This is a genomic window from Ruegeria sp. ANG-S4 (genome assembly GCF_000814005.1).
Taxonomy (GTDB): Bacteria; Pseudomonadota; Alphaproteobacteria; order Rhodobacterales; family Rhodobacteraceae; genus Ruegeria.
The window spans coordinates 743,507-801,177 of record NZ_JWLK01000005.1; the positions used below are offsets into that span (position 1 = coordinate 743,507).

Below are 57,671 nucleotides of genomic sequence, written 5' to 3' on the forward strand. Positions count from 1 at the left end.
CATTGCAGATGAGGCGGGAATGGACGCCGCGGTGGTTTTGAAGCTTTTGAAATCAGATGCCGACCGCGCGGACATCAGCAATCGGGACAGCCACTCTCGTCAAATGGGTGTCAATTCGGTGCCGACCTTCATCGTGGCAAATCAACACGCGGTGCCCGGTGCGCAACCCCCTGAATTATGGGCAAAAGTGATCGGTGAAATCATGTCTCAGATTGAGGCTTCACCTGCAGAATAGCACATAGGTCTGTGCATTTTCCCACCTAGCTCCAACCTCTGCGCCGTGTTAGCGCAGATGGGAAGGAGTGTCTGATGACCAACCGCATGTCCAAAGGCGAATTCATTGCCCTGATTGCGATGATGTTCGCCACTATCGCCTTTTCAATTGATGCCATGCTGCCGGCCTTGCCCGAGATCGGCGCGCAGCTCAGCCCCGATGATACGAACAAGGCGCAATTGATCCTGACATCCTTCGTATTGGGCATGGGGATCGGGACGTTTTTTACCGGACCCATTTCGGATGCAGTCGGACGCAAGCCCGTAATTTACGGTGGCGCTGCGCTTTATATTCTGGCGTCGGCGATTGCCTGGGCCAGTTCATCGCTTGAACTTGTTCTGGCGGCGCGTATCCTGCAAGGTCTCGGCGCCGCGGGCCCGCGCGTGGTGGCGATGGCGATCATTCGCGACCTATATGCCGGTCGTGAAATGGCGCGCATCATTTCGATTGCCATGATGATCTTTACGCTGGTTCCGGCGATTGCACCGATGATGGGTGCAGGGGTGATCGCACTTGTGGGCTGGCGTGGTATCTTTGTTTGCTTCATCCTGTTCGCGATCATTATCCTGATCTGGATGACACTGCGCCTGCCAGAGTCGCTGGCCCCCGAAAACCGCCGCCCCTTTCGCCTGCCCCTTATGGTTGCCGCCGTGCAGGAAATGCTTGCCCATCCCACCGTGCGCCTGTCCATAATGGTGCAGACCCTGTGCATGGGCTTGCTGTTCACCATGCTGACGATGGTGCAACCGGTTTATGACGTCGTCCACGATCGTGCCGAAAGTTTTCCGTTCTGGTTCGGCTTTGTTGCGCTTGTTTCGGGTTCGGCCAGCCTTTTGAATGCAGCTGTTGTCGTGCGCGTTGGCATGCGCCGGATCGTGACCTGGGCCTTGGGCAGTCAGATAGTGATCACCTCGGTCGTCATATTGCTGAGCCTGGCCAACCTGTCAGCCGATGCATCTTTTGCGTTGTTCGTTTTCTGGCAAACCACAGTGTTCTTCATGGCCGGCGTGACAATGGGCAATCTCAACGCCATCGCAATGGAACCGATGGGTCATATCGCCGGTATGGCAGCTTCCGTAATTGGCTCCATCGCGACCGTTTTGGCGGCTGCCATCGCTGCGCCTGTCGGCCTGCTGTTTGATGGTTCAATAACGCCACTGACGATTGGCGTTCTCACCATGAGCGCGCTTGGCTTCGGCTTGATGCTTCATATGGGCCGGGTTGAAAACAGACTGCCTGCCTGATCTGTGCACGGACACTGAAACGCGTTATCTTGCCCGTGAATTCAGGGGGAAGCAGCATGAGCTATGACTATGATCTGGGAAGCTATTCCTGCCGGGTCACGACGTCTTCGACCGCCGCGCAGACTTGGTTCGATCGGGGTCTGATCTGGACTTACGGATACAATCATGACGAGGCCGTGGAATGCTTCCGCCGGGCTGCCGAACATGACCCGGATTGCGCAATGGCCCATTGGGGCATCGCTTATGCTGCCGGTCCGAACTATAACCTGCCGTGGGAGTTGCGGGATGACCGAGGTCGGGCTGATGCCTTGGGCGTGGCGTATGACGCGATGCAATCAGCCCTATCGCTGACAGATCGATGCACCGCCGTTGAAAAGGCTTTGATCCACGCCCTGCCCGCCCGCTATCCGCAGCGCCAGGCCCGTGGGGATATGCATCAGTGGGATTACGCCTTTGCCGACGCCATGCGCACCGCTTTTGCGGGGCAACCCAATGACCTTGATCTGCGCACGATCTACGTTGAGGCGCTGCTGAATCTAACCCCATGGCAAATGTGGGATCTGAAATCCGGCGAACCTGCTGAAGGTGCGGCGACGCTAGAAGCGCAAAAGGCTTTGGAAGGTGCGTTTGCCAGTGATCCCGCCGCCATGTCCCATCCCGGTCTTCTGCATCTCTATGTGCATTTGATGGAAATGTCGCCGACGCCGGAAAAGGCCCTGCAAGCCGGCGACGTCCTGCGAACGCTTGTACCTGATGCCGGTCATCTGGTGCATATGCCGACCCATATCGACGTTCAGTGCGGGCATTACCACAATGTTGTCCATTGGAACGAAAAAGCATCTCAGGCGGACCTGAAATACTTTGAACTCGAAGGGGCGTTCAACATTTATACCGGCTATCGGCAACACAATTACCATTTCGCCATATATGGCGCGATGTTTCTGGGTCAGATCGAACCGGCGCTGCGCGCAAATCAGGGGATTTGGGACACAACGCCCGAAGATATGCTGCGCATCCAAAGCCCACCGATGGCTGACTACTTTGAAAGCTATATGTCGATGGGCCCGCACATCCTGATCCGGTTTGGCCGGTGGGAAGACGCCAAGGCGCTGGACGTGCCCGACGACCCCGACCTATACCGCACGCTCACAGCGACCACGCATTACGCCCGCGCCATCGCCCATGCCGCAACGGGTCAGGTGCCCGAGGCCGAAGCAGAGGAACAGCTGTTCCTGAGCGCCAAGGCCTGCGTTCCCGAGGAACGCCGCCTGCACAATAACCGCGTCGTCGACCTGCTTGAAATTGCGACGGAAATGCTGCGCGGCGAGATTGAATACCGCAAAGGGAACTTTGAACTGGCGTTTGGCCATTTGCGCCGGGCGGTCCTGTTGGATGACACGCTGCCATACGACGAACCCTGGGGGTGGATGCAACCGACACGCCACGCATTGGGGGCGTTGTTGTTCGAGCAAGGTCATGTGGCTGAAGCCGAAGACGTGTATCGCGAGGATCTGGGGCTGGGCGGAACGCTCGGCCGCGCATCAATTCATCCGGACAATGTCTGGAGCCTGAAAGGGCTGCACGATTGCCTTAAGTCTCGCGGGGAAACCATTGAAATCAAACAAATCAAGCAACGCCTGGATCTTGCGTTGGCACGGGCGGATCGCGCGGTGGCCGCTTCGTGTTTCTGCGCCCAAGCCGCAATGAAGGCTGCAGAATGAATCGATACCTGCGATTTGCCCTCGTTTTGTTGTGTGGCCCCGCGTTGGCAGACCGCCAATCCTTTCCCCCAGCCGACCAAGCCGAACGCGATCCATCATTGGCGGCTTTTCGAGACGATCTTTTGGCCAAGGTGCAGGCCCGGGACCTTGATGCCGTTATTGCCGCGGCCTGTTCCGACATTGATCTCAGTGAAAACAGCGCTGGCGGACCAGAGGCGTTTCGGGCGCTTTTGACAACTGGCGTAGAAACTCAAAACGAAGTCCCGTCAGACGCGTCCGAAACGGAACCCAACGCGCTTTGGGACGCCCTTGCGGACACACTGACTCAGCCCGGGTATTTCGACGAACAAGGCGAATTCTGGATGCCGCATCAGTGGCAGATCACTCTGCCAGCCGACCTGAACCCCAAATTTGCGTTTTTCGTAACCGGCGAAAACGTCTCACTGCGTCAGGCTGGGGCTCAATCTTCGCCCGTTGTCGGATTAATAAGCCACGAGGTTGTGCTTGTCCCAAGCTTCCAACCCACCTTGGATTACCAAAGCGTATTTCTGACCGATGGCACGCCCGGCCATATGCACAAAGACTACCTTTGGCCGATGAACGGTTATCGCGCTGCTTTCGTCAAATCAGATACTGGCGACTGGCAGCTTTGCAGTTTTGTCACCGGGGACTAGGACTTTGCCTTCTTCTTTTCACCGACGACTTTCTCGGCCAGATCGCGGGCAATAGCAAAGGCGCCTTTGATCTTGTCGGCGTCCTTTTTCCAATCGCGGCGCACGACGATCTTGTTGTCTTTGACTTTGGCCAGACCACGCTGGTTCTGAATGAATTCGACAAGCCCTTGGGGTGAGGCGAATTTGTCGTTGTGGAACTGGATTGTCGCGCCTTTTGGCCCGCCGTCCAGTTTCGCAATCCCTGCCCGTTTGCACATGGCTTTGATGCGCACGACCAACATAAGGGTATTCACCTCTTTCGGCAGCGTCCCGAACCGGTCGATCAGTTCGGCGGCAAAACCTTCCAGTTCGACCTTCGTCGAAAGTGACGAAAGACGACGATAAAGGCCCAGACGAACATCCAGATCGGGCACATAATCCTCGGGGATCAGAACCGGAACGCCAAGATTGATCTGTGGGGCCCATTGATCGTCAGCGTCGGACAACCCTTCCATCTCACCCGCTTTGATCTTGGCGATCGCCTCTTCCAGCATCGATTGGTAGAGTTCGTAGCCCACATCCCGCATCTGGCCGGATTGTTCTTCGCCCAACAGGTTGCCCGCGCCGCGAATATCAAGGTCTTGCGAAGCCAAGGTGAACCCCGCCCCCAACGTGTCCAACGACCCCAGAACGCGCAGACGTTTTTCGGCAGTTGCAGTCAGTTTCTGTCGCGGCTTCGTGGTCAGATAGGCATAAGCCCGGGTCTTTGAGCGCCCCACTCGCCCTCGGATCTGATAGAGCTGCGCAAGACCGAACATATCCGCTCGATGAACGACCATCGTGTTGGCGGTCGGAATATCCAAACCGCTTTCCACAATAGTGGTCGCCAAAAGCACATCAAACTTTCCGTCATAAAACGCGTTCATCCGATCGTCGAGTTCACCCGCCGCCATTTGCCCATGCGCCACGACGTAGGTGATTTCCGGCAGTTGCTCTTTCAGAAACTCTTCAATCTCCGGCAAGTCCGAGATACGCGGGACGACATAGAAACTCTGCCCTCCGCGATAGTGCTCGCGCAGCAACGCTTCTCGGATCGTAACCGCGTCGAACTCGCTAACATAGGTCCGGATGGCCAGACGGTCGATGGGCGGCGTTCCGATGATGGACAGATCGCGAACCCCGGTCAGCGACAATTGCAATGTGCGCGGGATCGGGGTTGCGGTAAGGGTCAGGACATGAACATCAGAGCGGAGTTGTTTGAGCCGCTCTTTGTGACCGACGCCAAAATGCTGTTCTTCGTCTATGATCAGCAGACCCAGGTTCTGGAACCGAATTCCCTTGGCCAGCAACGCGTGCGTTCCGATCACAATATCGACCGTACCACGTGCAAGCCTCTCTCGGGTTTGCTGTGCATCTTTCGCGGAGACGAAACGCGATAGCTGCCGCACTTCCAGAGGGAATCCGCGAAATCGTTCCTTGAAGCTTGCCGCATGCTGCCGCGCCAACAAGGTCGTCGGGGCAACAACAGCAACCTGAACACCGGACATCGCAGCGACAAAGGCGGCACGCATGGCGACCTCGGTTTTACCAAAGCCCACATCGCCGCAGATCAGACGATCCATCGGCGCACCGGAATGCATGTCCTCCATCACTTCCGAGATCGCACGCAACTGGTCATCCGTCTCTTGATAGGGAAAACGGGCGCTGAATTCTTCCCACGCATGCGGGGGCGGATCCATGATCGGCGCTTTGCGCAATGCACGCTCAGCAGCGATACGGATCAGCTTGTCCGCCATCTCGCGAATGCGTTCTTTCAGCTTCGCCTTCTTGGCCTGCCATGCACCACCGCCCAATCGGTCAAGCAGCCCTTCGTCATGCCCGTATTTCGACAGCAATTCGATATTCTCGACCGGTAGGTAAAGTTTTGATCGCTCGGCATATTCCAACAACAGGCATTCATGGGCTGCACCGGCTGCGGTCACAACCTCCATCCCTTTGTAACGGCCGATGCCATGGTCCACATGAACCACGAGGTCGCCGGGACTAAGCGATTGGGTTTCCGTCAGAAAGTTCTCAGCTTTGCGGCGTTTTTTGGGCTGGCGGATAAGGCGATCCCCTAAAACATCCTGCTCGGATATCACCGTCAGATCCGGCGCTTCAAAGCCATGTTCCAGGGCCCAGACCGCCAGATGCAATCCGCGCTTGCCAACACGGGTGCCGTCCTTGACCGGAATAGCCTCGGCCAGTCCCTCATCTTCGATCAAACCCATCAGACGTTCACGCGCGCCTTCGGAGTAGGACGCAATCAGCACGGGCCCCTTGGCCAACTTATCGGTAATATGGCTTGCCAGAGCCCCAAACAGACTGATGCTTTCCTGCTGACGTTCGGGCGCGAAGTTCCGCCCGATCCGCCCGCCTGCGTCTATCACACCAGGGCCGCTGGCTTGTGGCAAAGGGCTGAATTGCAAAACGCGACAATCCGCAACCGCCGCTTCCCACGCGGCATCGTCCAGGTAGAGCAATCCCGGCGGCGTGGGTTTGTACACCGTGTCCATCCGAGAGCGGTTCTCCAACGCCAATCGACGCGTTTCGTACTGATCTGCAATGCTGTCCCAGCGCGCGAGGCGAGCGGGTGTCACCTGATCGTCCAGCGAAACGGTCGCCCCGGGCAGATAGTCGAACAAGGTTTCCAGTTTGTCGTGAAAGAAGGGCAGCCAATGTTCCATGCCCTGTTGTTTGCGACCCGCGCTGACAGCTTCGTACAATGGGTCATCGGTGCCCGCTGCACCGAATTCAATACGGTAGTTCTGGCGGAATCGCGTGATCGCGGCATCGTCCAGAATGACCTCGGAAACCGGAGCCAGTTCCACCACGTCCAACTTTTCGGTTGTGCGTTGCGATACCGGGTCAAACCTGCGGGCGCCATCCAGAACGTCGCCGAACAGATCCAGCCGGACCGGTCCCGCGTCACCCGGGGGAAAGATGTCGATGATCCCGCCACGGATTGCGTAATCGCCTGGCTCCATCACCGTTGGGCTTTGAGTAAACCCCATGCGCAAAAGAAAATTCCGTAGCGCCGTTTCGTCAACACGGTGGTTCACGCGCGCAGTAAAAGCGGCTTCGCGCAGGACATCGCGGGCCGGAACCCTTTGTGTGGCGGCGTTTAATGTGGTCAGAAGCACAAATTTGGCTGGCATTTGGTGCACCAATGCCGCCAGAGTTGCGACGCGGGCCGCTGAAATATCCGCATTCGGAGAGACGCGGTCATAGGGAAGGCAATCCCAACCGGGAAACACGAAAACTGGCATGTCCGGCGCAAAAAAGGCCAACGCCGCCCGCATCGCCTCCATCCGTTTGTCATCACGTGCGATGTGACAAACGCGGCCGGACTTTGCGACCTCATTCAGAACCAGTTGCGCGTCAAACCCCTCGGGTGCGCCGCCGACCGTCACGTGGTTCGGAGCCTTCATCGCTGTGCCTTTCCGATTTTACCAGCCTAAAACGCCGATGGAAAAGTTCTGATACATGCCCCAAAGCGAGGTGACCACAATAGAAATCATTCCAATGATCTGGGTGTAGATGCGGCAGCGCGTCAGCGACTTTGAAACCGCCTCGAGCGTCACCTCAATACGCTGCAATTTCTTGGCCACGCCAATGTTGATTGCCGTGACGAAACACAATGGGAAAAGCAGCAAAAAGACCGCCTGCGCGAACTCGAGCCCATAATAAAAACCCAGCGTTGCCAAGCCCGTAAAGAAAAAACAGGCCAGCGCGAGAATGACGATTCCCGAAACATCCAAGACATAAAGCAGGCGATTGGAATTGATGCGGACCAGGTCCAGCAAGTCGCGTTCATTCTGGCCACCCACCCTGCGGGCCCGCACCACAAGATCGTATGGCACCCCCAAAACCCAATGGCTGACCGAAGACCACAAAACGGCGAGCGCGATCCAAAACCACAGATTCGAAAAGCTGCGCATGTCAATGAGTTCGAAGATCGAAGAGTATATGTCCAAGCGCCAGCCCTTTATTCACCGCCATCAGGGGGGTTCGTCGTGCCGACGCATTCATTGCTACCCTTGAGACTGCATCGAATTCATGCCACCCAATGCGCAAATGTTCAAGGAGAGCGCGCCATGAAACCGACCATTGCCCCCTACCCCCTTACCCGGTTCCGCCGGGCGCGTCAGTCTCCGGCAATCCGTGGGTTGGTGCGCGAGAATAATTTGACCGTCGATGACCTTATTTGGCCTGTTTTTGTGCGAGACGGAGAAGGTATTGAAGAGCCGGTGCCCTCAATGCCCGGGGTCGTACGACGATCCGTTGATCTGATCGAGAAAGCTGCAATTGAAGCGCAGGCTTTGGGCATACCGGCAATATGCATTTTTCCATACACCGACCCTTCTCTGAAAACCGAAGACTGCGCCGAGGCCTGGAACCCTGACAATTTGTCGAATCGTGCCATCCGCGCGATCAAAAACGCAGCCCCTGATATTGCCGTCATGACGGATGTTGCACTGGATCCCTACAACATAAATGGTCACGATGGGTATGTGGTTGATGGTCAGATCGTGAACGACCAGACGGTCGAAGCACTTGTGAAAATGACGCTCGCGCAAGCCGACGCCGGCGCCGATATCATCGGCCCTTCGGACATGATGGATGGCCGGGTCGGCGAAATGCGCAAAGCCCTTGAGGGTGCCGGGCACCAGAACGTCATGATCCTCAGCTATGCCGCAAAATACGCCAGCGCATTTTACGGCCCCTTCCGTGATGCGGTCGGCGCGTCAGGCGCACTGACCGGAGACAAGAAAACCTACCAGATGGACCCGGCGAATTCAGACGAGGCACTGCGGCTTATCGAAAGGGACCTGACCGAAGGGGCCGACATGGTCATGATCAAGCCCGGCATGCCGTATCTGGATATATGTCGTCGGGTCAAAGACACGTTCGGTGCGCCGACCTATGCTTACCAGGTGTCAGGCGAATACGCGATGATCCAGGCGGCGGCGAACAATGGCTGGATTGACGGAGAAAAAGTCATGCTTGAAAGCCTTATGGCCTTCAAACGTGCCGGATGCGATGGTGTCCTGACCTATTTCGCCCCCCGGGTCGCACAGCTTTTGCAAGGTTAGAGAACTGGCATCCCGCAAATTTTCGCCGATCATTGCCGTACCGGACGCAGCTTTCCCGTGACATGCGGACGCATTCGGCGTATTCTTGCACACAAGATCGGGAATACCCGGCATATCAGGCAGTTATACAGAGAAAAAACATGAGCAGTTCCAATTCTCCCCGACTGAATCGTCGTGGCTTTGCGCTTGGCATGGCCGGTCTGACATTTACGGCCGCGTGCGGTAACGGGGTCGGCAATTCAAACGCCGCCACCATAGATGCCCGCGTCGACGCAACACTGAACGAGATGTACGCTAAATACCCCAATACGGTCGAAATCTCCAACAAGGCGAACGGTATGCTTGTCATGCCACTGATCACCGACGCCGGATTTATTTTCGGCGGCGCCTACGGTCAGGGTGCGCTGCGCGTACAAGGCGCGACCGTCGACTACTATTCAGCGATTTCCGGCAGTGCCGGCTTGCAGATCGGTGCCCAGCAATACGCGCATGTGCTGTTCTTCATGACCGAGGACGCGTTGAACGATTTCCGCCGCTCCAGCGGTTGGACGGCCGGCGCTGACATCGGCTATGTCGTCGACGCCACAGGCGAGTCGATTTCGACCGATACGACACAGTTGCGCAAACCCGTTCTGGCAGCCGTATTCGGACAAGCGGGTCTGAAATTCGGCGCGACCGTCGAAGGCACAAAGTACACACGGATTATTCCGTAAACCCAGATACCACTCCCCCCACTTCTGGACCCCGCCCATGATTGTGGCGGGGTTCTTTTGTTGTAATCGGGCTGAGTTTGGAACGACTATGATCTTTCAGTCCCGGCAGGCTTACTTTAGTCTTCTTACCAACTGATAATCGCAGGAAATGTGGGGCAGGAATGGGTCTGGTTTTTCGCTGGCTGATACGAATTGCGACAGGGCTTGTCCTGTTGACGCTTGCGGCTATTGGGCTTGTTTATTTCCTGGCCAGCCAATCCTTGCCAGATTATGACCAAACCGTCGAAGTCCGGGGAATAACCGCCCCGGTCGAAATCGTCCGCGATACAACAAATATCCCACATGTATTGGCGCAGAATGATCCGGACGTGTTCTTTGGTCTGGGCTATGCTCATGCTCAGGACCGGCTGTGGCAGATGACCGTGTTGCGGCGCACGGTTCAGGGGCGATTGTCCGAGGTGTTCGGACAGCGCACGGTGCCCGTCGACAAACTGCTGCGACGCCTTGACCTGTATGGTCTTGCCCACCAATCCGTTGATGTGCAGGACGAATACACCAAGGCCGCGTTGCGTGCTTATGCAGCCGGAGTAAATGCCCGTCTTGACGAGATTAACGAGATGGCGCTGGGCCGCGGTGCGCCCGAGATGTTTCTGTTCAACGCGCCTGTTTCTCCGTGGCAGCCCGGAGACAGTCTGGCGGTCATCAAGCTGATGAGCTTGCAATTGTCCGGGCATCTGAAGGACGAGGTTCTGCGCGCACGCACGTCGCTGATGCTGGACGACCCGTCCCGCCTGTCAGACATCCTTCCTGATGTGCCCGGGCCCGGGATTGCAGCGCTGCCTGAATACGCAAGCCTGTTTCCTGACGTGCCCCGCTTTGCACAAGGTACACCGATGCCAGACACGCCGCTTTCACCATTTCCTGAACGCGGGTTGGCGGGGGCATCAAACGCTTGGTCTGCTGCCCGGTCGCGATCCGCGAGTGGCGGTACTTTGCTCGCCAATGATCCCCATCTGGGATTCACCGCTCCGGGCATCTGGTATCTGGCACGGTTGGAACTGGCCAAGGGCGGCGTTATCGGCGCAACCATCCCCGGTGTTCCGGCCATCATGACCGGTCGCAGCGACAGGTTGGGATGGGGTCTGACCTCATCTTATCTGGATGACCAGGACGTCCATATAGAGAAACTGAACCCCGACAACCCCGAAGAATATCTGACGCCCGATGGATACCAGCCGTTTCGCGCGCGGCCTTCGATAATCGAGATCAAGGACGCTGCCCCGATCACCCTGAAACTGTTGTGGACAGAAAACGGGCCGGTGTTGCCGGGCACGCATTACGATCTTGAGACGATTACCCCTCCGGGGCATGTCGCCTCGCTTTCGTGGACTGCGCTCAGCCCCCGCGATACCTCGATGACGGCCTCGATGGCGTTGATGCAGGCCGACACGGTGCGTGAGGCGATCACAATCGCCGAAGATTTCATCGCGCCATCGCAAAACCTGTCTTTGGTGGACGAAAAAACGATCGGAATGAAACTGATCGGCGCGATGCCAAGCCGAGACCTGAACAATCAAAGCCGGGGACGCATCCCGACACCGGGCTGGTTGCCCCAAAACAGATGGCAGGGTCGCCTGCCCTATGCGGACAATCCGGAGTTTGTGGCGCCTATTGGCGGAGTGCTGGGAAACACCAACAACAAGATCATCGATCGTCCCTTTCCCTTGCATGTGTCCTACGAATGGGGAGACACCCAGCGCGTGCATCGCTGGGAACGCCTGATGCAATCCCGCGAGGTACACACTCGCGACAGCTTTATCGAAGCCCAGTTGGACACGGTCAGCTTCACTGCGCGTTCGCTTTTGCCTTTGGTCGGTGCAGACTTGTGGTTCACTGGGGAATCCGCACCGGAAGGCACTCCAGAGCGGCAAAGACAGATCGCACTGGACCTGTTGGCCAACTGGAACGGTGAGATGAACGAGCATCTGCCGGAACCTCTGATCTATGCAGCATGGCTGCGTGCGTTGCAGATCCGGCTGATTTCGGACGAACTCGGGCCGCTGGCCAGCGAATATAAACATGTGGAACCGCTGTTTATCGAACGGGTCTACCGCGACATCGACGGCGCATCGGTTTGGTGCAATGTCCGCCAAAGCGCACCGGTCGAGACCTGCACGGACATGGCGCGACTTGCATTGGACGATGCCATAGTCTGGATCTCGGAACGCTATGGCAGCGCGTTGGAGTCGCTGCGGTGGGGCGACGCGCATCAGGCGACGCATGATCATCCGGTTCTGGGTAACGTGCCAGTGCTGCGGTATTTCGTGAACATTCGGCAATCCACCAGCGGCGGCGACAACACTCTGTTGCGCGGGCGCACCTCTGGCGAAGGCCCCGATCCTTTTCAGAACGTCCATGGCGCGGGCTATCGCGGTGTCTACGATTTTGCCGACCCCGACAGTTCGGTGTTTATCACGGCGACCGGGCAATCCGGCCATTTTCTGTCACGCTATTACGATGATCAGGCCCAGCTGTGGCGGCGTGGAGAGTATATTCCAATGTCGTTGGATATTGGCCTCGCACGCGCAGCAGCCGTCGGCGTGACGAACCTGATACCACGTTGACGGGATCGGCAAGTCCCCGCCCCTTTTCCCGCGCGACATGGACGAGACCGCATCGCTTCGCCTAGAGTCATGGCACTCGTGTCGAGGGGGACCAGTATGGCCAGCGTTCGTGACACATTGAACAATCTCGCACGCGATTACGCCATCGCTTGGAGTTCCGGCGATCCGCAGGCCGTCGCGTCTTTTTATGCGACAGATGCCAGGATTGTTTTGAACGGCGGCGAACCAATTCAGGGCAAACCTGCTATCGCCAAGATGGCTCAGAGCTTCTATAGTGAGCTCCCCGATCTGGAGGTCCGATGCGACATGATGCGCTGGGCCGGTGCGCACGCGATATTTGTCTGGACCCTTGAGGGCCACCATTCCCAAACCGGAAACCACATCGTCTCGCGCGGGTGGGACGAGTGGGAACTGGATGCCGACCACAAGGTCAAATCCTCGCTGGGATGGTTCGACACCGAAGACTATCGACGCCAGATTGATGGCGTCTTGGTCCTACAAAGCTGAATACTGCGCTGCCTGTTTGTCGGTCCACAGCACGGTGACCCGAAACCCGTCATCCGTTTGCTTTTCGTCCCGCACAACGTCCTGACGAAACAGCCAGGCGCGTTTGTCTCCCTCGGCAAAGCTAAGGTCCAGCGTGGTTTCGTGACGCACGCCCTGCAATTGGGTCGCTATCTCCGCCAGCAACGGCCCAACGCCTTCACCGGTTACGGCTGATATGGCGAAGATTGAGGCATCACGATCAGCGCGTGCCAGCGTCGCCTCGCGATCTTCGCCAGTCAACAGGTCAATCTTGTTCCAGACTTCCAGCCGGGGTCGGTCCTCTTCCACACCTAATGAGCTCAATATGGCCTCGACATCCTGTGCTTGCGCGTCGGATTCTTCGTGGCTGATATCACGCACATGGACGATCAAGTCCGCGCCAAGAACCTCTTCCAGCGTGGCGCGGAAGGCTGCGACCAATTCGGTCGGCAGGTTCGAGATGAACCCAACGGTGTCTGACAAAATCACCTCGGGCCCATCGGGCAGAACGACCCGACGCATCGTGGGGTCAAGCGTCGCAAACAGCATGTCCTTGGCCATGACCTCGGCGCCGGTCAGGCTGTTGAACAGCGTTGATTTGCCCGCGTTGGTATATCCAACCAAAGCAACGATAGGGTATGGAACCTTGGCGCGGGCTGCACGGTGCAGCGTGCGAGTCTTGACCACCTTCTGCAACTGGCGGCGCAACCGCACCAATTGCTCGTCAATCGCGCGGCGGTCGGCCTCGATCTGGGTTTCACCCGGACCGCCGACAAATCCCAAACCACCCCGCTGTCGTTCAAGGTGGGTCCACGCGCGAACCAACCGAGTACGCTGGTAGCTCAGCGCGGCCATCTCGACCTGCAGCACACCCTCGCGCGTACGGGCCCGGTCGCTGAATATTTCCAGGATCAACCCCGTCCGGTCTAAGATTTTGACTTTCCAAGCCTTCTCAAGGTTGCGCTGCTGGACGGGCGTGACCGGACCATCGATCAGAACAAGTTCGACCTCGTTCTCGTGAAATCGCTCACCAAGTTCGTCGATCTTGCCACTGCCAAACAGCAACCCGGCTTGGGCGCGCGGCAATCGCACAACTTCAGACCCGATCACATCAAGATCGGGCAAAGCGGCGGCCAATGCCACCGCCTCTTCCAGCGCCGGTTCCGAAACACGACGCTGTTCATCTGACTTGATTTCGGGATGCAGCACCCAAGCCCGGGTGCGCATCCGTTCATGTTCCATCAAGAGGCGTCTTCGCCCTCGTACAAGTTGATCGGCTGCGACGGCATGATGGTCGAAATCGCATGCTTGTAGACAAGCTGCGACTGTCCGTCGCGGCGCAGCAGTACGCAGAAGTTATCAAACCAGGTGATAACACCCTGCAATTTAACGCCGTTGATCAGGAAAATCGTGACCGGGACCTTTGCTTTCCGTACGTTGTTCAGGAAGGCATCCTGAAGATTCTGTCTGTCCGAAGCCATATTGTTATAATCTCGCCATTGTTCTTGCTACGCGCTGCGGACCAACGCGCTCCCTCTGGCGGAGTATGGAGTGGAGCGCGCAGATATTCCAGACGAAAAATTGTGCAGTAACACCAACGACCTGTTGTCAGGTCAATCGCGCCACAGCGATGGCGTGATCAGCGCGATGATTGCCAACGTCTCCAACCGGCCAATCACCATGGCGGCGCATAGCGTCAACTTTGCCCCAGCGGACAGGTCAATCAATCGGATGGGATCGTCTGTCGCCAGTTCGATCAAAGGGCCCGTCGTGCTGAGCGCGGCCACGCTCAGAACCATCGCCTGTTCAAACCCGACCCCCATCGCTGCCAGTAAAACGTCGAACACTGCCAAGGTCAGCGCAAACAGCATAAAAAATATCCAGGCTATGAACGCCCCATCACTTTGAATGCGTCGGTTGCCGCCACCTTCTCCGCTGACCGAGGACGGATGAATCAGTCGGTCGATTTCGCGCCGGCCATTGAGGTACAAAGCAAAAACACGCAACAGTTTGACGCCACCCGCCGTGGTCGCCACGCCTCCTCCGATCAGTGCGAGGCCCATCAGGATCAGACCCGGTGTTCCCAACCCGGACAATTGCTGCGCGTCATTCCAATTTGCGCTTTCGAAACCCGCGGTGGTCAAAAAAGCCATTACGGTGAAGAGCATACCCCAGATAACATGCAACGCCTGCCAAACAGTTATTTCCAAACCAAGTTCTGCCACGCCCGCCAGCACGCGGAAGAACAACAAGGCAGCAACCGCAAGGATAATGACAAGGCCAATCCGGAATTCGGGGTCTTTGTCCAACCGGGCATAGCCGCTTGTCGCGGTATCGGCGGAAAACGTCAGACGGGATAACGCGAAGAACAGAAATAAGAACAGGATTGCTTCGCCGGTTATGCCCGCCGTTGACCCTTCCAATCCACCAACCGGGGAAATACCCGACGTCGCCATTGTCGACATCGCATGGCAAACGGCGGTCAGGCCCTGCTCACCGGCAATCAACAACAGAACCCAAATGACAGCCGTCAGACCCGCATAAACCGGCGTCAAAGTCCGGGTCACACGGATCAGCAGCCCGCGGGGATCGGTTTTTTCACTTTGCGCAACGCCTGAAACAGGTCGACCCGGTTGCCCGCGCGCCGTGACCTCGAAGCCACCAAGAGACAATGGGGCAAGGATCGCGGCGGCGGCGATCCACATCAGCAATCCGCCCATCCATCCGACCAAAGCACGCCACAGATGCAACGGAGCCGTCAGCCTTGCGGGATCCGGGAACAAATCCGCCCCTGTGGTTGTCACCGCGCTGACCATATCGAAATACGCGTTCAAAAAGCTGGTTGTTCCCAAGGCATCATGAAAAGGAATCGCAAGAAACAGCGGCAATATCGTGAAGGACGCCAGCAGGACCGCCAATTGTCCCAACGTACCCCGCCGCGGAATCCGGTTCATCTGCGCGACTGCGATCAAAGTCACGACAAACAACCCAAGCAGACCCGAATAAAAAAACGATCTGGATGTGTCGTGATCATCCAGCGCCAGCGCATAGATCGCAGGCACCCACATCGCCAACGATGTAATTCCCCAGATCATGAGCAGCAGCGGCAAACGCCGCAGAACCCCGAACCTTTGTTCGCGCACCCGGATCATCAGAAAAAGTCGATCGAAACCTGCATCAGGCGTTCGACCTCAGGGACATCCTTGGCCAGCGCAAAGATCGAGACCACGTCCTTTTCGTCGATGCGCAAGCTGCCGGTGGGGCGAAGGACTTCGTCACCCTTGCGGACTGCGCCCACCAGCACACCCTCGGGGAAGTCGATGTCGCGCAGCTTTTGACCGGCCATGGGCGACGTTGACAGAACTTCGGCCTCGATGACCTCGGCCTCGGCGTCTCCAATCGAATAGACCTGTCGCACGCGTCCGTGACGAATGTGGCGCAAGATCGAACTGACCGTGGTGGCCCGAGGGTTGATATATGCATCAATCCCCAATGGCCCCATCAGTGCGACCATACTTGGATCGTTGATCAGCGCGATGGCCAGGGCGCATCCTTCCGCCTTGGCTTTGACGGCTGCCAACATGTTGGTTCGGTCGTCGTCTGTCACTGCCAGCATGGCGTCGGCCCGGTCGATACCGGCCTCTTTCAGCAGCGCAGAGTCCAATCCATCACCATTCAAGACAATCGTGCGTTCCAACGCTTCGGCCGCGATTTCGGCGCATTTGCGTTCCCGCTCGATCACTTTCGCACGTATCCGCCCCTCGCGCTCTTCCAGCGTTCGTGCAACCTCGAGGCCGACATTTCCTCCGCCGACGATGACAACACGATCCTGTTTTCGCTGCGCCTTACCGAACACCTCCATCGTACGGTCCACGTCCCGGACGCTGGTGAAAACATAGCATTCGTCACCTACGAACAGCTGATCCTCGGATTCCGGCGCAAACAGTGAACCCTCACGCCGAATGCCGACGACGATCGAGCTGAGGGTCGAAAACAAATCGGTCAGCTGACGCAACGGGGTGTTCACGATTGGGCAATCCTCATCGACGCGGATACCCAAAAGTTGCGCCTTTCCATCCATGAAAATCTCGGTATCAAAAGCTGAAGGCGCAGACAGGCGGCGCATGGCGGCGGCGGCAACCTCACGCTCGGGGCTGATGACAACGTCGATTGGCAGATGATCGCGGCGGTACAGGTCGGAATGGATCGCCTGAAGATAGGATTTCGACCGCAAACGTGCGATCTTGCGCTGGATCGAAAATACAGAATGCGCCATCTGACAGGTCACCATGTTCACCTCGTCAGAATGCGTGGCAGCAATGATCATGTCCGCATCCCGCGCACCGGCCCGGTCCAGAACGTCAGGATAGCTGGCAAACCCCGCAATGCCCTGAACATCCAGCGTCTCGGTTGCGCGGCGCACGAGATCGGGGTTGTTGTCGACGACTGTGACGTCGTTCAGTTCGCCCGAAAGGTGCCGCGCAATCTGCCAGCCGACCTGGCCCGCACCGCAAATAATGACCTTCATGTTTCTGGCCCTTCTGCCTGAAATCTTTGAATGACAGATGCCCCCAAAACGGTCAATTGAATTGTAATGAGCCTGTGAATACGGCAATGTAAGTGTATGAAAACAGTACTGCCACTGCTTGTTTGTCTACTAGTGTTATCGGCCTGCGGGCCTTTGTCGATGTATTATCGCGAAGGCGAGAGCGTGGCGCGGATGCAGTCGGAAACGACGGAATGTCGGGTTGATGCGTTAAAGGACGTGCCTGTTAACAATCAGGTCCGACAAAGCCCGCCGGTCTATTGGCCGGGCCGCTCATACTGTGACAGCCGGGGGCGTTGCTATCGCACACCAGGATGGTGGGAGCCCGGAAACATCTATACGGTCGACGTAAACAAAGGCCTGCGAAATAATGTCGAGGCGCAGTGTATGGCCCAAAAGGGCTTTCGCCCGATCAGCCTGCCGCCCTGTAAAAGTGGCGTGAAATCCCGCGTGCCGGCTGTGCGAACAACCACCCTTCCCCCGATCAGTTCCGAATCCTGCTTTGTGAAATTCAAGGATGGATCGTTTCAGATCATCACACCGGGACAGGCAAGCTAAGGCGGTTTAAGCCGCCACTTTTCGCTGTTGTGCCAACCACAGATGAACGCCAATCGCGGCGGCATAAAACCCGATCACGGCGGTAAGCATTCCCGCCTCGCCCGTACGCCATAAGATGGCCAGCAGTACGGGCGTTCCCAACAGGTTTCCCGCGTTGCCCATCTGAGCGATGGCGCCATAACCCAGCGCTTGCGTTTCTGCCGTGGTATTCAATTGCGGAACGGCGGCGAAACTGCCGCCCTGGACAAACCCCAACACGGCAAACAGGGCAATGCCGACGATGGGCAGCGGAAGCCCGGCAAATGCAGCCAGCAGCACGAGGACGCCCAACGCAAACCCGATGTTGACGACCGCAACGCTCGACAGGACGTTCAGCAGCAACGGAACCACCAACAACGACAAAGCGATACCTGCCAAGGGCATCAATCCTGCAATTGTGCCGCTGACCTCTTCTGGCAGGCGGCCCGGCAGAATCGCCAAAAGCGACACGAATGTCAGGGTGTAAAAAAACCATCCAAACGCCGGGGCCGCCACGAAAGGCGACCGATAGGTTTCCACGTGAACGCCCACCAACCCTCGACACCCGATCACAAACGTTCCGTGATCATCTGACCTGACCTGCACGACAAGCAGTGCAACCAGCCCCGAGATCAAAAGCATCAACGCGCCGTGAAGTGCGAAGTACAGCGAAAGCCCGAACCGATCGACAATAGTCAGGCCAAACCAGGCATTCAATGCAAACGCAACGCCGAAAAACGTGCTCCACAAAACCATCGCGGCATTGCGGGCTCGCCCCGTTGTGATTTGCGCAATCAGCGTCGGTGCCGCAACAACAATCGCAAGGTGCGAGATACCCTCGACCAGGCGACTGGCGAGCATAACGGGAAAGGAAAGCTCCAACGCCTGAAACAGGGATATGAGCCCGCCCAGTACAAGACCCCAGACCAACAGTCGCGTAGGTCCCACCCAACCCGTCAGAGCACCCGACAAGGCACCTAAAACGGCCCCCATAAAGCTGATGATCGACAGCATCCATCCAATCGACGCCGCGTTGTCGGGATACCGAATCGCGACGTCGGCAAAGGGAACGGCGATCTTGGCAAATTGCGTGGCTGCGCCCAGGCCGGCCAGCCAAAGCAAGATAACTTGAAAGAATGTGCGAACAGACGGGGACATGACCCGGTTGTAGCCGGACTGATCAAGTGCTGAAACGCATAAATTATGCGGCGTTCCCGCGCCTGCCGCTGACCAGTCGAACCGGTGTTCCATCCGATAGGTACAGGCGTTCCCATATGATCTGTCCCGCGCTGATCCGAATCCGGTCGTGTTCCGCCTCGGAGGTCAAAAAAGACTTGGGCGAAGGCGTATGCAGGTCCCACCAACCCTCTTGATCAAGTTCCGCCTCGGCGCTCTGGATTTCCTCGGTGGCAAATTGCCAAAGCGACACGCCAAGCAATGCGGATTGGCTGGTTTTCCAATCCCGCGCTCTGCTGGACGAATAGGCCAGACATTTATGGCTGGCTTCCTCAACCAGGTGCAGGCAATCCGCGGAGTTTACAACCAGCCGCTTGAGCGCCGAGTCATCGCATCTTGCCGGGCCCAAAGCCGAAAAGACCTGTTGTTGCGTATTGGGGCTTGGCGTTTGCGCGCCGCTTTCCCAACGCGAAACTGTCGCCTGATCGACCTGCATCACATGGGCCAAAGCGGATTGTTTGACCCCAACAGACCGGCGCAGCCGTTTCAAACGCCGACCAAAGGCCGGAAAACCATGCATGTGCAGCTTGATGCTGGCGGCTGGCGGCGGGTTGGGTTTCAATCGTTTTCTCCAACCGGAGTCATGACAGGATCAGGCGCAGCCCCAACCGCTTCATTCGGCAGGTTCCGGTTCGTCAATCTGGGCCACACGCGCACCGGATTTGTTCGACGTCACAACGCCCAACGACTTGAGTTTGCGATGCAACGCGCTGCGTTCCATTCCGACAAAGCTGGCCGTCCGACTGATGTTGCCGCCAAACCGGTTGATTTGGGTCAGAAGATATTCACGTTCGAATGCCTCGCGGGCCTCTCGCAAGGGCAGCGTCGCCAACGCCCCGGACAACACAACGCGACCGGATTCGTCTGATTTCTCTTCGTCGCTGGGCAACTCCCGGGCCTCGACAGGGCCGGTTCCATCGCCAAGGATCAAAACACGCTCAATCAGGTTTTTGAGCTGCCGAACGTTGCCGGGCCAGGTCATCGTCTGCAACAACGCAACCGCCTCGTCCGACAACTCCCGTATCGGCAAACCCTGGGTTTCGTTGCACACTTCAATGAAATGCTGCGCAAGCACCGGAATGTCCTCGCGCCGTTCCTCCAGCGACGGTACCGCAATCGGAACCACGTTCAGGCGGTGATAAAGCTCTTCGCGGAACCGGTCTGCGGATATTTCCTCTTCTAGGTCCCGGTTCGTCGAGGATATCACCCGCAGGTCCACACGGACCTTGTCGGTTCCACCGACGCGCTGGAATTGTTGGTCAACCAGAACGCGCAGGATTTTGGACTGTGTGCCCAACGGCATGTCAGCCACTTCATCAAAGTATATGACACCGCCGTGCGCCTCTTCCAGAAGGCCGGACTCGACGCCGCGTTCTGCGGTTTCGCGACCAAACAGAACCTCTTCCATACGCTCCGGCTCAACCCCGGCGCAATTGACGGTCACGAAGGGTGCGTTCGCGCGGTTGGAATGTGCATGGATATATCGCGCCGCGATTTCCTTGCCGGATCCTGCTGGCCCGCTGAGCATGACGCGTCCGTTCGACTTGGTCACTTTGTCCAGTTGGCCTTGCATCGCGCGGAACGACGCCGACTTTCCGATCATATCGGAGTTGCTGACCTCTTTCCTCTTGAGCGATGCGTTCTCGCGACGCAGCCGAGAGGTTTCCATCGCGCGTCGGATAACGACCATCAATTGATCGATGTTGAAGGGTTTCTCGATAAAATCGTAGGCCCCCTGTTTGATCGCCGCAACGGCGATTTCGATGTTGCCGTGACCCGAAATGATCACCACCGGCACATCCGGGTTGTCCCGTTTCACCGCTTTCAAGATATCAATTCCATCCATACGGCTGTCTTTCAGCCAAATATCCAGAATCAACAGCCCCGGCGGTTCGGAATTGATGGCGGCCATGCAATCGTCCGAATTGCCTGCCAATCGGGTGGAATAGCCTTCGTCCTCAAGAATATCGGACACCAGTTCGCGGATATCGCGTTCGTCGTCTACGATCAGAATATCGCTCATCTTTAGCCTGCTTTCAGTTTGTTCGTTTTAATTGCCTGTTTGCTTGACGCGGCAGTCGAGGTCGATCCGACCCCGGGCAAACGGATGACAGCCATCGCGCCAAAATGGTCCTGTCCGTCAAAAACGGGCGCATCTTCCAGTGTCAGCGCACCGCCATGTTCTTCGATGATTTTTTTGACGATGGGCAAGCCGAGACCCGTCCCTTCGTCGCGTGTCGTCACATAGGGCTCGAACAGTCGCGCCCGGTCTTCCGGTAGGCCGATACCGTTGTCTGCAATGGTGATAAGCGTTCCAGTCTCATCGCTGGTCACGGCCACTTTGATCTGCGGTTTCAGGTTTTCCGGAGCGCCTTTTTCCTTCAGTGTTCCAATGGCCTCTCCGGCATTCTTAATCAAATTGGTCAATGCCTGATTCAGCATGGTTGCATCCACATCCACCGTAACCGGCTGATCCGGAAAGCTCGCGTCAATCTGCACATCCGGCTGTCCGGCCTGCTGCAGCAGAACCGCCTCGCGCACCAGATCGACGATGTTTTCCTCATGACGTTCTGGCTCGGGCATACGGGCAAATTTTGAGAATTCGTCCACGATCCGGCGCAGGTCATTGGTTTGACGGACGATCACATCCGTCATTGATTCAAGGCTGGCACAGTCTTCCTCGTCGAGCTTGCGGGAAAACTTGCGTTTGATGCGTTCGGCGCTCAGTTGGATTGGGGTCAACGGGTTCTTGATTTCGTGCGCAATACGCCGGGCGACGTCGCCCCAGGCGGCCATACGCTGGGCGCTGACCAGATCGGTGACGTCATCAAAGGCAACCACATAACCTTCAAGCCCGCCATCCTCGCCCCGACGGGTCGCCATGCGCACAAGCAGGTTTTCGGCCCGGCCCTTGCGCGTCACTTTGATTTCACCTTGAACCGCCTCCTGCCCGCTTTGCTTGAGGTCTTCGAACAAAGGCAGAAATTCCGGCACGGCGATTCCGATTGCCAATTGGTTTTCGCCCCGCGACCAGTCCAGCAGTCGTTCTGCCGACCGGTTCACGAATGTGACACAGCCATCAGAGTCAACACCCACAACACCTGACGTCACAGAGCTCAGAACCGAGTCAAAAAGGCGTCGCCGACGTTCGATCTGACGTGTGTTTTCAAGCAGGGTGTCCCTTTGCCCTTTTAGCTGGCGGGTCATCTGGTTGAAGTACCGGCCTAGCATTGCGATTTCATCATCGCTGGCCTCTTCGATCACCTGAACGCTCAGATCACCGGCACCCACGCGCTGTGCAGCGGTCGTCAATCGGCCAACGGGGCGTGACAGACGTTCGGCAAACCACATGCCCAATGACACCGCCGCGAGAATAAGGATGACCGCAAAGCCCAGATACAACAAACCGAATTCGAACAGGACCCGTCCCCGCTCGCTTTCCAGTTGGCTGTAAAACTGCGCGGTTTCTTTCGTATCGTCCAGCAAGGTCAGCAATTCGCCATCAACCTCGCGACTGACATAGAGATACCGATCGGCGTATGCCTGCAAGGGAACCAAAGCGCGAAACTCGCTGTTGTCCCAGTCATCTATGATGGCAAGGCCGCTATCATTGGCTTGCACTATCTGCGCGGGCGTTGGTTCTTCGTAGTCAAAAAGATAGGAACGATCGCCCCGCGCCCGGATCTCGCCGCTGCTATCAATGACATAAGCCTCACGCAAACCCCGCTGAATAAGCGCCTGACCTTGCGCCAGAACCTCACGCAATTCCGCATCCGTGATGTAGAAATCCCGTGCGCGCGCGTTGTCCAGAAACCGCGCGAGAATCGACGCGTCCTGAGTCAGGCCTTGTCTGTGCTCTTGCTCGTAGGCTTCAGCCGCCGTCAGCGACGATCCAACGACTTGTCTGACGCGGTCCGAAAACCACCCCTCGAGACCGATATTCACAGTCAGACCGGCAAAAATGGCCACAGTGACCGTCGGCACCAGGGCGAGCAGCGTGAAGGCGCCGATCAGACGCAGGTGCAGGCGCGACCCTGCAGATTTCGCGCGCCGGGCCGCGATCAGGCTGCCCAACTGGCTGAGAACCAACGCAGCCACCACCAGAACGTAAACCAAATCTGCAAGTAGAATCAGGCGCAAGGTCGGTGCCGTTGCGCCCAAATCAAAAGGTCCGATCACAAGGTAGGTTGCCAGCGTCAGGACAGGTCCAAGAACCACGAGGCCAAGGCTGCCAAAATTGCGCAATCTCCGTGACTTACGCCACCGATTGATCGATAGGATCGGCCGGTTCTGTGCCCGGGTTGCCACCGTCTGCCCTCATTCTGATGTGCCGCCTGCGCGGCTAACCGCCATATGTCGTGGTCGTTTCCCGGGAAGTACCCGGATGCCACGGTTTGTGTGGCGATATTACATCAGTTTGCGGCGGCGTGTCACCTGAATATCGAGATCAGTGATCTTTTTCCGAAGCGTATTCCGGTTAATCCCTAACAAATCAGCACATTTTGCCTGATTGCCGCCGGTCGCTTCCAATGCAATCTCGATCAGGGGCGCTTCTACCTCGCGCAAGATGCGTTGATACAGCCCCGGAGGCGGCAGAATATTCCCATGCAGATCAAAATACCGGCGCAAGTGGCGCTCTACCGAAGACGACAGTTTTTCGCGCTCACCGTCCCCCAGCACGGGTTCAGCTTCGGGCTGCGAGCCCAAGGCCATTTCGACCTCAAGCTTCGATATTTCATCGGCGCGGCTGGTCAGGCTCAGCCGTCGGACCGCATTTTCGAGCTGCCGCACGTTGCCCGGCCACGAATACCGCCGGACCAGCTCCACCGCGTCGGAACTGAGCCAGCGTTTTGCACCGCTGTCACGCTCTTCCCGCGCCAGGAAGTGATCGGCCAGCAGGGTTATGTCATCCACCCGTTCGCGCAGCGCGGGCACATGGATCGTTGCCCCGCAAAGACGATAGTATAGGTCTTGCCGCACGCGCCCGCTCTCCATCGCGTCGGTAAGGTCCGACTGGCTGGTTGCCATGAACCGCGGGGCATGATCGCCCGGTGTGTCCATCATCCGTACGATTCGGGCCTGAATTTCGTCGTTGATGTCGGATATTTCGTCAATCAACAAGGTCCCTCCGCGCACCCGCGCCATGATGCGGGCGGGGCCCTCAAGATCACTCAGGTCCGCTGCGGTCGCTGTCACAAAGGGTAAAGTGCGTCGATCCGAGAAGTCATGAATAGCACGCGCAATCAGGGACTTACCGGTTCCACTTTCACCCGAGATCATAACTGACAAGTCGGTATTCATCACGCGCGCGACCAGACGATAAAGCGCTTGCATGACCGGCGTTCGACCCACCAGCGGCAGTTCGTCAGGGCGATCCCCGCTTTCGGCGATAATCTCGGGCTGGACCCTTTGCTTTTGATCCAACGCGCGCGCAGTGCGCTTCATCAGGTCCGGCAGGTCAAACGGTTTGGGCAAGTAGTCGTAAGCATCCGCCTCTGCCGCCTGAATGGCTGTCATGATGGTGTTCTGCGCCGAAATCACGATCACCGGCAGCCCGGGTCGGTCCTGCGCGATCTTGGGAAGCATCTCCAACCCATTGCCATCCGGCATCACCACATCCGAGATCACGACGTCGCCTTTGCCTTCTCCGACCCAACGCATCAGGGTTGTCAGAGATGAGGTCGCGTGAACCTTGCACCCCGCCCTAGTCAGGGCCTGCGTCAGAACCGTTCGGATTGTGCGGTCGTCGTCGGCAACCAGAACTGTGCCATCCATCAGATGCTCTCCTTGTTTTTGTCTTCCCGGGGCGCACGGCGCAGAGACAGACGGAACACGGTCTTTCCGGGCACCGAGTCCGCCGTGATCCAGCCGTCGTGGTCGGACACGATCTTGCTGACCAGCGCCAAACCCAGACCGGTGCCGTTTTCCTTACCCGAAACAAACGGGTCGAAAATGTCGCTGCGAATCTTTTCGGGCAGTCCCGGACCGTCATCGATGATCTCGATCTGCAACGGCAGCGAATGCCCCGACCCGTCACTGCGACGCAGGCGGAACGAATGTTCGAAATAGGTCCGCAGTCGAATCGAGCCGCCTTTCGGGTCTGCGGCCTCGGATGCGTTCTTCAACAGGTTCAGGATCACCTGAAGGAATTGATCCGGGTCACCATATGCCAACGGCAGCGAAGGGTCGTAGTCTTCGATGATGTTCATATGCGCGCCGAAACCCAACAGGGCCGAACGGCGGGCGCGGTCCAATACGTCGTGGATGTTGACGGGTTTGAAGTCCGGCTGCGACAGGTTGCCGAACTGCTCAACCTGTTCCAGCAACTTCACGATCCGGCGGCTTTCGGCAACAATAAGGTCTGTTAACTCAAGGTCTTGCGCGGAGATATTCATGCTAAGCAGCTGGGCAGCGCCCGTAATGCCCGCCAGCGGGTTCTTTATCTCGTGGGCCAGCATTTCCGCCATTCCGATCGCGGATTGCGCGGCGGATTTCACCGTATTTCCACGTGTCATCCGGCTGGCCAGTTCACGCGGTGAGATGATCATGATCATCGACCCGGGAAAGCCCAGCAACGGCGCGATCTGCAGCGCGCATTGCAGGGGTGCGCGGTTGCCGGATCCGACATCCACGTCATTTACGAACAGCGGCGTGCTTTGCTGACGTGCACGCAGGAATGCGGCTTCAAGCGGCGCGTCCACTGCGATCAAGTCCCAAACCGGATGCCCGATAACCGATCTGCGCGACGCGTTCAGGAACCCTTCGCCGGCCGAATTCACGTCCGTAATCTTGTCATCGGCATCTATGATGAAAGCCGGAACCGGCAGAGAGGCCCAAATACTGTGATCCGAGGTCACGCCGCCACCTCGTGCTCAGCCGACAGCGCATCACCCAGCAGACGCAAAACCTCATTTGGGTCGCGCGAGGTCAGAACGGATCGCCGCAGTGCGGCGGGCGTTCCGGCCTCATCCATATACCAGCCCAGATGCTTGCGCGCGACACGCAGACCCAATTCAACGCCGTAAAACGTCAACATTGCCTGATAGTGCCCCTGCACCATGTCAACCAGGTCAGACCCGTTCGGAACAATTGGCGCTGGTGCGTCGAAAACCTCGTGGCTGACCTGCGCCAGCATCCACGGTTTTCCCTGTGCCCCGCGTCCGATCATGACCCCGTCCGCGGCGGATTGTTCCAAGGCGGTTTGCGCGGTCTGCGCGTCCACGATGTCGCCATTCGCGACGACCGGGATTGAGACAGACTCCGTTACGGCGCGGATTGCGCGCCAATCGGCGCGGCCCTTGTAGAACTGGCATCGGGTACGCCCGTGGATGGTCACCATTTGAATACCGGCATCCTGCGCCCGCTTTGCCACATTCGGCGCATTCAACAGGCTATCGTCCCATCCCAACCGCGTTTTCAGCGTCACGGGGACATCAACTGCCGCAACAACTGCTTCAATGAGTGACAAGGCGTGGTCGGGCGTCTTCAGAAGCGCCGATCCCGAATAGCCATTTGTCACCTTCTTGGCCGGACATCCCATATTGATGTCAATGACCCGAGCCCCACGATCCGCAACCTGCCGCGCGGCTTCGGCCATCCAGTACGCTTCGCGCCCTGCCAACTGAACAGCCGTATTTTCGACGTCTGCTGACAACTCAGCCCTTTCCCGAACCCCCGGTTTGGCCTGCACCATCTCTTGACTCGCCGCCATTTCGCTCACGACCATGCCTGCGCCAAAGCGCATGACGAGGTCGCGAAACGGCCGGTCGGTGATTCCGGCCATGGGTGCCAGAAGCACCGGAGGGGACAGGTCCTTTTCAGCAAGACGCAGGGTCAATGTGCTTAATCCTTGGGCAATTGGGGTTGTGATAGCGAAATCGAAGCATGTGAACAATAAATCGGCGCACTGCAAGCCCGCAAAATCATCACATGCTTATTTTTTAATCACTTTACTTCGGGTGATTGCCTCTGCATTCACCGCACCCTAAACAAACCCCAAGACCAAGGGATCAGACTCGTATGACCACCGCCGCCATCATTGTCGCAGCCGGACGCGGACAACGCGCGGGCGGGGGCGTTCCAAAACAATGGCGAGAACTGGCCGGTCGGCGCGTTGCGGATTGGACAATTGCTCAGTTCAGCGGGCGTGTGGATCACATCGTTCTGGTGCTGTCAGCTGAAGATGAACACTTCTGGCAGGAATTCAAACAGACCGGTTTTATTCTCGCATTGGGCGGATCAGATCGCGCGTCATCCGTCAAAAATGGCCTGGACGCCTTGGCCGGAATGAATATCGAACATGTACTGATTCATGACGTGGCCCGCCCCTGTGTTGGCGAACGGGTGATCAGCGACGTTCTTACCGCTTTGGAGACGCATGCCGCCGCGGCGCCCGGGCTGGCAATCACGGACGCACTTTGGCGGGGTGATGGCGATATCGTTACCGGCGTTCAGGATCGCAGCGGTCTGTTTGCAGCGCAAACGCCACAGGGATTTCACTATGATCCCATCGTCGAAGCACATGCCGCCCACCCCGGAGGAGCCGCCGACGATGTCGAGGTCGCGCGAGCAGCCGGTCTGGACGTCGCCATTGTACCTGGCGACGCAGATAATCTGAAAATAACCCGCCCCGAGGATTTTGCCCGGGCGGAACAAATCCTGGGACAAACGATGGATGTAAGGCTAGGCAACGGATACGATGTGCACCGTTTCGGAGATGGTGACCATGTTGTTCTGTGTGGTGTTGACGTGCCCCATGATCGCGGGCTTCAAGGGCATTCGGATGCCGATGTCGGAATGCATGCCGTGACCGACGCGATCTATGGCGCATTGGCGCAGGGCGATATTGGACGGCACTTCCCGCCCTCTGACCCGCAGTGGAAAGGCGCGGCCAGCGAGATATTCCTTCGCCACGTCGTCGAACTGGCCGGGCAGATGGGATACCGCATTTCAAACATCGACTGCACACTGGTCTGTGAATTCCCCAAGATCGGGCCACATGCCGACGCCATGCGCGCTGAAATGGCGCGGATCATGGACCTGCGCGTCGATCAGGTCTCGGTCAAGGCGACAACGTCCGAGCGGCTTGGCTTCACCGGCCGCAGCGAAGGCATCGCCGCGCTTGCGACGGCCTGTCTGGTGAAGTCATGATCGCGGCACGCATGGTCGGAACCGTTTGCGGCGTCGGCTATCTGCGCCTTGCCCCCGGCACATGGGGATCGCTGGCCGCGCTGCCGCTGGCTTGGGGTCTGCATACGTTGGGCGGGTTTCCCCTATTGGTGATTGCCACGCTCGCCGCGTTCTTAGGCGGCCTCTGGGCAACGTGTGTCATGACGGCCGGGCAATCCGATCACGATCCCTCGGAAATCGTGATTGACGAGGTCGCGGGCCAGTTCATCGCAATCTGGGCGATTTCCTATCCGTCTTGGGCGCATGGCATTGATATCACGGCCCTTTGGCCCGGTTGGGTCGCGGCGTTTCTGCTGTTTCGCCTGTTCGACATCACCAAGCCCGGCCCCATCGGCTGGGCCGACCGGCGCGGAGACCCGATGGGCGTCATGCTGGATGACGTGATCGCAGGTGTCTTCGCCGCAATCGGCGTGCTAATCCTTGCCGGCATCACACATGGAGTGCTGGGCCTGTGACCGTTACCGACTTGCTGGATCGCGCCAAAGCGCAAGGCGTCATGATTGCCACCGCCGAAAGCTGCACCGGGGGCATGGTCGCCGCCGCGCTGACCGACATTCCCGGCAGTTCCGCGGTGGTGGAACGCGGCTTCGTCACCTACACCAACACCGCCAAGCAAGAGATGCTTGGCGTACGCTCGGACACATTGGCGGCGCACGGTGCCGTCTCGGAAGAAGTCGCACAAGAGATGGCCGAAGGTGCGCTTGGCCATTCAGCTGCCCAACTGGCAGTGTCCGTCACCGGCATCGCAGGGCCCGGCGGGTCGGAATTCAAACCCGAAGGACGCGTTTGCTTTGGCCTTGCCGCCAAAGGCCAGCCAACGCAAACCGAAACCGTCGAATTCGGCGCATTGGGGCGAGATAACGTGCGCAAGGCCGCTCGCGATCACGCCTTGCAGATGCTGATGAACGGTCTTTCGTAATCGACCCCGATCTGGCGCTGAGCGTTCTGTTTCAGCCTGTGCATTCAAAACTCAAACTGCAATGCTTTTTGAGCCTTCGCCGTTTTTATATGGAGCGGACCAACTTTGCGGTTGCCGTCGCGGCAGTTGGCGCGATTGTGTTGGTCGACCCCGTTGCGCCCCGCGCCCCGTTTCGCATAGACAGCGGGTCCCAAACAAACGGGCGCGACCTTTCAGCAGATGAGGAACGCGCCCTGAACTTGAGCGGCTGAGCCCACCTTGGCCAGCTCGACTGCCCGCAAGGGCAAGGCGGACCTCTTGGGGGTCCGCTTTTCTTTTGTCCGGCCCCCTCGACTCTGACATGAGGCTCGGGCTATCAGCCTGCGACACCCGTTCAGCCCAGAGGTTTGCGCCATGATCCCCAGTTCGTACCCCGACAGCACCGAAATCGCCCGCCTGACCGCGCGGATGCTGCTGGAAATCAAGGCCGTCCACTTCAACGCGCGCGAGCCGTTCACGCTGGCCAGCGGTTTGCCCAGCCCAACCTATATCGATTGCCGCAAACTGATCTCCTACCCCCGCATCCGCTCGACCCTGATGGATTTCCTGACCGTCACCGTGATGCGCGACGCCGGGTTCGAGGCCTTCGACAACATTGCCGGAGGGGAAACGGCGGGCATTCCCTTTGCCGCGATGGTGGCGGAACGCATGGCACTGCCGATGACCTATGTGCGTAAAAAGCCCAAAGGCTACGGTCGCAATGCCCGGATCGAAGGCGCGATGGGCGAAGGCGAGCGTGTGCTGTTGGTCGAGGACCTGACCACCGATGGCGGCTCGAAGCTGTCCTTCGTCGATGCGATCCGCGAGACCGGCGCAACCTGCGGGCATACTGCCGTGATCTTTTACTATGGCATCTTCCCCGAAACCGAGAAGACGCTGGGCGATCATGGGGTGAAATTACACGCGCTCTGCACCTGGTGGGATGTGCTGGCCGAAGCCAAGGCGCAGAAAGCCTTTGATCAAGAAACACTTGACGGTGTCGAAGCCTTCCTGAATGACCCGCGCGGCTGGCAGGAAGCGAAAAAATCCACGTAAACCGGCTGTGAGCGTTTTGGGGATAAAGCAAGTAGAATCGGCGACACAGCAACAATATGTGGTGACATTCGACTTGTTTCCTACATAATGCAGGATACCGGATTCAGCATTCAGGCTATCGCTGAACTTATCCCAAGGCTTTATCCCGAGTTAGCCACAGGTATTTCCAGATAGCCGACACGCCCTGTCAGCGTGTAGAACCTCCGAACGGGCAGCGGGGACATGATGAACGAGATCAGCAGTATCGAGCAGGCGGCGGCGCAGATTCAGAACGCCGAAACCATGCCGCATTCAATCGAGGCCGAACAGCAGCTTCTGGGCGCGATCCTGACCAACAACGATCTCTATGATCGGGTCGCCTCGATCATCGGGGCCGAGCATTTCTATGACCCGGTCCACGCCCGGATTTACGAGGTGGCGGCTGCGCGCATCGCCAAGAATGCGCTGGCCTCGCCCGTGACCCTGAAATCCTTCATGGCCGAGGATGAGGGTCTCAAGGAACTGGGTGGTCCGGCCTATCTGGTCAAACTCGCTGGCGCGTCGATCAGCGCCTTTGCGGTGCATGATTACGCCCAGATGATCTACGACCTCGCCATCCGGCGCGAGTTGATCCGGCTGGGCCGCGATATCTCGGACAAGGCGGCGCGGGTCGAAGTGTCGAGCGAGCCCAAAGAACAAATCGTCGAGGCCGAGCAACAGCTTTATCAGCTATCCGAGCAGGGCCAGACCGAACAAGGATTTCAATCCTTCCTCAAGGCGGTCACAGAAGCCGTTAATGTCACCAACGAAGCCTACCAGCGTGGTGGCGGCATGGCGGGGATATCCACCGGTCTGGCCGATCTCGACAAACAACTGGGGGGACTGCACCCCTCGGACCTGATCATTCTGGCCGGTCGTCCGTCGATGGGGAAAACCTCGCTGGCGACCAACGTGGCATTCAACGTGGCCAAGGCCTACAAACGCGGCACCAAGCCGGACGGCTCCGAAGGCGCGATTGACGGCGGAGTGGTCGGGTTTTTCTCGCTCGAGATGAGCGCCGAGCAGTTGGCGGGCCGGGTTCTGGCCGAAGCCTCTGAAATCTCAAGTCATAAAATCCGTCAGGGCGACATGACCGAGGCCGAGTTCCGCCGCTTCGTGGACGCCGCCAAGGAACTGGAAGCCTGCCCGCTTTTCATAGACGACACCCCCGCTCTCCCGATCTCTCAGCTTGCCGCGCGTGCGCGGCGGCTGAAGAGAACGCACGGGCTGGACTTGTTGGTCATCGACTATTTGCAGCTGTGCCGGGGCATGTCCGACAATCGCGTCAACGAAATCGCCGAGATTTCGATGGGCATGAAGGCCATCGCCAAGGAACTCAACATCCCGGTCATCGCGCTGTCCCAGCTGTCCCGTCAGGTCGAAAACCGCGACGACAAGCGCCCGCAGCTGTCTGACCTGCGGGAATCAGGCTCGATCGAACAGGATGCCGACGTGGTGATGTTCGTGTTCCGCGAGGAATACTACAAGGAACGCGAAAAACCCGGCGATCACGAGCTGGAAAAGATGGAAGAGTGGAAGCAGGCGATGGAGCACCTGCACGGCAAGGCCGAGATCATCGTCGGCAAGCAGCGCCACGGCCCAATTGGCACGGTCGAGCTGTCGTTCGAGGCTCAATTCACCCGCTTTGGCAATCTGGTCAAACCCTGGCAACAGGGCGGCGAGATCGAAGGATACTGATCACTCGCAAGCCAAAACAAAATAAGCCTCTCATTTTATTGGTGATTAACGGCCCATGTGATAGGCTGCCGACAAGAAAGCGGCGCAGACCGCTCGGTTTTGTCGAGGCCAAAAGCACGTGCCAGCCATAATTTCGGAGATCAGGTATCGCAATGGTCCGGGTTTTGATCCGGACGATGATTATATCGAGATCAGGGTGCCAACCGGCACGGACGTGAGCGACCTGTCCGTCGACGTCTACAATCAGAATGGCACGTTGCGCAGCTCAACTGATGTCGGCGATGGTCCGATGACTACGGTTGGCGGGTTCGACTATTATGTGGTGAGCGCGCGCATCAACCGGTTCGGGGCGGTTTCCCTATCGGATGAAGACGGCGTTCTTAGCTTCGTGTCGTTCGACGCTGAGGTCACCGCGACCGAAGGTCCGGCGGATGGCCTGACCTCGACCCAGGTCGGCACCAACGGAAACGATTCCACGTCTTCGCTCAGTTCCAATGATGGGATCAACTTCTTCGTTGACCCGAACCCAAGCCCGGGTGCGCCTTGCTTTGCATCCGGCACGCGTATCCTGACCGATAAGGGAGAAGTTCCGGTCGAGGACTTGAAGCCCGGCGATATCGTGGTTGGCATTGGCGACGCGCACCATGTTCTCAGGTTGCGTCTGACACGAACGGTAAGGCATTCCGAACTGATGCGCGTGCCAGAACTACGCCCGGTGCGAATTGTCGCGGGCGCCGTTGGGCAGGGTCTGCCCCGCCGGGACTTGCTGGTATCCCGGCAGCATCGAATGCAGACCGACTCACCCATCGCTGCCCGAATGTTCGGGACGCCGAATGTATTGATCTCGGCCATTCGGTTGACCGAGTTACCCGGGATATACATCGACGATGAAATCACGCAGGTCACGTATCATCACCTGATCTTTGATCAACACGTAATCCTTCAGGCGGAAGGCGCGCCGAGTGAAAGTCTTTTCACCGGTCCCCAAGCGCTTGCATCAATACCGGACGAGGCCAGGCAAGAGTTGGCGTTGCTGTTTCCCGACATTGTCGACGAGGCCGCCACTGATCCAGCTTGTTACATTCCTGACGGTCGCCGACAGAAAAAACTGATTGCGCGTCATGCCAGTAACCAAAAACCACTATTGGGGTCGCCCCGAACACTGCCGGATCGGCCAACCCTTTGACATTGGGCAACGATAACGGCCGCAGTCCGATTTTGACCCCTTGCGAAGCACAATCCTTTGTCGAAGCCCTGCCAGGCTTTGTACTGGTGAAAAGTCGCTTTCGGCTTGGCTGTTTTGCCACAAACCGGCGAATACGTTTTCAATCGCCCAAGGATTCAATGCGTTCCCTCTTGACCTCAGTCATTGCAGTGTCATGAACAGGCCATGAGTACCGCACATCTGACAATCAATCTGCATGCCCTTGCACAAAACTGGCGTGCTTTGGATGCAAAGACAAAAGTTGAGACCGGTGCCGTGGTCAAAGCGGACGGGTATGGCTTGGGCGCTGGTCCGGTATCGTCCGCGTTGGCAGAAGAAGGTGTCCGGAAGTTCTTTGTCGCCGTTGCCGAAGAAGGCGCTGCGGTGCGCGAGGCGGTCGGACCCGAGCCTATGGTGGCGGTCTTCTCGGGCCATATGGAAGGCGACACCGATCTGCTGCGCGATCACGATCTGACGCCCCTTATCAACTCTCCTCAGCAGTACAAACGCCATATGGAAGCCCTGCCCGACCATTCCTTCGGAATTCAGCTGGACAGCGGTATGAACCGGCTTGGGCTTGAAGCGGCGGATTGGGCGGCGCTCCGGTCCGAGGCGTTGGCCCTGAACCCGGTTGTCGTGATGTCGCATCTGGCCTGCGCGGATGATCCGGATCACTCAATGAACCAGCAGCAATTGCAACGCTTCCGGGAAATGACCGATGGCGTTCAGGTTCCCAGATCGCTTGCGGCGACGGGCGGAACGATGCTGGGGCCCGAATTTCATTTCGAATTCTGTCGCCCGGGCATCGGCCTTTATGGAGGCATGCCTTTCGCCGGAGCCAAACCGGTTGTCACGGTCGATCTGCCCGTGGTGCAGGTTCGCGAGGTGGCCGTCGGCGAAACGGTGGGTTATGGCAACACCTGGACCGCGCGCCGCCCGTCGCGGATTGCAACCGTTGCGGCGGGGTATGCCGATGGGCTGCATCGTGCCATTGGCGGTGGGATCGATACCTTTGCTGGTGATCAGCCCTGCCCGGTGGTAGGACGTATCTCGATGGACCTGATCACCGTGGATGTTACTGATTTGCCCTACGACCCAGACCGCCTGCGCATTCTGAACGGACACCAGACTGTCGACGACCTGGCCGAAGCCGCAGGAACCATCGGTTATGAAATCCTGACGTCGATGGGCAGCCGATATTCCCGAGGTTACGTGGAATGAACCCTGTCGCGCTGCTCGGCGGGTTGGGACGGGCTATTCTGGACACACTGGCTATTTTTGGCCGCGTTGCGATGTTTGCGGTGGACGCCATCTCTCACATTTTTCGCCCGCCGTTCTATCCGCGTGAGTTTGCCATTGCGCTGTTGAATATCGGCTGGCTGTCCCTGCCGGTTGTGGGTCTGACGGCCATCTTCACCGGCGGCGCACTGGCGCTTCAGATCTATGCAGGTGGTGCGCGTTTCAATGCCGAAGCCGTGGTGCCTCAAATCGTTGCCATCGGTATGGTGCGCGAGCTTGGGCCGGTTCTGGTCGGCCTGATGATCGCCGCGCGCGTCACGTCGTCCATTGCCGCCGAAATCGCAACGATGAAGGTGACTGAACAGATCGATGCGCTGGTAACGCTGTCAACGCATCCGATGAAGTACCTGACGGCCCCCCGCGTTCTGGCTGCCTTGATCACCGTTCCGGCGCTGGTCGGCGTCGGGGACGTGATCGGCATCGCGGGTGGTTACACCGTGGCCACCCAAAACCTGGGCTTCAACCCCGCGACATACCTGATGAACACCGTGAATTTTCTCGAGACCCGGGACATCGTCTCATCCTTGGTCAAGGGCGCGGCCTTTGGTCTGATCGCGGCTATCATGGGCTGCTACTACGGAATGAACTCGGGCCGCGGCGCGCAGGGCGTCGGTCGGGCCACCAAATCATCGGTTGAATCTGCCGCGATCCTGATCCTCGCCGCCAACTTCGTCCTGACAGGGGTGTTCTTCTCGCTATGATCCGGTTGGAGAACGTACATAAGGCCTTTGGCGACAATCATGTGCTGCAAGGCATGAACCTTGAAATTGCCAAGGGCACCTCGATGGTCATTATCGGCGGGTCCGGTACCGGCAAGTCGGTGGCTTTGAAATGCATCCTTGGCCTGATCAAACCCGACAGCGGCATGATTTACGTGGATGGCAAAGACGCCACCAAAGGCGACCGCGACGCCTTTCTCGCCCGGTTCGGAATGCTGTTTCAGGGGGCTGCGCTGTTTGACTCGCTGCCCGTCTGGCAAAACGTGTCGTTCCGCCTGCTGCGCGGCCCGTTGAAGCGCCCCGCCGATTATGCCCGCGAGATCGCGATCGAAAAGCTGCGCCGAGTCGGGTTGAAATCCGATGTCGCAGACCGGTTTCCTTCCGAGTTGTCGGGTGGCATGCAAAAACGCGTGGGTCTGGCCCGCGCCATCGCCGCCGAGCCTGAGATCATCTTTTTCGACGAGCCCACGACGGGGTTGGACCCGATCATGTCCGGCGTCATCAACGACCTGATCCGCGAGATCGTGACCGAGATGGGCGCAACGGCGATGACTATCACCCACGACATGAGCTCGGTCCGAGCAATCGCCGACAACGTGGCGATGCTGCATGATGGGGTAATCCAGTGGACTGGCCCGGTTGGGCAGATGGACACCGCGGGCGACCCGTATCTCGAGCAGTTCATCAGCGGAAGCGCTGACGGGCCGATTGAGGCGGTGCGCTAGGGCAGTTCGCTCGCCAACCAATGTTTAGCGCGTGTCACGACTTCACTTGGAAGCGCCTCTGCTTTTCGAGTTTCCAGATTCAGCAGGACGCATTTGAAAACGGTGGAGAAGGCAATTTTTCTGTCAGAGGTGCGCAGTAAATTGTGGCGGAATGTTATGGATTTCCCGCCTAGTTCGAGTACTTCACTTTCCATTTGGATGGCGTCCCCTGCACGCAGCTCTGCAAGAAAATTACTTTCCGCATGGACCACCGCGAACGAAAGTCTTCGGCCAGAACGCATGTCTTCTGCGGTCAAGCCCATCTCAGATTGGAGGGCAAACACTGAGTTAGAGCAAGCCGCAAAGTACCGGGAGACATTCATATGCCCTAAAAAATCACAATCCGAAGGATCAACAATTGACTTGTAAGCCACAAAAGCTGTCATCGGAAATCACCCCAACTAGTATAAGCGAGTTTGAATACTTGCGCTAAGTTAACGCATAACAGAAAAGAACCGACCGACAGACGGTAGAACACTTGTGACAGCAGTTCAAATGACCCTCCGCCTCGCCACGCTCTCCCTCTTGATACTCTACCCCATCGCGTGGTTCGCGCCGCTGATGCGCGCGGGTCTGCTGCCGATCTTCGGGCTGTCAGAGATCAGCGTCATCACCGGGCTTCAGTCCCTCTGGCGCTCCGACATCTTCCTCGCGCTGGTGGTCACCGTCTTCGCGCTGTTCGCGCCCTACATCAAAACCATCGGCACCGCGCTGGTTCAGTGGAACATGCTGGACCCCCGCGTTCAGCCTGCGCTCAACATCATGGGCAAACTGGCGATGGCAGATATTTTCCTGATCGCGCTCTACATCACGTTGGCCAAGGGCATCTCGTACGCCACCATCGAAACCGCATGGGGGCTGTATCTGTTTACGGCCTGCATTCTGGCCTCAATCGCGCTGGGATACATTACGGAAATGAAATCCAGTTCACGAAATTCTCAGCCCTAATTGATTGAAAACATTAATCTGAGTATCATCTTAGAACTTCGAGCAGGAAAGTTTTTGTAACTTAAGGGTCCTTGGCGGATCACCTTGACTGTTTGATGTGTCCCTCCGCTTTGGCCCGATTTGTATCGGTTTTAAAAGGAGGATGCATATTAATGTCGACCTTCCATACTATTACATTGCAATTTCAGAATGCCTTTATTCGATTGACTTTTTTCCTGATCTGCCTTGCCGCGTTTCTGGCCGTTTCCGCGACCATGCTGTCTGCGTTGGGCATTCTGCCCTGGCTGTCCATGCAAGCCAGCTTTGGCGCCGACCCAATTGACGCAGGTGCCTATATTCAGATCGGGCTCACCTGCCTGATTCTCATGCTGGCATTCTACCTTCCTGCAAATGCCCGAATGATGGCATTGGAAAACAACCATCGAAAATTCGCGCTGAACATGCACGACATTGTTGACGCCTACCAAGTCGCCCATGCGGCGGACCGCAGCGGTGCATTTTCGCTGGGTTCAGAGTTCGACGCGGTGAAGGAAAGAATGGCGTTTCTGCGGGATCACCCCGATCTGCAGGCACTTGAGCCGCAGATATTGGAGCTCGCGGCCCAAATGAGCCACGTCAGTCAGGAACTTGCTGATACCTATGGTGACGCGAAAGTGGCGCGTGCCCGCACCTTCCTGCAGCAACGGCAGGAGGAGATCGAGCAATTCCAGCATCGGATCGAAGATGCGCAGACCATCCAGCATGAGCTGCGCCAATGGACTCATGATATCGAAATCGAAGAATCCATCGCCAAATCCCAACTCAGGCGTCTGCGCGACGAGCTGTTCGAGTTGCTGCCGGAACTGTCTGCGCAGTTGCAAACGCCGCCTGACGATCACGGATCCGGCGCGTCGAGTGTGATTGCCATGTCCCCACCACGTGCGGCGGAATAGGCGCAGACGCGCCTGCGGGGGACGATGGCCTACAGGGCCTGAGGACACCGCGCCCCGCCGGCGGGGATGAAACGACCGCAAGGGCTTGAAGAACCGTTCATCCTCGGGCACGAATTGCGCCATGGCAAAGACGACTTTCTCTTGCTCGGCTTGCGGCGCGTCCCATTCGCGCTGGTCCGGGCGCTGCGACGCATGTGGCGAATGGAACACCATTGCGCAGGACGCGCCCTTATCGGCTGGCCCGGCGAAAAAATCCCTCGGTGGCAAGCGCGGCCAGTCCATTTTACTCACGGACCTGTCGACCGAGGAAACACCGCCGCCCCGCACGCTCTGCGGCGTTGACGAATTGGATCGGGTTCTGGGCGGTGGCCTTGTTCCCGCATCCGCCCTTTTGGTTGGCGGTGATCCGGGAATTGGCAAGTCGACCCTGCTGTTGCAAGCTGCAGCCCGTTTCGCGCGTGAAGGGGTCAAAACCATTTATGTGTCAGGCGAAGAAGCCAGCGCCCAGGTTCGCATGCGCGCTCGTCGCCTGGGGTTGGAAGACGCCCCCGTTCAACTGGCGGCAGAAACGAACCTGCGTGACATCCTTACCACATTGGAAGCCGAAAAGCCCGGGCTTGCGATCATCGACTCGATCCAAACCATGTGGGCGGACAACGTGGACAGCGCACCCGGCTCGGTTTCGCAGGTTCGCGCCGCAGCGCATGAATTGACCACGTTTGCCAAACGGCACGGCGTGTCGATCGTTATGGTCGGCCATGTCACCAAGGAAGGCCAGATCGCCGGGCCACGTGTGGTCGAGCACATGGTCGATACCGTGCTTTACTTCGAAGGGGAACGCGGCCACCAGTTCCGCATCCTGCGCGCCGTCAAGAACCGCTTTGGTCCAGCCGATGAGATCGGTGTCTTCGAGATGACCGGCAAGGGACTGGCCCAAGTCACCAACCCTTCGGCGCTGTTTCTGTCCGAGCGCGGCAAGCCCAGCCCCGGTTCCGCAGTGTTTGCGGGTATTGAGGGGACGCGTCCGGTGTTGGTCGAACTGCAGGCCCTTGTCGCTCCCTCGCCTCATTCACAGCCCAGACGTACTGTGGTTGGATGGGACAGCGGTCGGCTTGCCATGATCCTTGCCGTACTAGAAGCACGTTGCGGCATCCCGTTTGCTGGCCTTGACGTGTATCTGAACGTCGCCGGAGGGCTGAAAGTCAGCGAACCCGCAGCCGACCTTGCGGTTGCCGCTGCACTGCTGAGCGCCCGCGAGGATACCGCCCTGCCCGCCGATACCGTGGTTTTCGGAGAAATCTCGTTATCCGGGGCACTTAGACCGGCCCCGCAGACAGAAAACAGGTTGAAAGAAGCGCAAAAACTTGGTTTCACAGCGGCAATTGCTCCGGCGGGTGGCAAAACCGGCACTGTGGCAGGTCTGACACTCACCCGACCCTCTGATCTGGTGGGGTTTGTTGGCGAAACCTTCGGAGCAGGTTAGAGTTGCGCCTTGAGAGGCAGAAAAAGAACAGGCGAGGACCATGGAAGGTTTTACAATAATTGACGGGGTGGTCGCCCTGATCATCGTGGTGTCGGGCATCCTTGCTTACTCGCGCGGCTTCCTGCGCGAAGTTCTCGCCATTGCCGGCTGGGTCGCCGCGGCGGTTCTGGCCTTCATTTTTGCGCCGCAGGTCGTACCGCTGGTCAAGGAAATACCAGTCGTGGGAGATTTCCTGCGCGACAGTTGCGAGCTTTCGGTGATCACCGGTTTTGCCGCTGTATTTGCGGTCGCTCTGATTGTGGTCAGTATCTTCACACCGCTCTTTTCGTCGCTGGTTCAGCGATCGGCCCTGGGCGGACTGGATCAGGCGCTTGGGTTCTTCTTCGGAATCGCGCGGGGCATCCTTTTGGTCGCTATCGCTTTCTTTGTATACGACACCGTGATGACCGGACAGTCTTACACGATTGTGGATGAAAGCCGCTCGGCCAAAGTCTTTGAGCAGTTCAGCGACCGGATCGAAGAGCAGAACCCCGAACAGGCGCTTGGCTGGATCACTGCACAGTATGAAGAACTTGTTGCAAGCTGCACGGCAGACAGTGCCATCCAGGCGGAAACGCCTCAGGAGGAAACCACTGACGGCACTGCGAGCGAGTAGCTAAGACATCAAGTTACCCAATACGGAAAAGCCCGGTTTGAACCGGGCTTTTTTATTGCTCAGATAAAACCCTCGCCGCCGCACACGGGACATCGGATTGTTTTCAGGCCGAAACATCCATCGCAGCGGGACATAATCGGCTTGCCGTGCACGTCCCGACCTTTGATTACTTCGCCGGCGCCCTTGCAGATTTCACAGGGCGCACGCCCCATTCCCCTGCATCTGTGGCACCGTCGTTTTACCGGTTCTTCTTTTTTTCCGCCCGGCTTGTTTTGCCACATTTGATGCTCTCCACACCGATTTCGGTCAAAGTTGCGCGGCGTTCGCGGGGCCATGACAGCACATGCTGTGCACTTTGTCACCTGCGCCGACCCATTGTTGCAAAGATCGCAACGCACCTGCGGCAAAAGGTAAATGTGATCCTTTGATGACAAGGGCCGCGTAAGGCATTATGTGGGTGCCGAAACAGCCACGGAATCGGAGCGTTCAGCCTTGCCCGTACCCAATGATGTCAATTGCGAAAGCCCAAGCGACACATGGCAAGCACGCCCTTCCCGACCGCTGAATCGTCTCAGAGCAAAATCGTCGTAGAAATTGGAGCCCGTACATGTGTGGGATTTTGGGGATCGCAAGCAGGACGCATGATGTGTTTGCGGAAATCTATGACGGGTTGCTGATGTTGCAGCACCGCGGGCAGGACGCCTCGGGGATTGTTACCAACAACGGGGAATTCTTTCGCGAGAAGAAGGCCAACGGACTGGTCAAGGACGTGTTCAACACCAACGATGCCGAGACCCTGTTGGGCAAAATCGGCATGGGCCACGTGCGCTATCCAACCGCTGGTTCGCTCAGCGCGGCAGAAGCGCAACCATTTTTTGTGAACGCCCCCTACGGCATCTATCTGGTTCATAACGGCAACATCACGAACACTGCCGAGCAGCGCGAAAAGGTGACGGGGAAATACAGCCGCCACCTGAGGACCACTTCGGATTCCGAGATTTTGCTGAACGTTCTGGCCGACAAGGTGGCCGACGCAATCAAGGTCAATGGCAACGCCGATCCGATCCGCAACATCTTTGCTGGTGTGAAGATGACGATGGAGCGTGTTCAGGGCGCCTATTCCGTCATCTGTCTGATTGCGGGTGTTGGTATGCTGGCCTTCCGCGACCCGTTCGGCATCCGCCCCCTTTCCGTCGCAAAGCGCGACGTGGACGGACCGGGCGATGACTATGCGTTTGCCTCAGAAGACGTGGCTTTTGGCATCAATGGCTTCGAAAAACTGCGCGACCTGCGACCGGGCGAGGCGATCCTGATTGATCTGGATGGCAATATGCACGAGTTCCAGGCGGTCGAGGGTGAGCTGACGCCTTGTATTTTCGAATACGTCTATCTGGCACGCCCGGATTCTCTGCTGGACGGGGTGTCCGTTTACAAAACCCAGATGCGCATGGGGCAAACGTTGGCCCGGCAAATTCAGGACTCGGGTCTGGATATTGACCGGATTATTCCCGTTCCGGACAGCGCCCGACCTGTTGCGCTTGAGGCTGCCAAGATCACTGGAATCCCCTATCGCGAAGGTCTGGTGAAGAACCGTTATGTCGGGCGGACATTCATCATGCCGGGTCAGGAAGAGCGGCAGAAATCCGTTCGACGCAAACTGAACGCGGTGCCGCTGGAATTTGAAGGGCACAACGTTCTGTTGATCGACGACTCCATCGTTCGGGGAAACACGATCAAAAAGATCGTCCAGATGTGCCGCGAGGCTGGTGCCAAAAAGGTCTACGTGGCCAGCGCCTCGCCACCGGTCAAGTATCCCAACGTCTACGGCATCGACATGCCGACCAAGCACGAGTTGATCGCCAACGGTAAAGACATTGAAGAAATTCGGGCTGAACTGGGCGCGGATGCGCTGTTTTATCAGCACTTGGACGACCTGATCTGGGCGGCGCAGGAGGGCAACCCGGATATCAAGGCGTTTGATTGCTCGTGCTTTGATGGCAACTACATCACCGGCAGCGTCAGCGACAATTACCTGGACAGTCTGGAGAACAGCAGCCGGGTCAGCAAAAAGCGGAAAGACATGCAGGTGGTCGGTGGATCGTGGAACGCCGCCAAATTGGCGTCAGGCTAGGGTCAAGTACCGAATCACCTGCAAATTATGCCAAACGACCATCGATAGTTGACGTTCGGGAAGCCGGAGAAGGTGGAAAATTTCCGCCGACCCGTCAAAGCTGAACCTGTCGTGATTGCAAGGACTTCGGTCAGACCCGTGCGACCACCAATGCGAAGCACGGGCCGAAGGCTTTTATTCACCTGCTTCGTTTGATAGCGCGCCGGCTGAACTCCACTCACGAACAAGGGGTCCGAGCGCCGCTCGGACCGCATTACATGTCAAACATCACCGTCAAAAGCGCGGCCACACAGAAGGGCGCGCTGAAGAAGAATTCTGTCTCGGTCCTGGGTGTCTTTGGACCCAAGTCCAATATGCGTGCGCTGATGCGCCTGTCGTCGGGCCGCGTGAAAGAGGTAAAACCTGGAAGTCGGGTTGCATCCGGCAAGGTTGTGGCCGTTGATGAACACGGCGTGATGCTGCAGCAAAGCGGCAAGGCAAGACGGATTGCCATTCCCGGAGGCTGATCCGGGCTTGACGCCCTGCCCCCAGCCGTTCAAACCGCGCCCATGACCGATCAGACCAAAATCGCCCTCATCACCGGCGCGTCTCGGGGCCTGGGTGCCGCCCTGGCCGAGGCGCTGTCGCCCGAGTATCACATCGTCGCCGTTGCCCGAACCACCGGCGGGTTGGAAGAGCTGGATGACCGAATTCAGGCCAAGGGCGGCTCTGCCACGTTGGCGCCCATGGACATTACCGACCCCGATGCAATGGCAACCTTGTGTCGCGGCATCCACGACCGCTGGGGCAAGGTGGATCTGTGGCTCCATACAGCAATCCATGCATCTGCGCTGACACCTGTCCATTTCGCAGATCCGAAGGAGTGGACCAAGGCCCTGAACACCAACGCCACAGCAACCTCTGTTTTGATTCCGTACGTAAGCCCACTGCTGGGCGAAGATGGTAACGCGGTGTTTTTTGACGACCCGAAGGCTGGTGAAAAATTCTATGGCATCTATGGCGCGACCAAAGCTGCGCAAATGGCAATGGCGCGCAGTTGGGCCGCGGAAACAGCGCGAACCGGCCCGCGCGTTACGATAATCGAACCTGCGCCGATGCCGACTGCGGTCCGTGCGCGGTTCCATCCGGGTGAGGACCGCGATCCATTGACATCTACTGCGGATGAAGCGGCACGCATTGTCGCGTTGCTTTAGGAATGGCCCTTTGGGCCATGCCTCCGGCGGGGATATTTTTGGCCAGATGAAGCGGGCGGATTACGCTATGTGCACACCGTTGCGCCCGGCCAGATCGACGAAAAACTGCCACGCCACACGGCCCGAGCGAGCGCCGCGGGTCGCCTGCCATTCGATCGCTTCGGCCTTCAAAACCTTCTGGTCGATCGAAACACCAAAGGCAGCGCAATATCGGTCGATCATGGCGAGGTATTCATCCTGATCACAGGGGTGAAAGCCGAGCCACAGTCCGAAACGATCTGACAGCGAGACCTTTTCTTCGACAGCCTCGGACGGGTTGATCGCACTGGACCGTTCGTTTTCAATCATGTCGCGCGGCATCAGGTGTCGACGGTTTGAAGTGGCGTAAAACACAACGTTTTCGGGGCGGCCTTCGATGCCGCCGTCCAGAACGGCCTTGAGCGATTTGTAGTGCTGATCGTCATGGCTGAACGAAAGGTCATCGCAGAAAAGGATGAAGCGGTGCGCAGAAGCGCGCAGGTGGTTCAGAAGACGTGCGACCGTGGCCATGTCCTCTCGCTGAAGTTCGACCAGCTTCAAGTCCGGGTGCTCGGTTTGCAGCGTGCCGTGAACAGCTTTGACAAGGCTGGATTTACCCATACCTCGTGCACCCCACAAAAGTGCGTTGTTGGCTTTGAACCCTTTCGCGAACCTGCGCGTGTTGTCCAGCAATGTGTCCCGCGATCGATTGATACCGACCAGCAGGTCCAGATCGACGCGGTTTACCTGACCGACAGGCTCTAACCTGTCTGGTTCAACATGCCAGACAAAGGCAGACGCCGCATCAAAATCGGGGGCAGCCAAGGGCGCGGGAGCGATCCGTTCCAATGCGTCTGCTATGCGATTCAAGGCTTGATCGTCCATCTGCTCCTCCACGGCGTCTTGCTGGGTTCAAACCACGTTCCGGAGGGCACAACAAGAGCATGGAAAGAAAAAGGCGCGCCCTGTGCGGGCGCGCCTGTTGCGAGAAACGCGGTGTTATTTCTGTTCTTCTTCCCGAACTATTTCGGCGTCAGCTTCTGCCTCTTCATCGTCATAGTACCCGTCAGCGCGCAATTGCTCTTCGCGTTTTTTTTCAACCCGGGCCACAAGGAAAATCGACACCTCGTACAGGCCGTAAACGACGGTGAACAGGATGATCTGCGTGATCACATCAGGCGGCGTCACAACAGCCGCGAGAACAAGAATGCCGATCACTGCGTATTTGCGAACTTCGCCCAACCCTTGTGCGCTGACCAGACCCGCCTTGCCCATCAGCGTCAGAAGCACCGGCAACTGAAAGCACAGGCCGAAGGCCACGATGAACTTGATTGTCAGGTTAAGGTATTGCTGTGCCGAACCCTGGAAAACCACGCTTTGCGGGGCTGAGGTCGCTCCGTCCACAATGGCTTCTCCTTCCGCGCCAAATTGCTGGAACCCGAGAAAGAAGTCATAAGCCAACGGCGTGACCACGTAGAAAGCAAAACTTGCCCCGAGAACGAACATGAAGGGGGATGCAAGCAGGAACGGCAAAAACGCGTTCTTTTCGGACTTGTAAAGGCCCGGCGCCACAAACCGCCACATCTGCATTCCGATATACGGGAACGCCAAAATGAACCCGCCCAACAGCGACACTTTCACATAGACAAAAAAGCCTTCTTGCAACGCAATGAAAATCAGACCGCAATCTTGTCCCCGTTCGGCAAGGGCCTCGCACAAGGGCATGGTCAGAAAGTTGAAGATGGGTTTGGCGACCGTGAAGCAGATGATCATCCCGATCAGAAAGGCAACTACACTATGGATCAGTCGCGTGCGCAGTTCCGCCAGATGCTCGATCAATGGGGCCGAGCTGTCCTCGATCTCGTCCGTTTTGCTCATGTCTTGCTTTCAGTGTTCAATGCGGCCTCGGCGGCTTCGGCTTTGACCAGCGCGTCAGCGGCTTCCTTGGCCTTGCGCTCTGCCGCAGACCGTGCGGCGGTCGCCTGAATTTTTTTTGCCTGCTCCGCCCGTTCAGCAGCAAGTTTTCCGGTTTCGCTATCGGGATCGAACTTTGTCGGGTCCAGAGACTTTGCGACGTCGCGCGCGGCTTCGTTGACGCTGTCCATTGCGCTGCCAACCGGGTTTGCTGCGGCGTTCAGGCCCTTTTTGATCTCGTTCACACCTGCCTGATCCGCGGCTTCGTTCATGGCGCTGCTGAACTCGCGCGCCATGCCGCGCGCCTTGCCGACAAACCGACCGACATTGCGGAACAGCACCGGCAGATCCTTGGGCCCCACAACGATCAGGGCAACGATGCCGATGACCAGAAGCTCGGTCCAACCCAGATCAAACATCTGGGCTTAGGCCTTGTCTTTGTCGGTCTCGGGGGTGACGTCCTTGGCCAGTTCGGACGCGTCCTGCTCCAGTTCGTCGGCACCTTCTTTCACGCCCTTCTTGAACGAGGTGATGCCTTTGCCAACTTCACCCATGAGTGAACTGATTTTGCCGCGACCGAACAGAACCAGAACCACAACCGCGATCAGCAACAGACCCGGAAGACCGATATTGTTGAGCATTTCTTTTCTCCTAAAACGTTGGCGCCGCGCGCCATGGATATGATCTGGCCTAGTCTCTACGCTCCCATGCCCATTCGCGGAAGTGAGAAGGCGCAGTTCATCGGTCATATTTGACCGGATTGAAAGGATTCTGCGGGCTGGATTTTTGCAACTGACAGGTTTATGTCAGTTACCAGGGTCTAAACAAAGGTCATCGAAACTTGGTCAACGGAGATTCAAATGACCCATGTTGCAGAAATCGTCACCTTCACGCTTGCCAAAGGCACAACGCAGGATGAGTTTGTAAAACTCAGTCAAGCGTCTGAGGCGTTTGTGCGCGCCGCGCCCGGTTTTGCCCACCGACAGCTGAGCCTGGGTCAGGACGGTCGATGGACCGATTATGTTGTGTGGACCGATATGCAAGCGGCCCAGAACGCTGCGGCACAGTTTCCGCAGCAGGATTGCGCGGCTGCAATGATGGCGGCGATCGACCCCGACAGCGTTCAGATGCGCCACGAGAATGTTCTATGGAACATGACGGCCTGAACATGATCGGACGGGCGATCCATGCGACGCACTGACCGCTTGTTCGACATCATCCAGATCCTGCGCGACGGAAAACTGCACCGTGCACAGGACATTGCGGATCGGCTCGAAGTGTCGGTCCGCACCATTTATCGCGACATGGACACATTGGTCGCGTCCGGCGTTCCGGTCGAGGGTGAGCGCGGCGTTGGCTATATGGTCCGCGAACAGATCACCCTTCCACCGCTGAACCTGACACCGGCAGAGCTTGAAGCTCTGAATCTGGGCATGGCTATCGTGGCCGAGGCGGCAGACCCCGCCTTAAAGGCCGCCGCCGAGTCGTTGGCCAACAAAGTCGATGCCGTGTTGCCAACGCAGGTTGTTGCCGAAGCCGATGCCTGGAAATTTGCTGTCTACCCGTTTGCCGATGCTGCCCGCGGGCTGGCCCATATGGCGCCCCTTCGTTCCGCGATCAAATCCCGCCAGAAATTGCACCTGTCCTATCGTCGCATCGATGGCGTTTTGACCGACAGAACCATCCGCCCACTGCACATGGAATACTGGGGCCGTGTCTGGACCTTGACGGCGTGGTGCGAACTTCGTGACGCTTTCCGGGTGTTTCGCATTGATCTGATCGAAATCGTGTCGCCGCTACCGGAACTCTTCACCGACGAACCCGGAAAACGCCTGAGTGATTATGATCCCTACACGTGATCCGCGCTTCATCTGGCCAAAAATATCCCCGCCGGAGGCATGGCCCGGAACGGGCCATTCTGTTCACTTCAGATAAGGTTCAGGATCGACAGACTCGAACCCCTGACGGACTTCGAAGTGTACGTACGCATTGTCACCATCGCGCAATGCAGCGATTTTCTGTCCCCGGCGTACGCGGTCGCCTTTTTTCACCGTGATCTCTTCGACATTTGCGTAAACGGTCAAAAGATCATTCGGGTGGCGCACAACAATGATCGGAACCTGATCCGCATCCGCCGTCACCGCCGCCACGGTGCCCCCGTCCGCCGCTGTCACAGCGGTTCCCGGTGCAGCAGCGATATCGATACCCTCATTTTTGCCCTTGTCGTAGGGGCGGATAATGCGACCGGAAACTGGCAAGGCCAGCGCTGACGATCCACTGTTTGTCGGTGCCTCAGCAGTGACATCCGGTGCCTCGTCGGCCTCGGCCAATGGTTTGACCTGCTCATCCGGCAACGGCTGTGTCGCACTTGGGGGCGTCGGTGTCGGCGATCCCTGCCCCGGCTGTGTTACAGCGGCAGTCGCGGCAGGTGCGGCACTGCGCGTCGGCGCTGCCTGATCCACAATCGGGATCAGCAGGAATTGCCCTTCACGAACCATGAAGTCGGATCCCAAACCGTTCCATTCTGCCAGCGACTCGACGGGCACCTGGTACAGGCGCGAGATCGTGTAAGCTGTCTCGCCGCGTTTGACCTTGTGGCGAATTGGTTCCGGTCCGGATGGCGCTGGGGCCGCAGCAGGCGCAGGTTGCGCAGGCTCCAGGGTCGTGGTGCGCACACCGCCCGTGTCAGGTGCCGCGTCAATCGCTGATCCGGCCAATGTGGCAATGTCCACGTTGCTGCTGGCGCCCACAGTGCGCGGCAAGGCCAAAACCTCACCCTCGCGCAAAGTGTCATCCGCCTGCAGCCCATTGAACCGGGCCAGCTCTGCCACAGGAAGACCGACGCGATTAGCAACGTCCGTTACCCGGTCACCCGATCTTGCCACAGCCACCTGATAATTCGGGTATGTGATCACGCCCCGATCGTCCGGAGCGGGTCGGCTGGTCGTTGCCGCCAGCGCCGCATCTGCGGTGGAAAACCCGCCGACATTGCCGCGAAGGTCGTAATCAAAGGGGCCCTCGCACCCGGCCAAAAGGGCAACAACGGCTGCGCCTGCGAGGTATCGGCACACGGCTGATCTGGAAACTGCTCTCATTTTTCTGTCCTCAACACCCGCCCCTGTTTTCCGGGGTTCTGGCGCAAATATCGTAACAAACTTTTACGCTTCGTCCTTTCCAAGCCCCTCAAGCAGCGGCACGAAACGAACGGGCAACAATTCGTCATAGTCCAGCCCGTCTTCGGTGCGCGTGACCCGGATCAGGGTCTGCACCGCATCCGACTGGCCTACGGGTAGAACCATAATACCGCCGATTTTAAGCTGCGCCAAGAGCGGCCCTGGAGGATCTTCCGCAGCCGCAGTCACAATGATTCGGTCAAACGGGGCTTGTTCCGGCAAACCAAACGATCCGTCGCTTAACATCGCCGTCACATTGGTCATCCCCAAGGCACGAAACAAATCGCCGGTTTCCCGAACCAGGCGCTTGTGACGCTCGACCGTATAAACCCGCCGCGCCAGCTTGGACAGGATCGCCGCCTGGTACCCCGACCCCGTCCCGATCTCCAGAACGGTGTCGCGTGGGCGCACCTTCAACGCCTGGGTCATCAATCCGACGACCGAGGGCTGGCTGATCGTTTGTCCGCACGCAATCGGTAGCGGCGTGTCGTCATAAGCACGTTCCGCAAACAGGCCTTTGACGAAGAGGCCGCGATCAACCTGTTCCATCGCCGCCAGAACCCGCGCATCCGTTACACCGCGCGAACGCAGCGAGAACAGGAATTGCATTGTTTTTTCGGGGTCCAATCCGCTCATTCGATCGCCTTCAACGCCCCCAGCATATCATGGGCTGTCAGATCAGCCCGCATCGGCGTGACCGAGATATAGCCTTCCAGATTTGCCGCCGCGTCTGTTCCGGGCGCAGTCGGGTTATGCTGGTTTCCGCCCTTGATCCAAAGGAAACGCCTGCCTGACGGAGAGTTATGCGGCTCGACACCGAACCGGATGTCCCGGCGATACCCCTGCGGAGCGACGCGAGCGCCCAGAACCTCATCGGCAGGAACGGGCGGAAAGTTCACATTATAGAACAGCCGATAATCATTCTGTTCCGTTGGCGTTGCCTCAAGTATCCGCCGGACCAGATCAGCACCATGAAGCGCAGCGGCCTCGAACGGATCGTCCAGATCTCGGTTTCGCGGTCCATAGTACTGGGACAATGCAATCGCTGGGATGCCTTGCAGCGCAGCTTCCATCGCGCCACCTATCGTCCCGGAATATAACGTATTTTCGGCCGAGTTGTTGCCGCGGTTCACACCAGACAGAACCAGATCCGGCGGACAGTCCTTCATCACATCATGCAAGCCGACGATAACGCAGTCCGCAGGCGACCCTTCGGCTGCATAGCGACGCTCGGCCAGTTTCGCGACCATGAACGGATGGGTGTAGCTGATACAGTGTGCGACGCCCGACTGTTCGAAAGCCGGTGCGACAATCCAGATTTCGCCCGACGGCCCCGCCAAGCCTCTGGCGATCGCTTCAAGCACGATCAAGCCCGGCGCATTGATACCGTCGTCATTGGTCAAAAGAATTCGCATGATTTTGCCCCGCCCCACGTTTTTCCCTTGATAAACGCCACCCTGCGTTGCGGCAAGCAAGGGCCCGGCGCATTATGAGGCTTTCGCGCACCACTTGGACAGAAATCAGCAGACCTTGGGATCAGGCCGGAAAAACAAAGCATCTGTCGCGCGGCACCGTCAGCCACATGACACGGCCCGGATTTGGGACAAACACATTCGGAACGGTCGCTTTCAGGATCGAACCGTCATGGTCCATTCGGAATTCGACCAAACTTTCAGCGCCCAAAAACCGCGCGCGTTCGACGACACCGCGCGCAGCAACGCCATCAGTGGCCGTTGGCGATGGTCCCTTTCCGTTTCGATCAAAGTCCAGTCGAACATGTTGCGGGCGAAAAACGATCTCAACTTCGGTGTTGTCCGGAACGCCCGGCGCCAGAAACTCGCCAAATGGTGTCGGAGCCAAAGCACCGTTAACCTCTGACCGCAATACATTGATATCACTGAAAAATGACACCGCGGCCTTGTCGACCGGTCGCGTGAACACGTTGTATGGCGCACCCTGTTGTACGATCTTGCCGCCGCGCATCAAGGCGATTTCATCCGCCATGCGCATCGCCTCTTCAGGTTCGTGCGTCACAAGCAAGACAGCGGCATCTTCCTCTTTCAGGATCTCCAATGTCTCGTCCCGGATGCCATCGCGCAGCCGGTTGTCGAGCCCCGAGAATGGTTCGTCCATTAACATGATCCGCGGGCGCGGAGCCAAAGCGCGCGCCAGCGCGACACGCTGTTGCTCGCCGCCCGACAATTGATGCGGATAACCGTCGATATAACGCATCAGATCAACGCGATTGAGCAGTTCCTCGACCCGGTCTCGTTTGAAGGCCTTGTCGCCCTTCAACCCAAAGGCCACATTATCGGCCACGCTGAGGTGCGGAAACAGCGCAAAGTCCTGAAACATAAGCCCAATTTCGCGTCGTTCAGGCGGCACCCGAAACACCGTGTCGCAGACCAGTTTGCCATCGACAAAGATCTCACCCGAGCTTTGCATCTCGACCCCGGCAATCATGCGCAGCGTGGTTGATTTGCCGCAACCGGATGGACCCAAAAGGCAAGTGACCTGCCCGGCCTGAACGCTAAGCGAAACATCGTCCACAACTGTCCGCCCCTCGAACCGGGCCACAAGGTTGCGGATTTCCAGACGAGGTGGCGCTTCGTTGACCGACACTGATGGACCCCACTGCGTTTCCCGACCAATTCCATCGGGCTTGGACGGGGATAGCAACCCCGCCCCACCGGCGCAAGAGATCAGCCGCTGGCGCGCGATTGTATCAATACTGTTTTTGATTTCAGGAAAGAGTGAAAACCCCGCTGGCGGATCAGCCAAGCAGCTCAAAATCTGCAGCCGCACGCACGCGGCCATTGACCTGAACCTCCAACCTGTGGGCACCGGGGATCAGGGTAAAGGTACTCGCATTGCCTTTGAGCTTGTGCGTCTTCTTCAAAACCAGTTCGCCATCTTTCAATGCAGCTTGCTTCAACTTGTGAACCTTTGCCGACACTTTCCCGCCTGGTCGTTGAAAATGAACGATGTAATCCACAAGAACAGCCTGATCCCTGGCACCGGACAATCTGACCTCAAAGTCCAGCGCACCGCCGATCCGGGCGTCACCGCCCAGAGAAATATGCGCCGACACGTCGGCATCGGGATCATACCCGATCATCTTCATCGCGCGGGGATGGCCGGATTTCACAAGGCCCCTGACCGCATGCGACGTCATCCATTTCAGTTCTGCTGTATCTTGCGTCTGACTGTCTTGCCAGGCTTGCAAACGGTCCAGCGCCAGCTTGACGTCCTTCTTGGTGATATCGTTCAAATGGTTGGCGACCGACCGTGTAACATATCGCGTCGAGTCCGCGTGCAAACGATCCAGCAGCGGCAGCGGGTCGGTCAACTCCAAATCCACGGACTGCCCCCACGGCAGCCGGGGTCGGGTGCCCTCGCTCACCAAACGACGCACGTGATAGCTGGAGTGCCCGCACCACGCTTCCATCCGTTTAAGAACAATTTCAGGATAGCGGTTCAGGAAAGGCCTGATGGCCCATTCCATCGAAAACCGCTGGGTCAGTTCTTCCAACACGTCCAGCGCCAGTTCCGGGTGATCCAGACCAACAGCCACGACCCAATCCCCGAGAGGTGCGAAAATGAAGTCGCCAAAGTCATCGTCTGATTTGTTTGGATCGAGCGGTGGCGGCAAGGCCCGCAGCAGAAGCGGGGCGATGGCCGGCAAATCGCCGGGCACAGATTGTTGCAAACACTCGGCGATCCACGCCATGCGCTCTTTCAACTCAAGCTCAAGCAGCCGCGACATGACCTGCGCCTCGAACGTCGCGGCATCGAAGTTTTGGTCAGCCGCCGAAAATAGACCTGCCAGATAGCGGGTTTTCTCTGCGTTAAACAGCTGATCTTTCAGTGAAAAGCCTTGAGCCATCGTTACATCGTCAGATTGGTGGCGCCACCGTCCAGCAGAATGTTCTGCCCGACGATGAATCCTGCATGTTGTGAACACAAAAAGGCGCAGGCGGCCCCGAATTCCTGCCGCGTCCCATAGCGCCGCGCCGGAATGGTCGCCGCGCGTTCGGCGCGCGCCTCATCCATGGAAATCCCCTTCTGCGCTGCCACGCCCCCGTCCAACGAATCCGCCCGATCAGTGGCATGAATACCCGGCAACAGATTGTTTATGGTCACCCCGTGCGGCGCAACTTGGCGCGAGGTTCCGGCGACATAGCCGGTCAGCCCGGTTCGTGCCGCATTCGACAGTCCCAGTGCTGGAATGGGCGCACGCACAGATTGCGAGGTGATGTTGACGACCCGGCCCCAGCCCTTTTCCATCATTGCAGGTAACAAGGCCTTCATAAAGGTGATCGGTGTCAGCATATTCGCATCCAGCGCTTTGATGAAATCGTCCCGATCCCAGTCAGACCATAGACCCGGTGGCGGACCACCTGCGTTTGACACAAGAATATCAACACCCTGCGCGGCGTTAATAACCTGTTCCTGACCATCCGGCGTCGTTACATCGCAGGCCAAAGTTTGAATGGTCACACCATACTCCGCGCGCAGCCTCGCGGCCTCGGCCTCAAGCGCATCGGTCCCGCGCGCGTTCATCACAAGATCGACACCCGCACCTGCCAGCGCCTCGGCGCAGCCCAAGCCCAGGCCCTTGCTGCTGGCGCAAACCAAAGCGCGCTTTCCCTTGATACCCAAATCCATGCTGATCCTCCCTGTCTTCGCTGGACATCTAGCACCGGCCAGTCAGGGAAGACCAGCGACAGTTAGGGATCAATAAAAGAACTCTTCCCGGACAATCTTGCCGTCGGCAACGTGATAGATGCCAACCTCTTTCATATCAAAGGTTTCGCCGCTTTCCTTGACCTTGCCTTGCACCTCGAAGATCACCGCAAAACGATCTTCGCCGTGGATATATGGGTCGCTGACTGACGCGCCAGAGACTTCATGCGCACCCTCCCACCATTCATGTTTGCCACGAATGCCGTCGCGACCATGGGTTTCGCGCCCCATGCCCTCCATATCCTGCGCTTCGACGGAAACCGCATCCGGGGCGTACAGCTTTTCAAGGTTTTCTTTGGCGCGATCTTCGCGGCAACCGGCGACCAGTTCGTCGGCAATCTCTTTCAAATTCATTTGGTTCACTCCACTTTTTGTTCACTATATGTTCTTATAGTCACAGGTTGGCGATTCGGGCCACCCCCTTTGTCTTGCCTCGGCAGGTTTCCCCGCCTATACGCGCGGTCATGCTTGATACTTCGAACCAACCTGCCCTGCCGCCCGAGATTGCCCGGCGCCGAACATTCGCCATCATCTCGCACCCGGATGCGGGCAAGACGACGCTGACGGAAAAGTTCCTGCTTTACGGGGGCGCCATCCAGATGGCCGGTCAGGTACGCGCCAAGGGTGAGGCGCGGCGCACACGCTCGGACTTCATGCAGATGGAGAAGGATCGCGGTATCTCGGTCTCAGCCTCGGCGATGTCTTTCGACTATGGCGATTTTCGGTTCAATCTGGTGGACACGCCCGGCCACTCGGATTTTTCCGAGGATACCTATCGCACGCTGACCGCCGTGGACGCAGCCGTGATGGTGATCGACGGCGCGAAAGGTGTGGAAAGCCAGACGCAGAAACTGTTCGAGGTCTGCCGCCTGCGCGATCTGCCGATCCTGACCTTCTGTAACAAGATGGACCGCGAAAGCCGCGATACGTTCGAAATCATCGACGAAATTCAGGAAATGCTGGCCATCGATGTCACCCCCGCCGCGTGGCCGATTGGCGTGGGGCGCGATTTCATCGGCTGCTATGACATGCTGCGCGACCGGCTGGAACTGATGGACCGCGCCGACCGCAACAAGGTGGCCGAAAGCATTGAAATCAACGGACTCGACGACCCGAAACTGGCCGAACACGTGCCCGAACATCTGCTGGACAAGCTGCTGGAAGAGGTCGAGATGGCGCGCGAGCTGCTGCCCGCCCTTGATCCGCAGGCCGTTCTGGAAGGCCACATGACCCCGATCTGGTTCGGCTCGGCCATCAACTCCTTCGGCGTGAAGGAACTGATGGAAGGCATCGGCGCTTACGGCCCGCAGCCTCAAATTCAATCCGCCGAACCCCGTCAGATTGCTCCGGATGAGAAAAAGGTCGCCGGGTTTGTGTTCAAAGTGCAGGCCAATATGGACCCCAAGCATCGCGACCGCGTGGCGTTTGTACGCATGGCCTCGGGCCACTTCAAACGCGGCATGAAGCTGACCCATGTGCGGTCAAAAAAACCGATGGCGATCTCAAACCCTGTGCTGTTCCTTGCCTCGGACCGGGAACTGGCCGAGGAAGCCTGGGCCGGTGACATCATCGGCATCCCCAACCACGGGCAACTGCGCATCGGTGACACGCTGACCGAAGGCGAGGCACTGCGCGTGACCGGCATCCCGTCCTTCGCGCCGGAACTGCTGCAAACCGTTCGCGCGGCGGATCCATTGAAAGCCAAGCATCTGGAAAAGGCCCTGATGCAATTTGCCGAGGAAGGCGCGGCCAAGGTATTCAAGCCCTCAATCGGTTCGGGCTTTATCGTTGGCGTTGTCGGCGCGCTGCAATTCGAAGTGCTCGCCAGCCGGATCGAGATGGAATACGGCCTGCCGGTGCGGTTCGAGGCGTCCCAATTCACCTCGGCCCGCTGGGTCAGCGGCGACAAGGCCGAGGTCGAGAAATTCGTCAACGCCAACAAACAGCATATCGCCCATGACCATGACGGCGACATCGTATACCTCACAAGGTTGCAATGGGACATCGACCGCGTTGTGCGGGATTATCCCGAGTTGAACCTAACCGCGACAAAGGAAATGATGACCTAAAGGCCGCGCGGCCGCGCCCTGCCTGCATCAGCAACAAACGGAGCGTACGGAAATCACATGACGCAGGACAACCCAACCTGGGGCATCGTGTGTACCACCCGTGCGCCATTGGACGAAATCCTGCGTTTTGCCGCCTATCACATTGACCTCGGTGTGGACCGGTTGCATCTGTTTCTGGACGGGCCAAACCGCCGCGCCGTGCGTGTTCTGCGACAGCACCCCAAGATCGAAATCCGCGTCTGCAACGAAGCGTTCTGGCAACGTCGCGGTATCGAACGCCCTGAAAAGCATCAGGTCAGGCAATCCCACAACGCAACGTTCATTTACCGTCAGACCGATCTCGACTGGTTGCTTCACATCGATATTGATGAGTTTTTGTGGCCAATAACGCCGGTACAGGCCATCTTGTCCAAAATTCCTGCGGACGTACCAGCCGCACGTATTCGCCCGATCGAGGCGCTGTCCGGCCAAGATGACATGTACAAGGCGTACATCCCGTCGGGCCCGGATCGCGTCAGGCTTGTCGAACAGATCTATCCCAATTACGGCGGCTTTGTTTTGGGTGGATTCCTGAGCCACGTTCAGGGCAAACTCTTTGTTCGTTCCGGTCTGAAGGACCTGAAGGATCGAATCCACAATATTCATCAGAACAATCAGCTTCTTCCGATAACAACAGAACTTCCGCAGATTGAACTTTGTCACCGTCACGCACCCGACTGGGATCATTGGCAGGCCCATTTTCGGTTTCGGTTGGAGCGCGGGTCTTATCAGCCCGGAATGGCACCCAATGTCGCGAGGCACAAGGGCGGGTTGAACATGCATGAGTTGCTCAGCTGGATTGAGGCAGAACAAGGTGAACGCGGATTGCGTGCGTTCTACGATGAGCTCAGCGGCGCGGACCCGGACGTTCGAAATCGATTGCAAGCGCACGGCCTTTTGCGCCACAGGCCATTGAAACTGGAAGAAAAACGCGCGAAACACTTCCCCCGAAGCAGTTGAATTGTTGCGGGAATTCGCGGTTCAACGATAGTTTCCCTAGGTTAAACCCTCTTCATTTGACCCTTCCCCACGATTTTGTTATGTCCCCGCCCAAGCCGCACCGCGCAACTGGCGCGTGGCCATCCGGGCCCGGCACCTATTCAGACGCGCGGGCCAGGTCTAGTGTCCGCATTAACCGGACATACATGACAAAGTTTAACGAACTGAACCTGAACCCGAAGGTCCTCAAAGCCATTGAGGAAGCCGGATACGAAACCCCTACCCCGATTCAGGAAGGGGCGATTCCACCTGCGCTTGAAGGCCGCGACGTCTTGGGCATCGCCCAGACCGGAACCGGCAAAACCGCCAGCTTCACGCTGCCGATGATCACGCTGTTGGCCCGTGGCCGCGCCCGTGCGCGGATGCCGCGCTCGCTGGTGCTGTGCCCGACGCGGGAACTGGCCGCGCAGGTGGCCGAAAACTTCGACACCTACGCCAAAAATGTAAAACTGACCAAGGCGCTGCTGATCGGCGGGGTCAGCTTCAAGGAACAAGATGCCCTGATAGACCGGGGCGTTGACGTCCTGATCGCAACACCAGGCCGTCTGCTGGACCATTTCGAACGCGGCAAGCTGCTGCTGACCGGCGTTCAGATCATGGTGGTGGATGAGGCTGACCGGATGCTCGACATGGGGTTCATTCCCGATATCGAACGCATCTTCTCGCTGACGCCCTTCACGCGCCAGACCCTGTTCTTCTCGGCCACGATGGCGTCCGAGATCGAGCGTATCACCGACACGTTCCTGTCTGCCCCGGCCCGGATCGAGGTTGCGCGGCAAGCCACCGCCTCGGAGACTATCGAACAGGGCGTGGTCATGTTCAAAGGCGGTCGCCGCGACCGCGAGGCCAGCGCCAAGCGCAAGGTTCTGCGTGCGCTGATCGACGCCGAAGGCGACGCCTGCACCAACGCGATCATCTTCTGCAACCGCAAGACAGATGTCGATATCTGCGCCAAGTCGCTCAAGAAATACGGCTATAACGCCGCCGCCATCCACGGCGATCTGGATCAGTCGCAGCGGATGAAAACGCTGGACGGGTTCCGCGACGGGTCACTGCGCCTGCTGGTGGCCTCGGACGTTGCGGCGCGGGGATTGGATATCCCTTCGGTCAGTCATGTGTTCAACTTCGACGTCCCCGGTCATGCCGAGGATTATGTCCACCGCATCGGCCGCACAGGCCGCGCCGGGCGCGAAGGCAAGGCCTTCACCATATGCTCGGGGCGCGACGAAAAGGCCCTGGA

Annotated in this window: 56 protein-coding genes (2 of these 56 running past the window's edge); 31 read left to right on the forward strand and 25 right to left on the reverse strand. The window is 58.1% G+C overall.

Going from position 1 to position 57,671, the window contains the following annotated elements:
* The 4 genes from RA28_RS16595 to RA28_RS16610 all read left to right on the forward strand — a co-directional run.
* On the forward strand, positions 1-235 hold the final stretch of the coding sequence (locus RA28_RS16595; protein ID WP_039530995.1) for a DsbA family oxidoreductase. Its footprint begins 425 nt before the window's first position; the window shows 235 of its 660 coding nt (coding positions 426-660); the start codon falls outside the window, past its left edge; it ends in the stop codon at positions 233-235.
* 74 nt (positions 236-309) lie between these two features.
* Positions 310-1,518, forward strand: coding sequence for an MFS transporter (locus tag RA28_RS16600; RefSeq protein WP_039530998.1), 1,209 nt, complete (start codon positions 310-312; stop codon positions 1,516-1,518).
* A 56-nt stretch (positions 1,519-1,574) separates the two neighbouring features.
* Complete coding sequence (locus RA28_RS16605; RefSeq protein ID WP_039531001.1) at positions 1,575-3,239, forward strand: tetratricopeptide repeat protein; 1,665 nt, start codon at positions 1,575-1,577, stop codon at positions 3,237-3,239.
* Positions 3,236-3,913: a hypothetical protein gene (locus RA28_RS16610; protein WP_039531004.1), complete on the forward strand. Its 678-nt coding sequence runs from the start codon at positions 3,236-3,238 to the stop codon at positions 3,911-3,913. Before RA28_RS16605 ends, RA28_RS16610 begins: the two co-directional genes overlap by 4 nt.
* On the opposite strand, the gene mfd is transcribed toward RA28_RS16610, so the two are convergent.
* On the reverse strand, positions 3,910-7,362 hold the full coding sequence (gene mfd, locus RA28_RS16615; protein ID WP_039531007.1) for a transcription-repair coupling factor: 3,453 nt from the start codon (positions 7,360-7,362) through the stop codon (positions 3,910-3,912). The two genes, RA28_RS16610 and mfd, sit on opposite strands and share 4 nt — an antisense overlap.
* Before the next feature lie 18 nt (positions 7,363-7,380).
* Complete coding sequence (locus RA28_RS16620; RefSeq protein WP_039531008.1) at positions 7,381-7,908, reverse strand: hypothetical protein; 528 nt, start codon at positions 7,906-7,908, stop codon at positions 7,381-7,383.
* A gap of 120 nt (positions 7,909-8,028) precedes the next feature.
* On the opposite strand from RA28_RS16620, the gene hemB reads away from it, so the two are divergent.
* The 4 genes from hemB to RA28_RS16640 all read left to right on the forward strand — a co-directional run bounded on the left by hemB (position 8,029) and on the right by RA28_RS16640 (position 12,871).
* A complete protein-coding gene (gene hemB, locus RA28_RS16625; protein ID WP_039531011.1) occupies positions 8,029-9,027 on the forward strand; it encodes a porphobilinogen synthase in 999 nt (332 codons plus the stop codon).
* Between the two features lie 140 nt (positions 9,028-9,167).
* Positions 9,168-9,740 (forward strand): lipid-binding SYLF domain-containing protein, encoded by a 573-nt coding sequence (locus RA28_RS16630; RefSeq protein ID WP_039531770.1) that lies wholly within the window; start codon positions 9,168-9,170, stop codon positions 9,738-9,740.
* A gap of 161 nt (positions 9,741-9,901) precedes the next feature.
* Positions 9,902-12,364, forward strand: coding sequence for a penicillin acylase family protein (locus RA28_RS16635; protein WP_039531014.1), 2,463 nt, complete (start codon positions 9,902-9,904; stop codon positions 12,362-12,364).
* A 96-nt stretch (positions 12,365-12,460) separates the two neighbouring features.
* Positions 12,461-12,871 carry a nuclear transport factor 2 family protein gene (locus tag RA28_RS16640; protein ID WP_039531018.1) on the forward strand — a complete coding sequence of 137 codons (411 nt, stop codon included), beginning with the start codon at positions 12,461-12,463 and terminating at the stop codon, positions 12,869-12,871.
* Here the strand turns inward: RA28_RS16640 and hflX are convergent.
* The 4 genes from hflX to trkA all read right to left on the reverse strand — a co-directional run bounded on the left by hflX (position 12,860) and on the right by trkA (position 17,417).
* Positions 12,860-14,131, reverse strand: coding sequence for a GTPase HflX (gene hflX, locus RA28_RS16645; protein ID WP_039531021.1), 1,272 nt, complete (start codon positions 14,129-14,131; stop codon positions 12,860-12,862). The two genes, RA28_RS16640 and hflX, sit on opposite strands and share 12 nt — an antisense overlap.
* Positions 14,131-14,370, reverse strand: a complete 240-nt coding sequence (hfq, locus tag RA28_RS16650) for an RNA chaperone Hfq (protein WP_005982826.1) — start codon at positions 14,368-14,370, stop codon at positions 14,131-14,133. Before hfq ends, hflX begins: the two co-directional genes overlap by 1 nt.
* Positions 14,371-14,502: 132 nt before the next feature.
* Positions 14,503-16,041: a TrkH family potassium uptake protein gene (locus RA28_RS16655; protein ID WP_039531029.1), complete on the reverse strand. Its 1,539-nt coding sequence runs from the start codon at positions 16,039-16,041 to the stop codon at positions 14,503-14,505.
* Positions 16,041-17,417 (reverse strand): Trk system potassium transporter TrkA, encoded by a 1,377-nt coding sequence (gene trkA / locus RA28_RS16660; RefSeq protein WP_039531032.1) that lies wholly within the window; start codon positions 17,415-17,417, stop codon positions 16,041-16,043. The genes RA28_RS16655 and trkA overlap by 1 nt, the downstream gene beginning before the upstream one ends.
* 96 nt (positions 17,418-17,513) lie before the next feature.
* Here trkA and RA28_RS16665 point away from each other — a divergent pair, with 96 nt between their 5' ends.
* On the forward strand, positions 17,514-17,993 hold the full coding sequence (locus RA28_RS16665) for a hypothetical protein (protein WP_039531034.1): 480 nt from the start codon (positions 17,514-17,516) through the stop codon (positions 17,991-17,993).
* Between the two features lie 6 nt (positions 17,994-17,999).
* Here RA28_RS16665 and RA28_RS16670 read toward each other — a convergent pair whose 3' ends face one another.
* The 7 genes from RA28_RS16670 to dusB all read right to left on the reverse strand — a co-directional run bounded on the left by RA28_RS16670 (position 18,000) and on the right by dusB (position 27,084).
* Positions 18,000-19,169 (reverse strand): MFS transporter, encoded by a 1,170-nt coding sequence (locus tag RA28_RS16670; protein WP_039531037.1) that lies wholly within the window; start codon positions 19,167-19,169, stop codon positions 18,000-18,002.
* A 43-nt stretch (positions 19,170-19,212) separates the two neighbouring features.
* Positions 19,213-19,809: a helix-turn-helix domain-containing protein gene (locus RA28_RS16675; RefSeq protein ID WP_241481152.1), complete on the reverse strand. Its 597-nt coding sequence runs from the start codon at positions 19,807-19,809 to the stop codon at positions 19,213-19,215.
* 51 nt (positions 19,810-19,860) lie between these two features.
* Positions 19,861-21,270, reverse strand: coding sequence for a nitrogen assimilation response regulator NtrX (gene ntrX / locus RA28_RS16680; RefSeq protein ID WP_039531039.1), 1,410 nt, complete (start codon positions 21,268-21,270; stop codon positions 19,861-19,863).
* A 2-nt stretch (positions 21,271-21,272) separates the two neighbouring features.
* Entirely contained in the window at positions 21,273-23,555 is a 2,283-nt protein-coding gene (locus tag RA28_RS16685) for a sensor histidine kinase NtrY-like (protein WP_039531042.1), read from the reverse strand.
* Between the two features lie 99 nt (positions 23,556-23,654).
* Positions 23,655-25,022 carry a sigma-54-dependent Fis family transcriptional regulator gene (locus RA28_RS16690; RefSeq protein WP_039531045.1) on the reverse strand — a complete coding sequence of 456 codons (1,368 nt, stop codon included), beginning with the start codon at positions 25,020-25,022 and terminating at the stop codon, positions 23,655-23,657.
* Positions 25,022-26,104: a two-component system sensor histidine kinase NtrB gene (locus tag RA28_RS16695; RefSeq protein ID WP_039531048.1), complete on the reverse strand. Its 1,083-nt coding sequence runs from the start codon at positions 26,102-26,104 to the stop codon at positions 25,022-25,024. The genes RA28_RS16690 and RA28_RS16695 overlap by 1 nt, the downstream gene beginning before the upstream one ends.
* A complete protein-coding gene (gene dusB, locus RA28_RS16700; RefSeq protein WP_039531052.1) occupies positions 26,101-27,084 on the reverse strand; it encodes a tRNA dihydrouridine synthase DusB in 984 nt (327 codons plus the stop codon). The genes RA28_RS16695 and dusB overlap by 4 nt, the downstream gene beginning before the upstream one ends.
* Positions 27,085-27,266: 182 nt before the next feature.
* On the opposite strand from dusB, the gene RA28_RS16705 reads away from it, so the two are divergent.
* From RA28_RS16705 to RA28_RS16745, 10 genes are all read left to right on the forward strand, one after another.
* Complete coding sequence (locus RA28_RS16705) at positions 27,267-28,397, forward strand: bifunctional 2-C-methyl-D-erythritol 4-phosphate cytidylyltransferase/2-C-methyl-D-erythritol 2,4-cyclodiphosphate synthase (protein ID WP_039531055.1); 1,131 nt, start codon at positions 27,267-27,269, stop codon at positions 28,395-28,397.
* Positions 28,394-28,891 carry a phosphatidylglycerophosphatase A family protein gene (locus RA28_RS16710; protein WP_039531058.1) on the forward strand — a complete coding sequence of 166 codons (498 nt, stop codon included), beginning with the start codon at positions 28,394-28,396 and terminating at the stop codon, positions 28,889-28,891. The genes RA28_RS16705 and RA28_RS16710 overlap by 4 nt, the downstream gene beginning before the upstream one ends.
* Positions 28,888-29,355: a CinA family protein gene (locus RA28_RS16715; RefSeq protein ID WP_039531061.1), complete on the forward strand. Its 468-nt coding sequence runs from the start codon at positions 28,888-28,890 to the stop codon at positions 29,353-29,355. Before RA28_RS16710 ends, RA28_RS16715 begins: the two co-directional genes overlap by 4 nt.
* A gap of 89 nt (positions 29,356-29,444) precedes the next feature.
* Positions 29,445-29,606, forward strand: a complete 162-nt coding sequence (locus tag RA28_RS22855; protein WP_193747415.1) for a hypothetical protein — start codon at positions 29,445-29,447, stop codon at positions 29,604-29,606.
* Between the two features lie 142 nt (positions 29,607-29,748).
* Positions 29,749-30,429, forward strand: coding sequence for an orotate phosphoribosyltransferase (locus tag RA28_RS16720; protein ID WP_039531064.1), 681 nt, complete (start codon positions 29,749-29,751; stop codon positions 30,427-30,429).
* Positions 30,430-30,654: 225 nt separating this feature from the next.
* Positions 30,655-32,145 carry a replicative DNA helicase gene (locus tag RA28_RS16725; RefSeq protein WP_039531776.1) on the forward strand — a complete coding sequence of 497 codons (1,491 nt, stop codon included), beginning with the start codon at positions 30,655-30,657 and terminating at the stop codon, positions 32,143-32,145.
* Between the two features lie 118 nt (positions 32,146-32,263).
* Positions 32,264-33,331, forward strand: coding sequence for a Hint domain-containing protein (locus tag RA28_RS22280; RefSeq protein ID WP_052261486.1), 1,068 nt, complete (start codon positions 32,264-32,266; stop codon positions 33,329-33,331).
* Between the two features lie 204 nt (positions 33,332-33,535).
* The gene (gene alr / locus RA28_RS16735; RefSeq protein WP_039531067.1) at positions 33,536-34,570 is read left to right on the forward strand and encodes an alanine racemase; all 1,035 of its coding nucleotides are present in this window, start codon (positions 33,536-33,538) and stop codon (positions 34,568-34,570) included.
* Entirely contained in the window at positions 34,567-35,349 is a 783-nt protein-coding gene (locus RA28_RS16740) for an MlaE family ABC transporter permease (RefSeq protein ID WP_039531069.1), read from the forward strand. Before alr ends, RA28_RS16740 begins: the two co-directional genes overlap by 4 nt.
* Positions 35,346-36,092 carry an ABC transporter ATP-binding protein gene (locus RA28_RS16745; RefSeq protein ID WP_039531072.1) on the forward strand — a complete coding sequence of 249 codons (747 nt, stop codon included), beginning with the start codon at positions 35,346-35,348 and terminating at the stop codon, positions 36,090-36,092. The genes RA28_RS16740 and RA28_RS16745 overlap by 4 nt, the downstream gene beginning before the upstream one ends.
* Here the strand turns inward: RA28_RS16745 and RA28_RS16750 are convergent.
* Positions 36,089-36,517 carry an acyl-CoA thioesterase gene (locus tag RA28_RS16750; RefSeq protein ID WP_082029844.1) on the reverse strand — a complete coding sequence of 143 codons (429 nt, stop codon included), beginning with the start codon at positions 36,515-36,517 and terminating at the stop codon, positions 36,089-36,091. The genes RA28_RS16745 and RA28_RS16750 overlap by 4 nt on opposite strands.
* A 109-nt stretch (positions 36,518-36,626) precedes the next feature.
* Here RA28_RS16750 and RA28_RS16755 point away from each other — a divergent pair, with 109 nt between their 5' ends.
* From RA28_RS16755 to RA28_RS16795, 7 genes are all read left to right on the forward strand, one after another.
* Positions 36,627-37,079, forward strand: coding sequence for a paraquat-inducible protein A (locus RA28_RS16755; RefSeq protein WP_039531077.1), 453 nt, complete (start codon positions 36,627-36,629; stop codon positions 37,077-37,079).
* Positions 37,080-37,231: 152 nt separating this feature from the next.
* Positions 37,232-38,011, forward strand: coding sequence for a DNA repair protein (locus RA28_RS16760; RefSeq protein WP_039531080.1), 780 nt, complete (start codon positions 37,232-37,234; stop codon positions 38,009-38,011).
* Between the two features lie 121 nt (positions 38,012-38,132).
* A complete protein-coding gene (radA, locus tag RA28_RS16765) occupies positions 38,133-39,494 on the forward strand; it encodes a DNA repair protein RadA (RefSeq protein WP_039531083.1) in 1,362 nt (453 codons plus the stop codon).
* A 40-nt stretch (positions 39,495-39,534) separates the two neighbouring features.
* Entirely contained in the window at positions 39,535-40,149 is a 615-nt protein-coding gene (locus tag RA28_RS16770; RefSeq protein WP_039531087.1) for a CvpA family protein, read from the forward strand.
* Positions 40,150-40,756: 607 nt separating this feature from the next.
* Positions 40,757-42,280 (forward strand): amidophosphoribosyltransferase, encoded by a 1,524-nt coding sequence (gene purF, locus RA28_RS16780; RefSeq protein WP_039531093.1) that lies wholly within the window; start codon positions 40,757-40,759, stop codon positions 42,278-42,280.
* Positions 42,281-42,537: 257 nt separating this feature from the next.
* The gene (locus RA28_RS16790) at positions 42,538-42,786 is read left to right on the forward strand and encodes a hypothetical protein (protein WP_039531100.1); all 249 of its coding nucleotides are present in this window, start codon (positions 42,538-42,540) and stop codon (positions 42,784-42,786) included.
* Positions 42,787-42,828: 42 nt separating this feature from the next.
* Positions 42,829-43,473: an SDR family NAD(P)-dependent oxidoreductase gene (locus RA28_RS16795; RefSeq protein WP_039531102.1), complete on the forward strand. Its 645-nt coding sequence runs from the start codon at positions 42,829-42,831 to the stop codon at positions 43,471-43,473.
* A gap of 60 nt (positions 43,474-43,533) precedes the next feature.
* Here the strand turns inward: RA28_RS16795 and RA28_RS16800 are convergent, their stop codons facing one another.
* The 4 genes from RA28_RS16800 to RA28_RS16815 form a co-directional block, all read right to left on the reverse strand.
* A complete protein-coding gene (locus RA28_RS16800; RefSeq protein ID WP_039531104.1) occupies positions 43,534-44,376 on the reverse strand; it encodes an ATP-binding protein in 843 nt (280 codons plus the stop codon).
* Between the two features lie 114 nt (positions 44,377-44,490).
* Positions 44,491-45,369: a twin-arginine translocase subunit TatC gene (gene tatC, locus RA28_RS16805; RefSeq protein ID WP_039531108.1), complete on the reverse strand. Its 879-nt coding sequence runs from the start codon at positions 45,367-45,369 to the stop codon at positions 44,491-44,493.
* Positions 45,366-45,824, reverse strand: a complete 459-nt coding sequence (gene tatB / locus RA28_RS16810) for a Sec-independent protein translocase protein TatB (protein WP_039531111.1) — start codon at positions 45,822-45,824, stop codon at positions 45,366-45,368. Before tatB ends, tatC begins: the two co-directional genes overlap by 4 nt.
* A 6-nt stretch (positions 45,825-45,830) precedes the next feature.
* A complete protein-coding gene (locus tag RA28_RS16815; RefSeq protein ID WP_039531114.1) occupies positions 45,831-46,046 on the reverse strand; it encodes a twin-arginine translocase TatA/TatE family subunit in 216 nt (71 codons plus the stop codon).
* A gap of 219 nt (positions 46,047-46,265) precedes the next feature.
* Between RA28_RS16815 and RA28_RS16820 the strand changes: the two genes are divergently transcribed.
* Together RA28_RS16820 and RA28_RS16825 are read left to right on the forward strand one after the other, a co-directional pair.
* A complete protein-coding gene (locus RA28_RS16820) occupies positions 46,266-46,571 on the forward strand; it encodes a hypothetical protein (protein ID WP_039531117.1) in 306 nt (101 codons plus the stop codon).
* Positions 46,572-46,592: 21 nt separating this feature from the next.
* On the forward strand, positions 46,593-47,264 hold the full coding sequence (locus tag RA28_RS16825) for a helix-turn-helix transcriptional regulator (protein WP_039531120.1): 672 nt from the start codon (positions 46,593-46,595) through the stop codon (positions 47,262-47,264).
* Between the two features lie 63 nt (positions 47,265-47,327).
* Here the strand turns inward: RA28_RS16825 and RA28_RS16830 are convergent, their stop codons facing one another.
* The 7 genes from RA28_RS16830 to RA28_RS16860 form a co-directional block, all read right to left on the reverse strand.
* Entirely contained in the window at positions 47,328-48,500 is a 1,173-nt protein-coding gene (locus RA28_RS16830) for a LysM peptidoglycan-binding domain-containing protein (RefSeq protein WP_039531123.1), read from the reverse strand.
* 63 nt (positions 48,501-48,563) lie between these two features.
* Positions 48,564-49,214 carry a protein-L-isoaspartate(D-aspartate) O-methyltransferase gene (locus RA28_RS16835; protein WP_039531126.1) on the reverse strand — a complete coding sequence of 217 codons (651 nt, stop codon included), beginning with the start codon at positions 49,212-49,214 and terminating at the stop codon, positions 48,564-48,566.
* Entirely contained in the window at positions 49,211-49,993 is a 783-nt protein-coding gene (gene surE, locus RA28_RS16840) for a 5'/3'-nucleotidase SurE (protein WP_039531780.1), read from the reverse strand. Before surE ends, RA28_RS16835 begins: the two co-directional genes overlap by 4 nt.
* A 121-nt stretch (positions 49,994-50,114) precedes the next feature.
* The gene (locus RA28_RS16845; protein WP_446737318.1) at positions 50,115-51,230 is read right to left on the reverse strand and encodes an ABC transporter ATP-binding protein; all 1,116 of its coding nucleotides are present in this window, start codon (positions 51,228-51,230) and stop codon (positions 50,115-50,117) included.
* A 121-nt stretch (positions 51,231-51,351) separates the two neighbouring features.
* Positions 51,352-52,464, reverse strand: coding sequence for a hypothetical protein (locus RA28_RS16850; protein ID WP_039531129.1), 1,113 nt, complete (start codon positions 52,462-52,464; stop codon positions 51,352-51,354).
* 2 nt (positions 52,465-52,466) lie between these two features.
* Positions 52,467-53,246 (reverse strand): SDR family oxidoreductase, encoded by a 780-nt coding sequence (locus tag RA28_RS16855; protein WP_039531132.1) that lies wholly within the window; start codon positions 53,244-53,246, stop codon positions 52,467-52,469.
* A gap of 69 nt (positions 53,247-53,315) precedes the next feature.
* A complete protein-coding gene (locus RA28_RS16860; protein WP_039531135.1) occupies positions 53,316-53,678 on the reverse strand; it encodes a nuclear transport factor 2 family protein in 363 nt (120 codons plus the stop codon).
* A gap of 110 nt (positions 53,679-53,788) precedes the next feature.
* Between RA28_RS16860 and RA28_RS16865 the strand changes: the two genes are divergently transcribed.
* The 3 genes from RA28_RS16865 to RA28_RS16875 all read left to right on the forward strand — a co-directional run.
* Complete coding sequence (locus RA28_RS16865) at positions 53,789-55,393, forward strand: peptide chain release factor 3 (RefSeq protein WP_039531137.1); 1,605 nt, start codon at positions 53,789-53,791, stop codon at positions 55,391-55,393.
* 57 nt (positions 55,394-55,450) lie between these two features.
* Positions 55,451-56,392, forward strand: coding sequence for a glycosyltransferase family 2 protein (locus tag RA28_RS16870; RefSeq protein WP_039531140.1), 942 nt, complete (start codon positions 55,451-55,453; stop codon positions 56,390-56,392).
* Positions 56,393-56,577: 185 nt separating this feature from the next.
* Positions 56,578-57,671, forward strand: the 5' portion of a protein-coding gene (locus RA28_RS16875; RefSeq protein ID WP_193747416.1) for a DEAD/DEAH box helicase. It continues 250 nt past the right edge of the window; 1,094 of the gene's 1,344 nt are visible here — the first part of the coding sequence; its start codon is at positions 56,578-56,580; its stop codon lies off the right edge, out of view.

What these genes read in the sequence shown, in the direction of transcription:
- RA28_RS16740 (WP_039531069.1), top strand. Translation starts at nt 34,567, where the DNA reads ATGAACCCTGTCGCGCTGCTCGGCGGGTTGGGACGGGCTATTCTGGAC.
- RA28_RS16860 (WP_039531135.1), bottom strand. Translation starts at nt 53,678, where the DNA reads ATGAATTTGAAAGAGATTGCCGACGAACTGGTCGCCGGTTGCCGCGAA.
- RA28_RS16800 (WP_039531104.1), bottom strand. Translation starts at nt 44,376, where the DNA reads ATGGACGATCAAGCCTTGAATCGCATAGCAGACGCATTGGAACGGATC.
- RA28_RS16690 (WP_039531045.1), bottom strand. Translation starts at nt 25,022, where the DNA reads ATGGATGGCACAGTTCTGGTTGCCGACGACGACCGCACAATCCGAACG.
- RA28_RS16760 (WP_039531080.1), top strand. Translation starts at nt 37,232, where the DNA reads ATGTCGACCTTCCATACTATTACATTGCAATTTCAGAATGCCTTTATT.
- RA28_RS22855 (WP_193747415.1), top strand. Translation starts at nt 29,445, where the DNA reads ATGGAGCGGACCAACTTTGCGGTTGCCGTCGCGGCAGTTGGCGCGATT.
- ntrX (WP_039531039.1), bottom strand. Translation starts at nt 21,270, where the DNA reads ATGAGCGATATTCTGATCGTAGACGACGAACGCGATATCCGCGAACTG.
- RA28_RS16705 (WP_039531055.1), top strand. Translation starts at nt 27,267, where the DNA reads ATGACCACCGCCGCCATCATTGTCGCAGCCGGACGCGGACAACGCGCG.
- trkA (WP_039531032.1), bottom strand. Translation starts at nt 17,417, where the DNA reads ATGAAGGTCATTATTTGCGGTGCGGGCCAGGTCGGCTGGCAGATTGCG.
- RA28_RS16635 (WP_039531014.1), top strand. Translation starts at nt 9,902, where the DNA reads ATGGGTCTGGTTTTTCGCTGGCTGATACGAATTGCGACAGGGCTTGTC.
- RA28_RS16750 (WP_082029844.1), bottom strand. Translation starts at nt 36,517, where the DNA reads ATGACAGCTTTTGTGGCTTACAAGTCAATTGTTGATCCTTCGGATTGT.
- RA28_RS16790 (WP_039531100.1), top strand. Translation starts at nt 42,538, where the DNA reads ATGTCAAACATCACCGTCAAAAGCGCGGCCACACAGAAGGGCGCGCTG.
- RA28_RS16605 (WP_039531001.1), top strand. Translation starts at nt 1,575, where the DNA reads ATGAGCTATGACTATGATCTGGGAAGCTATTCCTGCCGGGTCACGACG.
- RA28_RS16665 (WP_039531034.1), top strand. Translation starts at nt 17,514, where the DNA reads ATGAAAACAGTACTGCCACTGCTTGTTTGTCTACTAGTGTTATCGGCC.
- tatC (WP_039531108.1), bottom strand. Translation starts at nt 45,369, where the DNA reads ATGAGCAAAACGGACGAGATCGAGGACAGCTCGGCCCCATTGATCGAG.
- RA28_RS16795 (WP_039531102.1), top strand. Translation starts at nt 42,829, where the DNA reads ATGACCGATCAGACCAAAATCGCCCTCATCACCGGCGCGTCTCGGGGC.
- mfd (WP_039531007.1), bottom strand. Translation starts at nt 7,362, where the DNA reads ATGAAGGCTCCGAACCACGTGACGGTCGGCGGCGCACCCGAGGGGTTT.
- RA28_RS16600 (WP_039530998.1), top strand. Translation starts at nt 310, where the DNA reads ATGACCAACCGCATGTCCAAAGGCGAATTCATTGCCCTGATTGCGATG.
- RA28_RS16755 (WP_039531077.1), top strand. Translation starts at nt 36,627, where the DNA reads ATGACCCTCCGCCTCGCCACGCTCTCCCTCTTGATACTCTACCCCATC.
- RA28_RS16870 (WP_039531140.1), top strand. Translation starts at nt 55,451, where the DNA reads ATGACGCAGGACAACCCAACCTGGGGCATCGTGTGTACCACCCGTGCG.
- tatB (WP_039531111.1), bottom strand. Translation starts at nt 45,824, where the DNA reads ATGTTTGATCTGGGTTGGACCGAGCTTCTGGTCATCGGCATCGTTGCC.
- RA28_RS16745 (WP_039531072.1), top strand. Translation starts at nt 35,346, where the DNA reads ATGATCCGGTTGGAGAACGTACATAAGGCCTTTGGCGACAATCATGTG.
- purF (WP_039531093.1), top strand. Translation starts at nt 40,757, where the DNA reads ATGTGTGGGATTTTGGGGATCGCAAGCAGGACGCATGATGTGTTTGCG.
- RA28_RS16710 (WP_039531058.1), top strand. Translation starts at nt 28,394, where the DNA reads ATGATCGCGGCACGCATGGTCGGAACCGTTTGCGGCGTCGGCTATCTG.
- RA28_RS16850 (WP_039531129.1), bottom strand. Translation starts at nt 52,464, where the DNA reads ATGGCTCAAGGCTTTTCACTGAAAGATCAGCTGTTTAACGCAGAGAAA.
- RA28_RS16640 (WP_039531018.1), top strand. Translation starts at nt 12,461, where the DNA reads ATGGCCAGCGTTCGTGACACATTGAACAATCTCGCACGCGATTACGCC.
- surE (WP_039531780.1), bottom strand. Translation starts at nt 49,993, where the DNA reads ATGCGAATTCTTTTGACCAATGACGACGGTATCAATGCGCCGGGCTTG.
- RA28_RS16720 (WP_039531064.1), top strand. Translation starts at nt 29,749, where the DNA reads ATGATCCCCAGTTCGTACCCCGACAGCACCGAAATCGCCCGCCTGACC.
- RA28_RS16610 (WP_039531004.1), top strand. Translation starts at nt 3,236, where the DNA reads ATGAATCGATACCTGCGATTTGCCCTCGTTTTGTTGTGTGGCCCCGCG.
- RA28_RS16630 (WP_039531770.1), top strand. Translation starts at nt 9,168, where the DNA reads ATGAGCAGTTCCAATTCTCCCCGACTGAATCGTCGTGGCTTTGCGCTT.
- RA28_RS16725 (WP_039531776.1), top strand. Translation starts at nt 30,655, where the DNA reads ATGAACGAGATCAGCAGTATCGAGCAGGCGGCGGCGCAGATTCAGAAC.
- RA28_RS16655 (WP_039531029.1), bottom strand. Translation starts at nt 16,041, where the DNA reads ATGATCCGGGTGCGCGAACAAAGGTTCGGGGTTCTGCGGCGTTTGCCG.
- alr (WP_039531067.1), top strand. Translation starts at nt 33,536, where the DNA reads ATGAGTACCGCACATCTGACAATCAATCTGCATGCCCTTGCACAAAAC.
- RA28_RS16855 (WP_039531132.1), bottom strand. Translation starts at nt 53,246, where the DNA reads ATGGATTTGGGTATCAAGGGAAAGCGCGCTTTGGTTTGCGCCAGCAGC.
- hflX (WP_039531021.1), bottom strand. Translation starts at nt 14,131, where the DNA reads ATGGAACATGAACGGATGCGCACCCGGGCTTGGGTGCTGCATCCCGAA.
- RA28_RS16815 (WP_039531114.1), bottom strand. Translation starts at nt 46,046, where the DNA reads ATGCTCAACAATATCGGTCTTCCGGGTCTGTTGCTGATCGCGGTTGTG.
- RA28_RS16770 (WP_039531087.1), top strand. Translation starts at nt 39,535, where the DNA reads ATGGAAGGTTTTACAATAATTGACGGGGTGGTCGCCCTGATCATCGTG.
- hemB (WP_039531011.1), top strand. Translation starts at nt 8,029, where the DNA reads ATGAAACCGACCATTGCCCCCTACCCCCTTACCCGGTTCCGCCGGGCG.
- RA28_RS16825 (WP_039531120.1), top strand. Translation starts at nt 46,593, where the DNA reads ATGCGACGCACTGACCGCTTGTTCGACATCATCCAGATCCTGCGCGAC.
- RA28_RS16830 (WP_039531123.1), bottom strand. Translation starts at nt 48,500, where the DNA reads ATGAGAGCAGTTTCCAGATCAGCCGTGTGCCGATACCTCGCAGGCGCA.
- RA28_RS16670 (WP_039531037.1), bottom strand. Translation starts at nt 19,169, where the DNA reads ATGTCCCCGTCTGTTCGCACATTCTTTCAAGTTATCTTGCTTTGGCTG.
- radA (WP_039531083.1), top strand. Translation starts at nt 38,133, where the DNA reads ATGGCAAAGACGACTTTCTCTTGCTCGGCTTGCGGCGCGTCCCATTCG.
- hfq (WP_005982826.1), bottom strand. Translation starts at nt 14,370, where the DNA reads ATGGCTTCGGACAGACAGAATCTTCAGGATGCCTTCCTGAACAACGTA.
- RA28_RS16865 (WP_039531137.1), top strand. Translation starts at nt 53,789, where the DNA reads ATGCTTGATACTTCGAACCAACCTGCCCTGCCGCCCGAGATTGCCCGG.
- RA28_RS16820 (WP_039531117.1), top strand. Translation starts at nt 46,266, where the DNA reads ATGACCCATGTTGCAGAAATCGTCACCTTCACGCTTGCCAAAGGCACA.
- RA28_RS16835 (WP_039531126.1), bottom strand. Translation starts at nt 49,214, where the DNA reads ATGAGCGGATTGGACCCCGAAAAAACAATGCAATTCCTGTTCTCGCTG.